Origin of the sequence: Cryobacterium sp. MP_M3, from assembly GCF_015752155.1 — a bacterium.
Lineage (GTDB): Bacteria > Actinomycetota > Actinomycetes > Actinomycetales > Microbacteriaceae > Cryobacterium.
On sequence record NZ_JADOVI010000008.1, the window covers coordinates 113,627 to 170,621 of the forward strand.

53 protein-coding genes and 1 tRNA gene (2 of these 54 cut by a window edge) are annotated in these 56,995 nt (G+C 67.1%); 31 read left to right on the forward strand and 23 right to left on the reverse strand.

Translation table 11 applies throughout. The features are described 5' to 3' along the window. Positions 1-306 carry the 5' portion of a DUF4097 family beta strand repeat-containing protein gene (locus tag IWX89_RS11000; RefSeq protein WP_196903600.1) on the reverse strand. The gene continues 507 nt to the left of window position 1, outside the view, so only the first 306 of its 813 coding nucleotides appear in the window; its start codon is at positions 304-306; the stop codon falls past the left edge of the window. Between the two features lie 153 nt (positions 307-459). Between IWX89_RS11000 and IWX89_RS11005 the strand changes: the two genes are divergently transcribed. Then, entirely contained in the window at positions 460-822 is a 363-nt protein-coding gene (locus tag IWX89_RS11005; RefSeq protein WP_196903601.1) for a hypothetical protein, read from the forward strand. Positions 823-1,086: 264 nt separating this feature from the next. On the opposite strand, the gene IWX89_RS11010 is transcribed toward IWX89_RS11005, so the two are convergent. Beyond that, positions 1,087-3,606 carry an FAD-dependent oxidoreductase gene (locus IWX89_RS11010; RefSeq protein ID WP_196903602.1) on the reverse strand — a complete coding sequence of 840 codons (2,520 nt, stop codon included), beginning with the start codon at positions 3,604-3,606 and terminating at the stop codon, positions 1,087-1,089. Between the two features lie 159 nt (positions 3,607-3,765). Between IWX89_RS11010 and IWX89_RS11015 the strand changes: the two genes are divergently transcribed. The 3 genes from IWX89_RS11015 to IWX89_RS11025 are packed head-to-tail and all read left to right on the forward strand — an operon-like array spanning position 3,766 to position 7,134. Then, the gene (locus IWX89_RS11015; protein WP_196903603.1) at positions 3,766-4,293 is read left to right on the forward strand and encodes a DUF2127 domain-containing protein; all 528 of its coding nucleotides are present in this window, start codon (positions 3,766-3,768) and stop codon (positions 4,291-4,293) included. A gap of 13 nt (positions 4,294-4,306) precedes the next feature. Further along, complete coding sequence (locus IWX89_RS11020) at positions 4,307-4,774, forward strand: hypothetical protein (RefSeq protein ID WP_196903604.1); 468 nt, start codon at positions 4,307-4,309, stop codon at positions 4,772-4,774. Positions 4,775-4,827: 53 nt separating this feature from the next. Then, positions 4,828-7,134: an MMPL family transporter gene (locus IWX89_RS11025; protein ID WP_196903605.1), complete on the forward strand. Its 2,307-nt coding sequence runs from the start codon at positions 4,828-4,830 to the stop codon at positions 7,132-7,134. Here the strand turns inward: IWX89_RS11025 and IWX89_RS11030 are convergent. Next, positions 7,131-8,501: an MFS transporter gene (locus tag IWX89_RS11030; RefSeq protein WP_196903656.1), complete on the reverse strand. Its 1,371-nt coding sequence runs from the start codon at positions 8,499-8,501 to the stop codon at positions 7,131-7,133. The genes IWX89_RS11025 and IWX89_RS11030 overlap by 4 nt on opposite strands. 250 nt (positions 8,502-8,751) lie before the next feature. On the opposite strand from IWX89_RS11030, the gene IWX89_RS11035 reads away from it, so the two are divergent. Then, a complete protein-coding gene (locus IWX89_RS11035; protein ID WP_196903606.1) occupies positions 8,752-9,147 on the forward strand; it encodes a hypothetical protein in 396 nt (131 codons plus the stop codon). Then, complete coding sequence (locus IWX89_RS11040; protein WP_196903607.1) at positions 9,144-9,956, forward strand: family 1 encapsulin nanocompartment shell protein; 813 nt, start codon at positions 9,144-9,146, stop codon at positions 9,954-9,956. The genes IWX89_RS11035 and IWX89_RS11040 overlap by 4 nt, the downstream gene beginning before the upstream one ends. Before the next feature lie 172 nt (positions 9,957-10,128). Here IWX89_RS11040 and IWX89_RS11045 read toward each other — a convergent pair whose 3' ends face one another. From IWX89_RS11045 to IWX89_RS11060, 4 genes are all read right to left on the reverse strand, one after another. Continuing rightward, a complete protein-coding gene (locus tag IWX89_RS11045) occupies positions 10,129-11,469 on the reverse strand; it encodes a ferric reductase-like transmembrane domain-containing protein (RefSeq protein ID WP_196903608.1) in 1,341 nt (446 codons plus the stop codon). Between the two features lie 144 nt (positions 11,470-11,613). Then, positions 11,614-14,085, reverse strand: a complete 2,472-nt coding sequence (locus IWX89_RS11050; RefSeq protein WP_196903609.1) for a GH36-type glycosyl hydrolase domain-containing protein — start codon at positions 14,083-14,085, stop codon at positions 11,614-11,616. A 139-nt stretch (positions 14,086-14,224) separates the two neighbouring features. Beyond that, on the reverse strand, positions 14,225-14,380 hold the full coding sequence (locus tag IWX89_RS11055; protein WP_196903610.1) for a hypothetical protein: 156 nt from the start codon (positions 14,378-14,380) through the stop codon (positions 14,225-14,227). 246 nt (positions 14,381-14,626) lie between these two features. Then, the gene (locus IWX89_RS11060) at positions 14,627-16,243 is read right to left on the reverse strand and encodes an isocitrate lyase (RefSeq protein ID WP_196903611.1); all 1,617 of its coding nucleotides are present in this window, start codon (positions 16,241-16,243) and stop codon (positions 14,627-14,629) included. 231 nt (positions 16,244-16,474) lie between these two features. Between IWX89_RS11060 and IWX89_RS11065 the strand changes: the two genes are divergently transcribed. Both IWX89_RS11065 and IWX89_RS11070 read left to right on the forward strand, forming a co-directional pair. Next, the gene (locus tag IWX89_RS11065) at positions 16,475-17,851 is read left to right on the forward strand and encodes an FAD-binding oxidoreductase (RefSeq protein ID WP_307836516.1); all 1,377 of its coding nucleotides are present in this window, start codon (positions 16,475-16,477) and stop codon (positions 17,849-17,851) included. Next, a complete protein-coding gene (locus tag IWX89_RS11070) occupies positions 17,848-19,185 on the forward strand; it encodes a class I SAM-dependent methyltransferase (protein ID WP_196903612.1) in 1,338 nt (445 codons plus the stop codon). The genes IWX89_RS11065 and IWX89_RS11070 overlap by 4 nt, the downstream gene beginning before the upstream one ends. 24 nt (positions 19,186-19,209) lie before the next feature. Here the strand turns inward: IWX89_RS11070 and IWX89_RS11075 are convergent, their stop codons facing one another. Together IWX89_RS11075 and IWX89_RS11080 are read right to left on the reverse strand one after the other, a co-directional pair. Beyond that, entirely contained in the window at positions 19,210-19,701 is a 492-nt protein-coding gene (locus tag IWX89_RS11075) for an FBP domain-containing protein (protein ID WP_196903613.1), read from the reverse strand. Between the two features lie 156 nt (positions 19,702-19,857). Then, a complete protein-coding gene (locus IWX89_RS11080; protein WP_196903614.1) occupies positions 19,858-20,646 on the reverse strand; it encodes a GNAT family N-acetyltransferase in 789 nt (262 codons plus the stop codon). 216 nt (positions 20,647-20,862) lie between these two features. On the opposite strand from IWX89_RS11080, the gene IWX89_RS11085 reads away from it, so the two are divergent. The 4 genes from IWX89_RS11085 to IWX89_RS11100 all read left to right on the forward strand — a co-directional run bounded on the left by IWX89_RS11085 (position 20,863) and on the right by IWX89_RS11100 (position 24,127). Next, complete coding sequence (locus tag IWX89_RS11085) at positions 20,863-21,738, forward strand: bacteriorhodopsin-like (protein ID WP_196903615.1); 876 nt, start codon at positions 20,863-20,865, stop codon at positions 21,736-21,738. Between the two features lie 111 nt (positions 21,739-21,849). Next, complete coding sequence (locus IWX89_RS11090; protein WP_196903616.1) at positions 21,850-22,500, forward strand: SatD family protein; 651 nt, start codon at positions 21,850-21,852, stop codon at positions 22,498-22,500. Then, a complete protein-coding gene (locus IWX89_RS11095) occupies positions 22,497-23,306 on the forward strand; it encodes a hypothetical protein (protein ID WP_196903617.1) in 810 nt (269 codons plus the stop codon). Before IWX89_RS11090 ends, IWX89_RS11095 begins: the two co-directional genes overlap by 4 nt. Before the next feature lie 113 nt (positions 23,307-23,419). Further along, positions 23,420-24,127 (forward strand): CoA pyrophosphatase, encoded by a 708-nt coding sequence (locus IWX89_RS11100; protein ID WP_196903618.1) that lies wholly within the window; start codon positions 23,420-23,422, stop codon positions 24,125-24,127. A gap of 22 nt (positions 24,128-24,149) precedes the next feature. On the opposite strand, the gene IWX89_RS11105 is transcribed toward IWX89_RS11100, so the two are convergent. The 5 genes from IWX89_RS11105 to IWX89_RS11125 form a co-directional block, all read right to left on the reverse strand. Continuing rightward, entirely contained in the window at positions 24,150-24,581 is a 432-nt protein-coding gene (locus tag IWX89_RS11105) for an arsenate reductase ArsC (protein ID WP_196903619.1), read from the reverse strand. A gap of 60 nt (positions 24,582-24,641) precedes the next feature. After that, positions 24,642-25,649 (reverse strand): NYN domain-containing protein, encoded by a 1,008-nt coding sequence (locus IWX89_RS11110; protein ID WP_196903620.1) that lies wholly within the window; start codon positions 25,647-25,649, stop codon positions 24,642-24,644. A gap of 115 nt (positions 25,650-25,764) precedes the next feature. Then, positions 25,765-26,154, reverse strand: coding sequence for a nitroreductase family deazaflavin-dependent oxidoreductase (locus IWX89_RS11115; RefSeq protein ID WP_196903621.1), 390 nt, complete (start codon positions 26,152-26,154; stop codon positions 25,765-25,767). Positions 26,155-26,782: 628 nt separating this feature from the next. Further along, the gene (locus IWX89_RS11120; protein ID WP_307836517.1) at positions 26,783-27,301 is read right to left on the reverse strand and encodes a DUF488 domain-containing protein; all 519 of its coding nucleotides are present in this window, start codon (positions 27,299-27,301) and stop codon (positions 26,783-26,785) included. A 297-nt stretch (positions 27,302-27,598) separates the two neighbouring features. Further along, positions 27,599-28,267: a TetR/AcrR family transcriptional regulator gene (locus IWX89_RS11125; RefSeq protein WP_196903623.1), complete on the reverse strand. Its 669-nt coding sequence runs from the start codon at positions 28,265-28,267 to the stop codon at positions 27,599-27,601. A gap of 239 nt (positions 28,268-28,506) precedes the next feature. Here IWX89_RS11125 and pdhA point away from each other — a divergent pair, with 239 nt between their 5' ends. Genes pdhA through IWX89_RS11140 form a run of 3 tightly spaced genes read left to right on the forward strand, consistent with a single transcriptional unit; the run spans position 28,507 to position 31,867 of the window. Next, positions 28,507-29,553, forward strand: coding sequence for a pyruvate dehydrogenase (acetyl-transferring) E1 component subunit alpha (gene pdhA / locus IWX89_RS11130; RefSeq protein ID WP_231383165.1), 1,047 nt, complete (start codon positions 28,507-28,509; stop codon positions 29,551-29,553). Next, positions 29,550-30,566, forward strand: a complete 1,017-nt coding sequence (locus IWX89_RS11135) for an alpha-ketoacid dehydrogenase subunit beta (protein WP_196903624.1) — start codon at positions 29,550-29,552, stop codon at positions 30,564-30,566. Before pdhA ends, IWX89_RS11135 begins: the two co-directional genes overlap by 4 nt. Further along, entirely contained in the window at positions 30,563-31,867 is a 1,305-nt protein-coding gene (locus IWX89_RS11140; protein WP_196903625.1) for a dihydrolipoamide acetyltransferase family protein, read from the forward strand. Before IWX89_RS11135 ends, IWX89_RS11140 begins: the two co-directional genes overlap by 4 nt. A 48-nt stretch (positions 31,868-31,915) precedes the next feature. Here the strand turns inward: IWX89_RS11140 and IWX89_RS11145 are convergent, their stop codons facing one another. Genes IWX89_RS11145 through IWX89_RS11155 form a run of 3 tightly spaced genes read right to left on the reverse strand, consistent with a single transcriptional unit; the run spans position 31,916 to position 34,891 of the window. Next, positions 31,916-32,248 carry a cupin domain-containing protein gene (locus IWX89_RS11145; RefSeq protein WP_196903626.1) on the reverse strand — a complete coding sequence of 111 codons (333 nt, stop codon included), beginning with the start codon at positions 32,246-32,248 and terminating at the stop codon, positions 31,916-31,918. 3 nt (positions 32,249-32,251) lie between these two features. Beyond that, complete coding sequence (locus tag IWX89_RS11150) at positions 32,252-33,361, reverse strand: tellurite resistance/C4-dicarboxylate transporter family protein (protein ID WP_196903627.1); 1,110 nt, start codon at positions 33,359-33,361, stop codon at positions 32,252-32,254. Positions 33,362-33,397: 36 nt separating this feature from the next. After that, positions 33,398-34,891: a hypothetical protein gene (locus tag IWX89_RS11155; protein WP_196903628.1), complete on the reverse strand. Its 1,494-nt coding sequence runs from the start codon at positions 34,889-34,891 to the stop codon at positions 33,398-33,400. 94 nt (positions 34,892-34,985) lie between these two features. On the opposite strand from IWX89_RS11155, the gene mvaD reads away from it, so the two are divergent. The 3 genes from mvaD to IWX89_RS11170 are packed head-to-tail and all read left to right on the forward strand — an operon-like array spanning position 34,986 to position 39,336. Further along, a complete protein-coding gene (gene mvaD, locus IWX89_RS11160; protein WP_196903629.1) occupies positions 34,986-36,044 on the forward strand; it encodes a diphosphomevalonate decarboxylase in 1,059 nt (352 codons plus the stop codon). 5 nt (positions 36,045-36,049) lie between these two features. Beyond that, complete coding sequence (locus tag IWX89_RS18520) at positions 36,050-37,066, forward strand: mevalonate kinase (RefSeq protein ID WP_196903630.1); 1,017 nt, start codon at positions 36,050-36,052, stop codon at positions 37,064-37,066. After that, positions 37,063-39,336: a hydroxymethylglutaryl-CoA reductase, degradative gene (locus IWX89_RS11170; RefSeq protein WP_196903631.1), complete on the forward strand. Its 2,274-nt coding sequence runs from the start codon at positions 37,063-37,065 to the stop codon at positions 39,334-39,336. The genes IWX89_RS18520 and IWX89_RS11170 overlap by 4 nt, the downstream gene beginning before the upstream one ends. 30 nt (positions 39,337-39,366) lie before the next feature. Here the strand turns inward: IWX89_RS11170 and idi are convergent, their stop codons facing one another. Beyond that, on the reverse strand, positions 39,367-39,870 hold the full coding sequence (gene idi / locus IWX89_RS11175; protein ID WP_307836518.1) for an isopentenyl-diphosphate Delta-isomerase: 504 nt from the start codon (positions 39,868-39,870) through the stop codon (positions 39,367-39,369). A 268-nt stretch (positions 39,871-40,138) separates the two neighbouring features. Then, a tRNA-Leu gene (locus IWX89_RS11180) sits at positions 40,139-40,221 on the reverse strand. A 116-nt stretch (positions 40,222-40,337) separates the two neighbouring features. Between IWX89_RS11180 and IWX89_RS11185 the strand changes: the two genes are divergently transcribed. From IWX89_RS11185 to mshC, 3 genes are read left to right on the forward strand one after another with little or no spacing between them, the layout of a single operon-like run. Continuing rightward, a complete protein-coding gene (locus IWX89_RS11185) occupies positions 40,338-41,663 on the forward strand; it encodes a M20/M25/M40 family metallo-hydrolase (protein WP_196903633.1) in 1,326 nt (441 codons plus the stop codon). 18 nt (positions 41,664-41,681) lie between these two features. Further along, positions 41,682-42,536, forward strand: a complete 855-nt coding sequence (locus IWX89_RS11190) for an undecaprenyl-diphosphate phosphatase (protein WP_196903634.1) — start codon at positions 41,682-41,684, stop codon at positions 42,534-42,536. A gap of 13 nt (positions 42,537-42,549) precedes the next feature. Continuing rightward, positions 42,550-43,830 carry a cysteine--1-D-myo-inosityl 2-amino-2-deoxy-alpha-D-glucopyranoside ligase gene (gene mshC, locus IWX89_RS11195; protein ID WP_196903635.1) on the forward strand — a complete coding sequence of 427 codons (1,281 nt, stop codon included), beginning with the start codon at positions 42,550-42,552 and terminating at the stop codon, positions 43,828-43,830. 93 nt (positions 43,831-43,923) lie between these two features. Here the strand turns inward: mshC and IWX89_RS11200 are convergent, their stop codons facing one another. Beyond that, positions 43,924-44,877 (reverse strand): PAC2 family protein, encoded by a 954-nt coding sequence (locus IWX89_RS11200; protein ID WP_307836519.1) that lies wholly within the window; start codon positions 44,875-44,877, stop codon positions 43,924-43,926. Between the two features lie 82 nt (positions 44,878-44,959). Between IWX89_RS11200 and IWX89_RS11205 the strand changes: the two genes are divergently transcribed. The 10 genes from IWX89_RS11205 (at position 44,960) to lnt (ending at position 55,246) form a co-directional block, all read left to right on the forward strand. Continuing rightward, positions 44,960-45,709 carry an HAD family phosphatase gene (locus IWX89_RS11205; protein WP_307836520.1) on the forward strand — a complete coding sequence of 250 codons (750 nt, stop codon included), beginning with the start codon at positions 44,960-44,962 and terminating at the stop codon, positions 45,707-45,709. After that, the gene (locus tag IWX89_RS11210; protein ID WP_196903637.1) at positions 45,706-46,737 is read left to right on the forward strand and encodes a tRNA (adenine-N1)-methyltransferase; all 1,032 of its coding nucleotides are present in this window, start codon (positions 45,706-45,708) and stop codon (positions 46,735-46,737) included. Before IWX89_RS11205 ends, IWX89_RS11210 begins: the two co-directional genes overlap by 4 nt. Positions 46,738-46,807: 70 nt before the next feature. After that, entirely contained in the window at positions 46,808-47,773 is a 966-nt protein-coding gene (locus IWX89_RS11215; RefSeq protein WP_196903638.1) for an FKBP-type peptidyl-prolyl cis-trans isomerase, read from the forward strand. Between the two features lie 37 nt (positions 47,774-47,810). Beyond that, on the forward strand, positions 47,811-48,863 hold the full coding sequence (locus IWX89_RS11220; RefSeq protein WP_307836521.1) for a WYL domain-containing protein: 1,053 nt from the start codon (positions 47,811-47,813) through the stop codon (positions 48,861-48,863). Continuing rightward, positions 48,860-49,855: a YafY family protein gene (locus IWX89_RS11225; RefSeq protein WP_196903639.1), complete on the forward strand. Its 996-nt coding sequence runs from the start codon at positions 48,860-48,862 to the stop codon at positions 49,853-49,855. Before IWX89_RS11220 ends, IWX89_RS11225 begins: the two co-directional genes overlap by 4 nt. A gap of 3 nt (positions 49,856-49,858) precedes the next feature. Continuing rightward, positions 49,859-50,203 (forward strand): hypothetical protein, encoded by a 345-nt coding sequence (locus IWX89_RS11230; RefSeq protein ID WP_196903640.1) that lies wholly within the window; start codon positions 49,859-49,861, stop codon positions 50,201-50,203. Continuing rightward, complete coding sequence (gene tatA, locus IWX89_RS11235) at positions 50,196-50,420, forward strand: Sec-independent protein translocase subunit TatA (RefSeq protein ID WP_134506483.1); 225 nt, start codon at positions 50,196-50,198, stop codon at positions 50,418-50,420. The genes IWX89_RS11230 and tatA overlap by 8 nt, the downstream gene beginning before the upstream one ends. A gap of 47 nt (positions 50,421-50,467) precedes the next feature. After that, a complete protein-coding gene (tatC, locus tag IWX89_RS11240; protein WP_196903661.1) occupies positions 50,468-51,220 on the forward strand; it encodes a twin-arginine translocase subunit TatC in 753 nt (250 codons plus the stop codon). 9 nt (positions 51,221-51,229) lie between these two features. Beyond that, a complete protein-coding gene (locus tag IWX89_RS11245) occupies positions 51,230-53,674 on the forward strand; it encodes an RNA helicase (RefSeq protein WP_196903641.1) in 2,445 nt (814 codons plus the stop codon). 9 nt (positions 53,675-53,683) lie between these two features. Beyond that, a complete protein-coding gene (gene lnt / locus IWX89_RS11250) occupies positions 53,684-55,246 on the forward strand; it encodes an apolipoprotein N-acyltransferase (protein ID WP_307836522.1) in 1,563 nt (520 codons plus the stop codon). Here lnt and IWX89_RS11255 read toward each other — a convergent pair. The 3 genes from IWX89_RS11255 to IWX89_RS11265 all read right to left on the reverse strand — a co-directional run. Beyond that, positions 55,243-55,608: an RNA polymerase-binding protein RbpA gene (locus tag IWX89_RS11255; RefSeq protein WP_134524827.1), complete on the reverse strand. Its 366-nt coding sequence runs from the start codon at positions 55,606-55,608 to the stop codon at positions 55,243-55,245. The two genes, lnt and IWX89_RS11255, sit on opposite strands and share 4 nt — an antisense overlap. A 90-nt stretch (positions 55,609-55,698) precedes the next feature. Continuing rightward, positions 55,699-56,463 (reverse strand): glycerophosphodiester phosphodiesterase family protein, encoded by a 765-nt coding sequence (locus IWX89_RS11260; protein WP_196903642.1) that lies wholly within the window; start codon positions 56,461-56,463, stop codon positions 55,699-55,701. A 9-nt stretch (positions 56,464-56,472) separates the two neighbouring features. Further along, on the reverse strand, positions 56,473-56,995 hold the 3' portion of the coding sequence (locus IWX89_RS11265; RefSeq protein WP_196903643.1) for an SPFH domain-containing protein. It continues 443 nt past the right edge of the window; the window shows 523 of its 966 coding nt (coding positions 444-966); its start codon lies off the right edge, out of view — the gene reads right to left on this strand; the stop codon is at positions 56,473-56,475.

Consider the following 56,995-nt stretch of genomic DNA (forward strand, 5'->3'; position numbering starts at 1 on the left):
GGTCGTCGCTGTGATGCGGGGCTGGGCCCCGAGATAGCGGCCGGTGGCTTTGACGTGCACCCGGTCGTCGCCGCCCGGCTGGAAATCCAGGGCGGCATCGGGGATGTCGACGGTGACCCTGCGCCCGGCTGCCGCGTCCGCGGCGAGGTCGACAGCGCCGACACGGATGTTGGTCACGGCCACGATCACACCGCCGAGGACCACGAGCAGCACGAAGACGAGGCCGAGGATGAGCCCCAGCCGGACAGGGGCGGACATCCGCCTGGCCGGTTCGCCTGGCGGGAAGTGCCCCTGCGCCTGAGTCATCTGGCCCTCCCGCACTTTCGCTCGATGGTCCTGTCCGGCTTCTCTGGGCGAGACTACCCTCGTCGGCCCGCCGCGTCGGCCCGTCGTGTCACGGGCGACCGGACAGCACAGCGGGCCACACGCGGGCGCACGCAGCGCCTATCCTTGATCGAGATGATTACGAGACGTATGGCCGCCCTGCGGCTGGATATTCCGCTGGAGATGGCGCAGCGGCACGAGCTCCCGTCGCGGATGACCGAGGCCGAGCTGAGGGAGATCGAGCGCAACCCGCCGGCCTGGCTGGTGCAGTCGCGTGCCAATCGCACCGGCAAGAAGCCGGTCTGGGTGGAACTCACCTGTGCCGTCTGCGGTTTCTCCGAGGCGGCCCGCCCGAAGAAGTGGTGGCCGGCCTTCACCTACCTGACCTGTGACCACCACGGTTCGGACGAGCTGCCCGATCCCGCGGGCGGCATGAGCCGCACCGAAGTCGACGGCATCGGCACCCGGTTCATCGGCATCGTCGACGAGGCCCCCTGACCCGCCCTCCCCGCCCAGCCCGTACCCAGTCCGGTACCCCACCCGAACCCAGCCCGTCACCCCACCCGGCACCCCGGTGACCGCCCACCCCGGTGACCGCCCACCCCGGTGATGGGTGTTCTGAATTCAGGTGTAGAGCCCGGAACAGTGCGACGGACGCCCGCCGGCGCCCTGGTTTCGAGGCGTTCTCCTGAATTCGGAACGCCCCGCGGGCCTCTATGGCGGCGGCCGCGAGCCGCGAGCACCGCCGTAGAGGGAACCGTCCTAGATGAACAGGGTGGTGTTCGATTCTGCCGCCTCGCCGAGGAAGGTGGCGACCCCGCCGAGTTCGACGCCGTCCATCAGGTCCGACGGCGCGATGCCGAGCAGGTCCATGGTCATGGTGCAGCCGATCAGGCGCGCGCCGCCGGCCTGGGCCGACTTGATCAGCTCCGGCAGGGAGGCGACCGCGTTGTCCTTCATGACTTTCTTGATCATGGCTGCGCCGGCGCCCAGCATGTTCATCTGCGACAGCGGCATGCTCCCGGCGCTGGAGGGCATCATGGTCGCGAACATCTTGTCCATCAGCTTGCGTTCGCGCTTGGGCGGATCGATGCGGCGCAGGGCGTTGAGTCCCCAGAAGGTGAAGAACATCGACACCTCCTCGCCCATGGCGATCGCGCCGTTGGCGATGATGAAGGCCGCGATGACCTTGTCGAGATCGCCCGAGAAGACGACGAATGAGGTCTTGCCGGGCCGGGGCTCCGTCGGCGTGTTGGCCGACGTGGTCGCCGCTGTGGCCGCCCCGCCCTTGCGCATGGTCGCGACGTAACCGGATCCCTCCGGCTCGATGGCCAGCAGTTGGTGGCCGTTCCGCCTGGCCCAGACCGGCGCGTCGCTGGCGAAGCCGGGGTCGGAGACGTGCACGACGACCTCGTCGCCCGGGGTGAGCGACTTCATCTTGTCGGAGAGCTTCATGATCGGCCCGGGGCAGGCCAGACCCGAGCAGTCCAGGTCGACCCGGAGTCCCGTGCCCTGGCTGAGCGCGGTCGCCCGGGCCGCCGCCGCACGAATGTCGGCGGACTCCGCGTATGCGGTCATCGGCAGGGGCGGTTCGTCACTGTCCGGCTTGACCTCGTGCCAGGAGCGGAACGTGTCGGACCCGCCGGAAAGGGTGGCGATGTCGGTGAAGCCGCGCTGCACGAGCGCCCGGTAGGCCAGGTAGCTGCGGAAACCGACCGCGCAGTACAGGCGGAACGGAGCCGTGCGGTCCCAGGCCTCGCTGGCCGAACGGATGTCGCCGAGCGGCACGTTCTCGGCTCCCGGCAGGTGCCAGATCGAAAATTCCTCCGGGGTGCGCACGTCGATCAGGCGGGTGCCGCGGGTCGCTTCGGGATAGTCCTGGGCGTACCAGAGGGTGAGGTCGCCACGGAGCACGTTGCTGGCGACGAAGCCGGCCATGTTGACGGGGTCCTTGGCCGAGCCGAATGGCGGGGCGTAGGCCAGCTCGAGTTCTTCGAGGTCATAGACGGTCAGGCCGGCGCGGAGGGCGGTGGCGAGCACGTCGAGGCGCTTGTCCACCCCATCGAAGCCGGCCGCCTGGGCGCCGAGGATCCGGCCGGTGTCGGGGGAGAAGAGCACCTTCAACTGCATCATGGCCGTGCCGGGGTAGTAGCCGGCGTGCCCGGAGGGGTGCACGTGCACCGCCCGGTAGGGAACCTCGGCGGCGAGCAGCTGGCGCTCGGTGGCGCCGGTGCCGCCCGCGACCATGTCGAACACCTTCACGATCGACGTGCCCTGGGTGGACCGGTATTCGGTCGTGCGGCCGCAGATATTCTCGGCGGCCACCCGGGCCTCCCGGTTCGCCGGGCCGGCGAGCGGGGCGAGCCACTGCCCGGGCAGCACGGTGTGGGGGGTCTCGACGGAGTCGCCCGCTGCCCAGATGTGCGGGTCGGAGGTGCGCATGTGCGTGTCGACGGTCACTCCGCCGCGCGGGCCGAGCTCCAGCCCGGCGTCCCTGGCGAGCAGGGTGTTCGGGCGCACGCCGGCGGAGAGGATGACCAGGTCGGCTTCGAGCACGGACAGGTCGGTCAGTTCGACGTTCAGACCGCCGCCCTTCCGTTCGGTGAAGGCGGCGGCCGCCGTGGACAGGTGCAGGGTGATCCCCCTGCTCCGCAGGTGGTGCTCCACCGGCACCGAAAGCTCGTGGTCGAGCGGTGGGAGGATCTGGTCGCTCATCTCGACCACGTCGACGAGTGCGCCGCGGTGCTTGAGGTTCTCGGCCATTTCGAGCCCGATGTAGCCGGCGCCGATCACGACGGCCCTGACCGGTCCGCGTGCGCCGGTGGCGGCCTGCGCGATCGCGGCGTCGAGCTGTGCCTTGATCACGTCCATGTCGCCGATCCGCCGGAGCACGTGCACGCCGGCCAGGTCGATGCCCGGCAGGGGAGGGCGAAGCGGTTCGGCGCCGGTGCAGAGGGCAAGGGCGTCATAATTTTCAACGTATTCGCGTCCGCTGTCGACCTCGCGGATCGTCACCGTCTGCGCCGCCCGGTCGATTGCGGTGACCTCGTTCCCGACCCGCACATCGATGTCGAGGGATTCACGCAGGCTCTCTGGGGTTTGTAAGAGGAGACGGCTGCGATCCGCGATGACTTCGCCGATATGGTAAGGCAGGCCGCAGTTGGCGAAGGAGACGTGATGGCCCCGTTCGAGCACGATAATCTCAGCGAACTCATCCAGACGGCGAGCACGCGCGGCGACTGAGGCGCCAGCGGCGACCCCGCCAACGACGACGATCTTCATGGAAGTGCCTTTCGGTTGGCCGGATCAGCGACAGGGCCATCCCGGCAGATACCCCCAAGGGTATGCTGGGGTCTAGTGCTGAGAGTACACCTCGACCTGCCGGAGGGCCGAATCGACGCTCGGCGGGCGTGCGGCCCGGTTGCGTGCTTTGATGGCTGCATGAGTGCCGCATCCGCCTCCCGAACCCGGCCACCGGGTCGCCGGCTGGAACTCGTCTACCGGGCCGGCATCGTCCTCAAGGGGGTCGACGGCCTGGTGGAACTGGCCGCCGGGCTGGCGCTCTGGCTGGTTCCGACGCTGCCGGCCACCCTCCTCGCCCCGCTCATGCGAACGGATGCCGACGACCGGGCCACCCGCATCCTGATCGCGCAGTGGGCCGGCCGGCTCGACCGCGACCTGGCCGGCGGACCGCACCTGTTCGTCGTGGCCTTCCTGCTCGCGCACGGCCTGGTCAAGATCGTCCTGGTCTTCTGCCTGCTCAGGGAGTACCCGTGGGTGTACCCATATGCACTCGCAGTGCTGGGATTGTTCGCGGCGTATCAGCTCTATGCGTTGATCTTCGCTCCCGGGATCGGCATGTCCGTCCTGATGCTGCTCGACCTGGTCATCATCGGGCTCGTCTGGCGGGAGTGGACCGTCCTCCGCGCCCGCCGGATCGTTGCCTCGCCGCCCGGCCACAACCGCTGAATAGAACGAGCTCATGCTGAACTCGTCAGGACAGGAAACCGGTTATGTCGTGGCCGCTCTGCTCTTCCAGATGCTCCTCGTCGCCCATTTCGCGCTGCGCCGCTGGAGATTCGATGTCGCGGTGCGGTACGGCTGGATCGTCTACGCGTTAGGCATCCCCGCCGCCGCACTGAGCGTGCTGCTCCTGGCGGGCGGAGCCCCCCGGTGGCAATGGACCGGCGGATTCCTGTACCTCGCCTGGGCGGCGTTCGGATTCGTGGTCGAGTACGTGCGGCAGATCGAGTGGCGCAGTCCGGTCCGGTGGCCGGTCTTCGTTCCGTACCTGGCCCTCTACTTGGCAACCTCGATGTTCTATTGGTGGCCGTTGGCCAGGGTCGGCCTGTGGGCGTGGCTGGCCGGCGCCGTCCTGTTCGTCGCGGCCACCGTGCTCAACGTCACCTCGCATCGCGCGCCAGACGGCAGGACGCCACCCACGCCGTGACCCGGGGGGAGTACTTTGGCGATAGCCGCTCACATTCCGAAGGACGACTGACCATGCTGCACACCCTCGGGGTCTTCATCGCCCGCCATCGCTTCATCGTGCTCATCGCCTGGGCGGTCGTCCTCGCCGCGTTCATCGCGACGGCGCTCGGCGGGGTCGCCGGGGAGACCCTGTTCCAGCGGCTCTCCAGCGCCGGCCCCACGGTGAAGGGTGAGGCGAGCGAGGCGGAGCAACTGCTCCAGGGCACCGGCAACAAGGACACCGAGTCGTTGTCGCTGCTGGTCTACGGCGTCGTGCTCTCCGCGGCACAGGCTCGCGAGGCCGGGCCGGCCACGATCCTCGCCGAGGCCGCGGCAGACCTGAGAAGAATCGACGGCGTGACCGAGGTGGTCAACCCCCTGGAGATCCCGCCGCTGCCGAACGACCAACCGAACCCGGCCGCGGCACCGCTGTTCGCGGCGCACGGCCGCGGGCTCCTCCTGAACGTCGCCATGTCCACGAGCGCCGGTCGGCTGAGCGACACCGTTCTCATGCCTGTCCAGGCCCGGCTCGAGGCGGCCGCCGTCGACCTGCGGAAGGCCGCGCCCGATGCGACTGTCGAGGTGGGCGGCACCCCGTTGCTCGTGGACTCACTCGTCGCCGTCGCCGAGGCCGACCTGCAGAAGGGCGAGCTGATCTCCCTTCCCATCGCCCTGCTGGTCATGCTCCTGATCTTCGGCGGGTTCCTGGCGGCCGGCATCCCGTTGATCGGCGCGATCGCGTCCATCGTCGGCGCCCTCGGCACGCTCTACGGCTTCAGTTTCCTGATGGACATCGACACGACGGTGCTGAACGTCATCACGGTGATCGGCCTCGGCCTCTCCATCGACTATGGCCTGCTCATTGTCAGCCGCTTCCGGGAGGAGTTCCGGGCGCTCGTTCTCCGCACGCCCACAACGCCCCGGGCGGACGACGGGGCGCAGGATGCCGCGGCCCATCCGGGCAGGCACGAGCACGACCACCAGAGCCGGCATGACCGCCACGAACTCATGCTCCAGGCGGTGGGGATCACCATCGACACGGCAGGGCGAACGGTGCTTTTCTCCGGGCTGACCTTCGCCATCGCCACCGTGGGCCTGCTCGTCTTCGAGCCAACGATCATCCGTGCCATCGCGGTCGGCGCCGTCTCGGTCGTGCTGATCGCGATCCTGACGGCACTGGTGCTCGTGCCGGCGCTGCTCGGGTACTTCGGCGAACGGTTGCTGCAGCCCGGCCTGCTGACCCGCATCCCCGGCCTGGGCGGTCTCCTCACCCGGTTCGGCGACGTGGCGCCCAAGGAAGGTGTCTTCTCGAAGCTCACCCGCGGTGTGCAGCGGGCCCCGGCCCTGATCGCCCTGGTCGGGATCGCCGCACTGCTCCTGCTCGGCAGCCCCGTGCTCGGCATGAACGTGACGAACAGCGGCTCGGACGCCATCCCGAGGTCGTCCAGCCAGTACGGTTTCGTGACGACCCTGAACGACCACTTTCCGCTGGCCACCGGGGCGAAGGTGCAGCTGGTCTCCGACACCGACGAGACCTCCGCCGCGGCCTGGGCGGACCAGGTCAAGGCGCTGCCGCACGTCACCGATGCCACCCCGCCGGCCGACGTCAACGGCCACTGGGTCTCCCGGGTCAGCGTCGACACCCACGAGGGGCCGGCCGTCGTGCGGGAGATCCGGGCTGATCGTCCCTCGTTCACCAACTGGGTGGGCGGCTCGGATGCTGCGTCGGTGGACTACACCGATTCGCTCCAGCGCGGTGCGCCGTGGGCGGCTCTCATCATCGCCGTCGCCACATTCGTGCTTCTGTTCCTGATGACCGGGTCGGTGGTCATCCCGGTCACGGCCCTGGTGATCAGCACGATCTCGCTCGGCGCCTCGGTGGGAGTGCTGGTCTGGGGCTTCCAGGAGGGCAACCTCTCCGGGGTGCTCAACTTCGACCCGGCCACGATCTCGGGCGTCGACCCCCTCGTGCTGACCCTCGTCCTCACCTTCGGCTTCGGTCTGGCCATGGACTACGAGATGTTCCTGCTGTCGCGGATCAAGGAACACCACGACCAGGGCGAGGGCACGCGGCTGGCGATCGAGACCGGCCTGCAGAGCTCAGGCCGGATCATCACCTCGGCCGGCCTGATCATCGTGCTCGTCTTCGCCGGGTTCGCAACCGGGGACCTGATGCAGATGAAGCAGATCGGGATCGCGCTGGCGGTGGCGGTGCTCCTGGACGCCACTCTCGTTCGCGCCGTCCTGGTGCCCTCGGTGATGACATCGCTGGAGAGGATCCTTTGGTGGGCACCGGGGTGGATGCATCCGTTACACGCCCGGTTCGGACTGCGCGACTAGGCCGGGCGGTTCCGCGCTGGAGTGCGTGGCATCGACACGGCGGCCGCCACCGTGAACACAGCGGTGATCACCACGGCGAGGAAGACGGCTGCGGATGCCGCCTCCACGGTGGCCGGATACCCCGCCGCGGCGCGAGACGCGCTCGGCCCGGCGGCCAGGAAGATGCCGTTGGCGACCGCCCCGAAGATCGCGACCCCGACCGCGCTGCCCACCGACCGGGAGAACAGATTGGCCCCGGTCACCACTCCGCGTTCATCCCACTCCACGCTGGACTGTGCGGCGATCAGTGTCGGCGTCGCCACGAGGCCGAGTCCCAGCCCGACCACGAAACAGGTGGCCGCCACGACGAAGACCGACGGGGAACCCGAGGTGGCGGCCAGCGCCACGACCCCGAGCATGACCAGCACCATTCCGATCAGGGCGGTGTTGCGGAACCCGATCCGCAGATAGAGGCGGCCGGAGAGCGACGCCGAAATCGGCCAGCCGATGGTCAGTGCGGCCAGGGCGAGGCCGGCGATGAGCGGCGCGGTGCCCAGTGCCCCTTCGAGGTAGGTCGGCACGAACGAGGTGAGCCCGATCAGGATGGCGCCGACCCCGACCGAGACGAGAGCGCTGCTGAGCAGGAGGTGCCGCCGGAACACCCAGAGCGGCAGGACCGGCTCGGCTGCCCGGCGCTCGGCGAATCCGAAACCGACGAGCAGGGCGCCGCCCAGGCCGAACGCGCCGATGCTCTCCGGTGAGGACCACGCCCAGGCCTGGCCGCCCTGGAGCACGGCCAGGATCAGGAGGCTGAGCGCCCCGGTGAGCAACCCTGCGCCGAGGTAGTCGATCCGGTGGCGGCGTGGCTCGACGCTCTCGTGGAACGCGCGGAGCAGCATCCCGGCGGCCAGGATGCACAGGGGGATGTTGACGAAGAAGATCCAGCGCCAGGACAGGAACTGGGAGAACAGGCCGCCGAGGGTCGGCCCGACGACGGATGAGATGGCCCACACACTGGCCAGGTAGCCCTGCACCTTGGCGCGCTCGACAACGGTGTAGATGTCGCCCGCGATGGTGACGGCCATCGGCTGCACAGCGCCGGCGCCCAGACCCTGGATCGCGCGGAAGGCGATCAACGCGGGCATGCTCCAGGCCAGCCCGCACAGCACCGAACCGAGCAGGAACAGCCCGATGCCGACGAGCACGATCGGCTTGCGGCCGAGCGTGTCGGCGAGTTTCGCGTAGACCGGGACCGACACGGCCTGGGCGAGCAGATAGATCGAGAACAGCCACGGGAACTGGGCGAATCCGCCGAGGTCCTTGACGATCGTCGGCACCGCCGTGGCGAGGATGGTCGCATCGATCGCGACCAGACCGGTGGTCAGCATCAGTGCGATCAGCACAGGGCCGCGCTCGGAGCGGAAACCCACATCGACGTTACTCACTCGCACCCATCCGTCCGGGGCCGGCGCCCACCCTCACTGCAAGCGCCGGATGCGCCCCCGCATTCCCAGGGGAACCGAAACCCGAACGCAGCGGGTTGCGGGGGGCTGACGTTTTCGGGGCGCTGACAGGAGTGCCGCCCGGGCGTATCCTCGACAGCGGAATCGGCGACCGGCCGCGCAGGGAGGACAGGCAATGGGATTCGACCAGTACCACGAGCCGGCCGGGGAGCTGTCGGCGGAGACCCGCACCTTCGCCCGTATGTGCGCCAACCTGACCGAAGAGGCGGAGGCGATCGGCTGGTACGAGCAGCGGATGTCCCTCGAGCCTGACCCTGTCGCCCGGGCCATCATGGCCGATTCTCTCGGCGAGGAGTTCAAGCATTTCAGCATGGACCTCGAGTTCCTCCTGCGGCGCAAGCCGCTCTGGCGGGAGATCGCCCGCGGGATCCTGTTCCAGACCGGGGACATCGTCGAAATCGGGGAGCGTGCGGAGGCCGCCGCCAGCGCTGGCCACGGTTCGGGCGATGCGCCCGAACGGCCGGACACCGGGTCTCTCGGCATCGGGAGCCTGAAGGGAATGGGCTCATGAATCAGGATCACCTGCTGCGCCACCTCGCCCCGATCTCGGATCGAGGCTGGGCCCTCATCGACGCCGAGGCCGCCGAACGGATCGGCGTCGAACTGGGTGCGCGCCGCCTGGTCGATTTCGCCGGCCCGCACGGCTGGGGGCACTCGGCCACCAGCCTGGGATCGACCGAGCCGGCCGCAGCCGTCCCCGTCGACGGGATCACCGCGTTGCGACGTCGCGTCCTGCCGCTCGTCGAAGTGCGGGCCGACTTCGCACTGTCACGGCAGCAGCTGCAGGACTACGACAGGGGAGCCGTGGCCACCGACCTCGGCGCTCTCGACGACGCCGTCGCAAGCATGGCCCGGATCGAGAACGTGGCGGTCTTCCATGGTTGGGCCGGCGCAGGACTGACCGGCATCGCCGAGGCCACGGTGCATCCCGACGTGCAGCGGGTCGAGGATTTCAACGACTACCCCGCACGCATCGCCGACGCCGTCGACCTGCTCCGGCGGGCCGGAGTCGGCGGCCCGTACGGTCTTGCCGTCGGGCCGGCCGACTACACCGCGATCGTCTCCGCGATCGACCACGGCGGCCTCTCCGTGTTCAGGCACGTCGGGGAGATCCTGGGCGGGCCGATCGTGTGGACGCCCGGAGTGCACGGCGGCGTGGTGCTCAGCCTGCGCGGCGGCGATTTCCTCTTCGAATCCGGGCAGGACGTGTCGGTCGGCTATGACCACCACGACGCCGACCGGGTGCACCTCTACCTGGAGCAGAGCTTCAGTTTCCGGGTGGCCACGCCGGAGGCGGCCGTGGTGCTCGCCCGCAAGTAGGCTGGCACCGCGCCCGGCACGAGAAAGGCCCCGGCGACGAACGCCGGGGCCTCATGCACTGTCTCAACCAGCGCTCGTCCGTTCACAGCAGAGCTGCTCACGGAAGTCTGGAACCAGCATACCGGTGTTGGGCGCGGTGACGGTCGGCGGTCCCCGTCCCCGTCATCGCCGGTCAGAATTCGAAGACTTCCTCGTGCAACCGGGCGACCGGGTGCCCGACCACGATCAGCCCCGTCCGGACCGCGCCGGACAAACCAGGCGACGCGCAGATGTAAACGTCCCTTTGGGCGACGTCGGGAACCATTCGGACCAGATTCGCGCCTGTCATCTGGTTTTCCGGGCGACTCGACCGGCCGATCATCCAGACGATCGTCGCCCCGCGCAGTCGAGCGACCTCCTCGAGCTCGTCGCGGAAGATCACGTCGGCCGGGCTCGACGCACGGTAGAGCAGGGTCAGCGCGCCGTCGCCCACCTCAAGCTCCTCGAACAGGACCCTCATCGGTGTGATCCCGACACCACCCGCGATCAGGAGCACGGATTCCGTCGTCCGCCGGCGGGCGGTCAGCGCGCCGTAGGGTCCCTCGGCGATCACGAACGTGCCGGGGCGCACGGAGTGCAGAAACCGAGTGCCGCTCCCGAGCGCCTTGACGGTGATCCGGAGCAGATCGCCACTCGGCGGCGCAGACAAGGAGAAGGGATGCGCGGAGCGCCAGGCGCCGACCGTGAGAAAGCGCCAGCGGAAGAACTGGCCGGCCTCAACGCTCAGTTCGTCGATGTGCCTGCCGCGGAGCACGATGCTCATCACGCCGTTCGCCTCAGGGACCAGCCGTTCTATCCGCAGGCGATGGCGCCAGGCATGCTCCAGTGGCTTGATCAGCCGATAGCGCAGCGCGAGACCGAGGGAGTAGACGAAGAGCAGGCTCCAGGCGATCTGCAGGGCCGGCTCACCGGCAAGGTTCGGGCCGGCCAATTCGTGCGCGAACGACAATGCCAGGGCGACATAGGTGAGCAGATGGATGCCGTGCCAGGCCTCGTAGGACATCCGGCGGCGGGCTATCCGGACCGACACGATCGCGATCATTCCGAACAGCACCGATCCAGCGGTGGCTGCGGCCAGGCCCGGCAGCTCCAGCAGGGCCGTCGTGGCCGCGATGAGATCCACGTCATGGCCCACGGCCCAGGACTGCACGGCGTCGACCGCGTGGATACTCATCAGAAGGATGAAGACGCGACCGCCCCTGGTATGCCAGCGCGAAAGTCGGTCAGCACCCACCATGCGTTCGAGGAACGGCGCGCGGGACATCAGCACCACCATCACCGCAACGACATATCCGGCCAGGAAGCCGGTGACGTGGGCGAGCAGGGCAAAGTCGGCCGGGGCGGGAACCGGCGCATCGACAAAGGCCAGCGCCGCCGCGAGCCCTCCGCCGACCACGATCAGCGTCTTGACGGAGAGGGCAACGGCGAGGGGGTGCGGCGTTCGCGGCGTCGACGACAGCCCGTGACGGCTCACGGACGCGTTTCACTGGTGAGGACGTCCACGATGCCCCATTTCAGGGTGGGAGGCGGTCCAGTCGCCGGCTGGGCAGCCGGGGCTCTCATTTCTGCCCAGCTTTCCGAGGAAGTCTCACCTTGGGGAATGCAAGGGCTCAGACGCCTACAGTGTCGCCCGCACCTGCACAATCGAGCCGGCCGGAGCATATGGAACGGTGCGGCCGTCGATCGCGACCCCGTCGACGACCAGGCTGGCCCGCGACCCTTCCCGCCCCGAGTTGACCACGGTGACGACATACGTCGCCCCCCGGGCGCGACGGGTCACAGTGAATTCCGGGATGTCCGGACCGATCTGCGGGTCGATGACCAGGCCGTGGTGGTCGGCGCGCACTCCCAGCAGGTACTGGGACACGGCGACGAAGTTCCACGCCGCGGTGCCGGTGAGCCAGGAATTCTTGGCCTCGCCGTGCCTGCTCGCTTCCTTGCCGGCGATCATCTGCGCGTAGACGTACGGTTCGAGGCGGTGCACCTCGGAAATCTCTTCCCGATAGGCGGGCGTGATCTTGCGATAGTCGTCGAAGGCCCTCGCCCCGCGGCCGAGCACGGTCTCGCCGATGATGACCCAGGGGTTGTTGTGGCAGAAGATTCCCCCGTTCTCCTTGTAGCCCGGCGGGTAGGTCGACACCTCGCCGAGTTCGATGCGGTAGCTCTGATACGCCGGGTACTGCAACACAAGGCCGTGGTCGGTGCCGAGCAACCGGTCCACCGAGTCCAGGGCGCGAACCGCCGGACTCGTCGCAGTCGGGGTGCCGTCCGCATTGTGTTCGACGCCCACCCCGGCCAGCACGGCGAAGCCCTGCGGCTCGATCCAGATCTGTCCCTCGGTGTCGTCGTGCGAGCCGACCTTGTTGCCGTAGAAGTCGTAGGCCCGGAGGAACCATTCCCCATCCCAGCCGTGGGTGAGCAGCGCGTCGCCCATCTGGTCGGCGGCGTTTCGCGCACGCCCGGCCTCATCCTCGTCACCGCGGAGTGAGGCGATCCTCGCGTACTGCCGGGCCGCGAGAACGAATTGCGCGGCGATGAAGGTGGATTCCGCGACGCCGCCGGCCTGGTTTTCCGTGGTCTGGAACGACTCACCGGGGGTGGTTGAGAAGCAGTTGAGGTTGAGGCAGTCGTTCCAGTCCGCGCGCCCGATCAGCGGCAGGCCGTGGGGTCCGAGGTTGCCCAGGGTGAAGTCGAACGACCGGGTGAGGTGTGTGTAGAGGGTTTCGGCCAGTTCGTCGTCGTTGTCGAAGGGAACGACCTCCTCGAGGATGCCGAGGTCTCCGGTCTCCTTGAGGTAGCCGTCGACGCCGATGATCAGCCAGGCCGGGTCGTCGTTGAAGCCGCTTCCGAGTTCGTTGTTGCCGCGCTTGGTGAGCGGCTGGTACTGGTGGTACGCCGATCCGTCGGGCAACTGGGTGGCGGCGATGTCGAGGATGCGTTCCCGGGCGCGGTCGGGGATGAGATGCACGAAGCCCAGCAGGTCCTGGGTCGAATCGCGGAATCCCATGCCTCGGCCGATGCCCGTCTCGAAGTAGGAAGCGGACCGGGACATGTTGAAGGTGACCATGCATTGGTACTGATTCCAGATGTTGACCATCCGGTTCAGTTTGTCGTCGGGAGACGTGACCGTGTACGCGGAGAGCAGCTCATGCCAGTACTCGCCGAGGGCGTCGAACGCGGCATCCGCTGCCTCGGTGGTCGCGAGCCGGGCGAGGAGCGCCCGGGCCCGGTTCTTGTTGATAATCTGCCGGGCGTCGTCGGCCCACTTCTCCTCGCCGTTCTCGGCGGTGTTCTCCACGTAGCCGAGAACAAAGACGAGATCGCGGGTCTCGCCCGGCTGCAGGGTGGAGTCGACCTGGTGGGATCCGATCGGATACCACCCGGATGCAATCGAGTTCCGCGCCTTCCCGGCCAGGGGAACCTTGGCCTCGGCGAGCGTCTCGTAGAGGCCGACGAATGTCTCGCGGTCGGTGTCGAACCCGGCGATCTCGGCGTTGACCGCATAGACGGCGTAGTGGTCGCGACGCTCGCGGTACTCCGTCTTGTGGTAGATCGCGCTGCCCTCGACCTCGACCTCGCCGATGGAGAGGTTGCGCTGGTAGTTGGTCTGGTCGTCTTGCGCGTTCCAGAGGCAGAACTCGAGGTAGGAGAAGAGGGAGAACGACTTGACCTGGTCAGAGGTGTTCGTGATCGTGACCTTCTGCACTTCCGCCGTCTCGCCGAGGGGAACGAAGTAGAGCGTGGAGACCCTCAGCCCGCCGCGCTCGCCCGTGATCCGGGTGTATCCCATGCCGTGGCGGGTCTCGAAGAAGTCGAAGTCCTTCTTCAGCGGAAGCCAACTGGGTGTCCAGACGTCGCCGCCGTCGTTGATGAAGAAGTACCGTCCGCCCGAGTCGGTGGGGATGTCGTTGTAGCGGTACCGGGTCAGCCGGCGCATCTTCGCGTCCTTGTAGAAGGTGTATCCGCCCGCCGTGTGCGAGATCAGCGAGAAGAAGTCCTCACTGCCGAGGTAGTTGATCCACGGGTAGGGGGTCACCGGGGTCTCGATGACGTATTCCCTGGCTTCATCGTCGAAGTGGCCGAACTTCATGCGTGCACCTTTTCGCTGTCCTGGCGTGTTTGAGAGCGCTCTCACACTGCGCTCGACTCAACACTAGCAAGAGCCGGAAGATGCCGCCAGATGGTCTCGGCGTGGTGTCGCCCGTGTCGGGCGTTGCCCGGGGCGGAGCCTAGTGGGCCGAGATCGAATCCTCGGAGTCGAGGTCGTTCTGCCGCTCGCGGAACAGGCTGAGCTGCCGGCGTCGGAACTCGTCGGTCAGGTCGCTGGAGTCGTGGTGATCGGCGTGCGCCGAATCACTCGCGAGAGGTGATGATTCTGAATTCATGTTGCCCGATCTCGGCTGGGGGATGGACCAGTCGTGCGATGTCGGTGGCGACTCAACTGGATACAGGGACGCTATGTGGTTAAGTCTGGGAAGTCAACAAATCCGTGATGAATTCCTCGGCCTCGTCTCCTCGGCCTCGTCTCCGACGACTCGGGCGCCAGCCATTCACCTGGCGCCGTCGCACGGAAGAAGCCCCAGTCTTCCGACCGGGGCTTCCTCGGTGTCACCTCAACGTGCAGCGTCGAATCAGCGGCTGCTCAGGACGGGTTCCTCGAACTGGTTCATCGTGTTGTTCTTGCCACCGGCCTTCAGCGCGGCCTCGCCGGCGAAGTATTCCTTGTGGTTGTCGCCGATGTCGGATCCGGACATGTTCTGGTGCTTGACCGTGGCGATTCCCTCGCGGATCTCCCGACGCTGCACGCCCTTGACATAGGCGAGCATTCCCTGGTCGGCGAAGTATCCCTTGGCCAGGTCGTCGGTGGAGAGCGCGGCCGTGTGGTACGTGGGCAGCGTGATGAGGTGGTGGAAGATGCCCGCCTCGGCCGAGCCGTCGCGCTGGAAGGTGCGGATGCTCTCGTCGGCGATCCGGCCGAGCTCCGTGTCGTCGTAGGTGACGCTCATGAGCTTGGCCCGGTCGTACGCCGAGACATCCTTGCCCTCGGCGGCCAGAGCGTCGTAGGCCTGCTGGCGGAAGTTGAGGGTCCAGTTGAACGACGGGCTGTTGTTGTAGACCAGTTTGGCGTTCGGGATCACCTTGCGCACTTCGTTCATCATTCCGGCGATTTGGGCGACGTGCGGCTTCTCCGTCTCGATCCAGAGCAGGTCGGCACCGTTCTGCAGCGAGGTGATGCTGTCAAGCACGCAACGGGCCTCGCCGGTTCCCTGACGGAACTGGAACAGGTTGCTGGCCAGGCGCTTCGGGCGCAGCAGCTTCCCATCGCGCTTGATCACGACATCGCCGTTGCCGAGTTCGGCTTCGGTGATCTCCTCGACGTCGAGGAAGGAGTTGTACTGGTCGCCCAGGTCGCCGGGCTGGTAGGTCACGGCAAGCTTCTGCGTCAGGCCGGCACCGAGCGAGTCGGTGCGGGAGACGATGATGCCGTTGTCGACGCCGAGCTCGAGGAACGCGTAGCGCACGGCGTTGATCTTCGCGATGAAGTCCTCGTGCGGCACGGTGACCTTGCCGTCCTGGTGGCCGCACTGCTTCTCGTCCGAGACCTGGTTCTCGATCTGGATGGCGCAGGCGCCGGCCTCGATCATCTTCTTGGCCAGGAGATACGTCGCCTCGGGGTTGCCGAAGCCGGCGTCGATGTCCGCGATGATCGGCACGACGTGGGTCTCGTAGTTGTCGATCTGCTCCTGGATGGCGGCGGCGGTGGCGTCGTCGCCGGCGGCACGGGCCGCGTCCAGGCCGGTGAACAGGAGATCCAGTTCGCGGGCGTCGGCCTGACGGAGGAAGGTGTAGAGCTCCTCGACCAGCGCCGGCACGGCCGTCTTCTCGTGCATGGACTGGTCGGGCAGCGGGCCGAACTCACTCCGCAGCGCCGCGACCATCCAGCCGGACAGGTACAGGTAGCGCTTGTTGGTGGTCTTCAGGTGCTTCTTGATCGAGATCATCTTCTGCTGGCCGATGAAGCCGTGCCACACGCCGAGGGACTGCGTGTAGACGGAGGAGTCGGCGTCGTACTCCGCCATGTCCTTCCGCATGATGTCGGCGGTGTACTGGGCTATCTCGAGGCCGGTCTTGAATCGGTTCTGTGCGCGCATACGGGCGACCGACTCCGGGTCGATGGCATCCCAGCTGCGACCGACATTGCGCTTCAGCGCTTCGATGGACTCGATGTCGTTCTGGTAGTTGGTCATGTGCATTCCTTCGACGTTGAATTGTGCGGGGCATGGACGGCTGGATCTGCGGGCCGGTTTCGGCTGCTATATGAAGAATGCGGCACGAACAACGGGTCTTCTTCAGAGTTCGGGGCAGAACTTTCGCGTTTCTTCTCCGTACGAGAAGAACCTCCTCGCGCGGATCGGCGAGGGCAGGCAGGGTCGCCGCCGGCCGATGCGGCCGATGCGACCGAGGACTAGCTTGGAGGCGTGTCCACTCCCGCGATCGACGCACGGACCGCTCACGCCGCCGGCGTGGAGCGCCTCCTGACGAGCTATCGGGCGGTGCCGCCGGCGGCATCCGTTCGGCTGGACAAGCCCACCTCGAATCTGTTCCGGTCGCGCGCGAAGCCGACCACCAGGGGTCTCGACACATCGGGATTGACGGGCGTCATCGCGGTCGACCCTGGGGCGCGGACCGCCGACGTGGGCGGCATGTGCACGTACGAGGACCTCGTCGCCGCGACGCTGCCCGTCGGGCTGGCGCCGCTGGTGGTGCCGCAACTGAAGACGATCACCCTGGGCGGCGCGGTCACCGGCCTCGGCATCGAGTCGACGTCCTTCCGCAATGGGCTGCCGCATGAGTCGGTGCTGGAGATGGACATCCTCACCGGCGCGGGGGAGGTGGTCACCGCCTCGCCCGATGATCACGAAGACCTCTACCGGGCCTTCCCCAATTCGTACGGCACGCTCGGCTACGCGGTGCGCCTGCGCATCGCGCTGGAACCGGTCGAACCGTTCGTCGCGCTCCGGCACCTGCGGTTCCACACGCTCACCGACCTGGTCACGGCGATGGACCGCATCATTTCGACCCGGGCGGTGGACGGCGACCGCGTCGACTACCTCGACGGCGTGGTGTTCAGCGCCGACGAGAGCTACCTGTGTCTGGGCACGCAGACGGCGGCAGCCGGGCCGGTGAGCGACTACACCGGCCAGAAGATCTATTACCGCTCCATCCAGCACGATGACGGTATCAAGAAGGACCGGCTCACGATCCACGACTACCTTTGGCGGTGGGACACGGATTGGTTCTGGTGCTCGGAAGCGTTCGGAGTGCAGCGTCCGATGGTCCGCCGGCTCTGGCCTCGGCGCTACCGGCGCAGCAGCTTCTACGGCACGCTGATGCGGTACGAACAGCGATTCCACATCGGCGACCGCATCGAGCGACTGGCCGGCCGGCCGGCACGCGAGCGGGTCGTGCAGGACGTCGAGGTGCCGATCGAGCGGAGTGCGGAGTTTCTCGACTGGTTCCTCACCACCGTGCCGATCACGCCGATCTGGCTGTGCCCGTTGCGGCCGCAGGGCGGCGGCTGGCCGCTCTACCCGATCTCGCCCCGGCAGACCTACGTCAACGTCGGCTTCTGGTCGACCGTGCCCGTGGGGTCGACCGCGGGGGAGACGAACCGCCTGATCGAACGGAAGGTCAGCGAGCTCCATGGGCACAAGTCCCTCTATTCGGACTCGTACTACACTCCGGAGGAATTCGACGAACTCTATGGCGCGGAAACCTATCAAGCCGTGAAGAAACGGTACGACCCCGATTCACGTCTCCTCGACCTCTATGCCAAGGCGGTGCAACGACGATGACCACATTCAAGCAACTCTTGCCGGAGGAGAAAGGTCAGGCAGCGCGGCCGGGCACGCAGGGAAAGCTCACCCTCGCCCAGATTCTGGAGATCCTGGCCGGCGGACGGCTCCCGCTGAGATTCACCGCCTACGACGGGAGCGCGGCCGGACCGCCCGACGCCCCGCTCGGACTGGATCTGAAGACGCCGCGGGGCACAACTTACCTGGCCACCGGCCGCGGCGATCTGGGCCTCGCCCGGGCCTACATCGCCGGAGACCTCGAGGTCCACGGGGTGCATCCCGGCGACCCGTATGAACTCCTCAAGGCGCTCGCCGGCGAACTGGTCTTCAAGCTGCCCCCGCCGCGGGTCGCGGCCAACATCATCCGCTCCATCGGCGCCCTGCACCTGCGCCCGATCGCGCCGCCGCCGGAGGAGGCACCGCCGCGCTGGCGCCGGGTCGCCGGGGGGCTCCGGCACAGCAAGACCCGAGACGCCGAAGCGATCCACCACCACTACGACGTCTCGAACACGTTCTACGAGTGGGTGCTCGGGCCGTCGATGACCTACACCTGCGCGTGCTACCCGCATCCCGACGCCGCTCTGGACGAGGCGCAGGAGAACAAGTACCGGCTGGTGTTCGAGAAGCTGCGGCTGAAGCCTGGCGACCGGTTGCTCGATGTCGGGTGCGGTTGGGGCGGCATGGTGCGCTACGCGGCCCGCCGCGGCGTCATAGCCACTGGCGTGACGCTGTCGGAACAGCAGGCCAAGTGGGCCCAGCGGGCCATCGCGGAGGAAGGCCTGGCCGGGCTGGCCCAGGTCCGATTCGGTGACTACCGCGACATCGCGGAGACCGGCTTCGACGCCGTGTCGTCGATCGGGCTGCTCGAGCACATCGGAGTGCGCAACTACCCGGCGTACTTCGCCTCCCTGCAATCCCGGATGCGCCCCGGCGGGGTGCTGCTGAACCACTGTATCACCCGGCCGGACAATCGGTCCGAGGCGTCCACCCGGGGGTTCATCGACCGCTACGTGTTCCCCGACGGGGAACTCACCGGCTCGGGCCGCATCATCAGCGCAGCCCAGGATGTCGGGCTGGAGGTGCTGCACGAGGAGAACCTGCGCCAGCACTACGCGATGACGCTGCGCGACTGGTGCGCCAACCTCGTCGAGCATTGGGATGAGGCGGTCACCGAGGCGGGACTGCCCACAGCAAAGGTCTGGGGGCTCTACATGGCCGGGTCACGGCTCGCGTTCGAGACCGGCGGGATCCAGTTGCACCAGGTGCTGGCGGTCAAGCCCGGTGACGGTGGCCGGGTCGGTGATCTGCCGCTACGGCCGTGGTGGAATGCCTGAGTCGCGACAGAGCCGACCATCGCACTAGCTTCCGTCGCGGACGTCTCGTACGAAGTTCCGCACGTGGTCCCGCAACGCGTCGATGCGGTGCAGGCGTGCCGCCTCAACGTCGAAACCGATGTAGGCGACGGAGGGGAGCTTGCGGACGTTCGCCGAACATTCGAAGTTGGCACAGGCGAGTGTGGCGATGGTGTTCCCATTCCGTCCCGCCTGTCCGGCGCGTTTGGTGCTGAAGAAGACAACGTCGTTCGGGAGCTGCACGTCTTCGCACCAGGAACATTGCGGTCGCGTTCTGATCGCTCCCTTGGACTGGCGGAGCAGTATTCCGGCCGGCCCCTCGTCGAGCTCGACGATGACGTAACCGATTCCCGGGATCTTGGGGTCCCGCCAGCCGAGGTAGTCGAGGTTGTCCCAGGGGAGGGTGGAGATGTTCGGCGGGAGGGTAAGGGTTTTTCGCTCGCTCAGCGAAGCGTTGATGAGCGATGCCCGGATGTTCTTCTCAGTGAGCGGGAGCATGAGGTCGTGACGCCATTTCTGTCAGTCTTGCGTGAACGTGGGGGGTGAGCGGCGGTCCGGGATGGGGTGCGCCGCCGTCATGCGGGCGGCCAGTTATTCAGAACAACGCCGAGGGCGTGCAGCGCCCTCGACCATGAGGCATCCGCTGCCCGCGGGTCAGCGAATCCAGTTGTAGGGCGTGGTCGTCGACACCTTGATCAGGCCGGAACGTTCGAGGATGGGGCGCGAATCCTCGGTCGAGTCACTGTGCACGAGACTCTTGCCTGAGGCGAGGGCGGACTCGGCCCGAGCTGCCGTCAGCGCACGGTAGATGCCTCGGCCTCGGTAGGCCTTGAGAGTGGCACCACCCCAGATGCCGACGAAGTCGGTGCCGGGCACCGGCTCGAGTCGACCCGCGCAGACCATCCGGCCGTCCGTCTCGGCCACCCAGAGTTCCATGCCGTCGTCGCGGGCGAGGCGCCGGAGCAACGCATCGGCCAGGCGAGTGTCGACACTCTCACCGAACGCCTCGTCTGCCATCGCGCTCATGGCACGCACCTCTGCTTCAGCGCTGACTCGCCGCACGGTGACGCCATGCGGGCTGGGGGCATCCGTGCACAGGCCTTCGAGGGGACCGATCATGATCGATTCAGCCTCCTCCGGCTCGAACCCGTTCTGCAGCAGCATCCCGTGCAATCCGGGCGCGTGGTCGTGGCCCCGGGTCTTCCATTCGACGCGGGTGATCTGTGGGTCCACGCGGAAGTGATCGAGCGCACCCGCGACCAGCTCGGCTAACGAGCCGTCGTCTGCCGGTCCGAGATCCCGGTAGGTGACGAAGCCGCGACCGCCGGCGAACGTGACGAGACGCAACGGACCCAGCCGGGTGACGCCGAGCGCGCTGGGCGTTTCCGCATCGGTTCGAAGCTGGTCGTCGTAGGCCTGGAGGTATTCCGCGGAGTTGATCATCGGGTTCATGCTGGCAGCGCCAGGACCCCGCCGCAACGTGCTCGGACAGGAAACCCTGGCGGGTCTGGAGATCTTGAATGTGTGCCGGGTGCATCCAAGAGAGCAACGGATCGAGAAGTAGTTTTCACAAGCGACATGAATCTCACACAATTCGATTCGCTCAGGACAAGTTCACAAGGCGCCACTCGACGATCGTTTCGCTCCCCGGAGGACACCGTGATACCCGATTCGCTGACCCAGTCCCAATACGACACCGTCTACAACTTCTTCTCCCTCGTGATCGCGGCGCAGCTCTTCGCGTCAATCTTCATGCTGGTCAGTCTCACCCGAGTGCTGCCGAGGTACCGGCAGGCGATGACCGTGGCGGCGGTCGTCTGCGGCATTGCCGCGTACCACTACTTCCGCATCTTCGACTCGTTCAAGGCCGCCTTCGTGACAGACGCCATTGGCGGGCGCGGGGACTACCTGCAGGTCGCCGGCGCCGGCTTCAACGAGGGCTACCGCTACGTCGACTGGCTGCTGACCGTGCCGCTGCTCCTCCTCGAACTGATCGCCGTGCTCGCCCTCGTCCGTCGAGTGCAGACGCGTCTCCTCACGCGACTCATCCCGGCTTCGGCCCTGATGATCGCGCTCGGATACCCCGGTGAGATCAGCGGCGACAACGGTCTTCGTGGCCTGTTCGGCCTGCTCTCCACCATCCCGTTCGCGTACATTCTGTACGTGCTCTTCGTCGAGTTGACCCGCTCGCTCGACCGGCAGCCGGCGAGCGTGCGCCGGACCATCAGCCAGCTCCGCCTGCTTCTCCTCCTGACGTGGGGCGTCTACCCGATCGCCTACCTCTTGCCGTTGCTGGGTCTCGATGGGGCGGATGCCTGGGTTGGGAAACAGCTCGGCTACTCGATCGCCGACATCCTCGCCAAGGCGCTCTACGGCCTGATCATCTACCGGATCGCCCGGATGAAGTCGTTCGCAGACGACGACTCGTTCGCCGTCAGGGAGCTGTCGGTGGACGAGGTGCACGAGGTGAGGGCTGGAACGCCCCGGAGCGGCGTGCCTGCGCCCACGCCGGCCCAGGTCCGCGACACCGACTAGGAGTGTCGGGTCGGCTCTCGTCGGCCGAATCCGCGATGTCGCCGTGCCCGCACTCGATTCTCCATAAGGCCCAGTCTTATAGAGACTGAAAATAAGGCATATACTTATGATATGAACACCGCATCCGATTCATGGGCCGTGATCGTCGACGTCTCGAAGTCTCGTTCGCACGATGACCGGCGTGCTCTGCAACAGGAGATCCAGGATGCCTTCGGCCGGGTCAACGAGATCATCGCGGCACGCCAGCCGCTCGCGGCTACGATCGGCGACGAATTCCAGGCCGTGTACTCCACCCTCGGAGCCGCGACCCGGGCGACACTCATCGCTCGGCTCTGCCTGCCCGAAGGCGTGGACTGCCGCTTCGGCATCGGCAGAGGCGAGGTCGCCACGATCGGCACCGGTGTCGCTGGCCTGGTGCAGGATGGTTCGGCATGGTGGTCTGCGAGGGAGGCAATCGATGAGGCGCGACGACATGAGTACTCGAAGCTCGGTTTTGTGCGCACATGGTTTCGTGCGGCCTCAGAGGCTGCCACTCCAGACGAGGCTCTCGTGAATGCGTACCTTCTTGCACGCGACCACATCGTCGGGTCCATGAACCCGCGCGCCCGCCGGCTCCTGCTGGGTCATCTGCTCGGCGCGACGCAGGGCGAGCTCGCTGAGCAGGAAGGGATCACTCAGTCGGCGGTGTCTCAAAACCTGAACCGCAATGGTGCGAACGCACTCCTGGCGAGTGAAGCTCTGATGCTGGAGGTCGAAGGGTGATCCTGCTCGCCGTCTTCCTCGGTTCCCTTGGTCTGGCTGACCTGGCGCGAGCTCGTTCGGGAAGCAGGCGACGCCTATGGCTCGCGGCCTCAGTCGGCATCGCCTCATTCGTGCTCGCATCGACCGGCTGCGGCCAGGACTGGTGGTGGTCACTCATCGCAGCGGTCGCGGTCATCGGCTGGCTGCTCTCCACGGGCGAGTCGGACGGAAGTCACCGTGCCGGGTTCTGGGCAGTGGGGGTGATGGCGGCGGCGACGGTCGTCGCGTTCGCCTGGGGTCCGTGGCTCTCCCCACCCCGCGGCTTGCTCCTCGACTGGTATGCAGCACTGCCCTATGCGTCACTCCACGCGGTGTCGTTCACCTCGTTCGCCCTCTTCGTGGGCGGAGCGCTCTTCCTGATCGAGACGTCAAACGTCATCGTGCGACTCGCGCTGCACGGCGAGAGGGCGGCGAGCGTCACACCCGCCCCGCCCACGACCACTCGCACGGGCACCCGAGGCCGGTCCTGGCGCAGGCCTCCATCGCCCTCGTCCCCTGCCGACCCGCAGACAGCGGTCGGCATCGAGCTCAAGGGAGGCCGCTTCATCGGCCCGCTCGAACGCATCTTCCTGCTCGCCCTCGTGCTCGCGGGAGCATTCACGGCGGTAGCGGCGATCGTCGCAGCGAAAGGCATCATCCGCTTTCCCGAGATATCGAGAGACACGGGCGGCTCGAAGGCCGAGTATTTCCTCGTGGGCAGCTTCGCCAGCTGGGCACTCGTGGCTTTTGCGGTGATGCTGATCGTGCTGGGCCCGGCGACGACATAAGAGTCTGACTCATATTCCGTCAATATCAGTTATGCACTAATGCGGAGTATGAGAGCCGTTATCGTTCCGGGCAGGACACCCACCGGGCGGCGGGGGATACGTAGGCTTGGGCCATGCCGAATGTGCATTCCGACCCTCGTGCCGATCTCGCGGCGTTGTGCGAGCGCGGTCTCGACTGGCAGGTCGACCGTGCTCGAGTGTTGTCGGAATCCTCCCGGGCACGCCCTGCCGCCGTGCTCGTCCTCTTCGGCGTGCTCGACTCCGTGCCCGCGTCCGGCCGGAGCCTCCTGGCGCCGGACCTCGACGTTCTGCTATTACGGCGTGCCGCGACCCTGACGAGTCATCCCGGACAGATCGCCTTCCCTGGTGGGAGGCTCGAGGCGTCCGACGACGGCCCCATCGCCGCGGCTCTCCGGGAGGCAGCCGAGGAGACGGGCCTGGATCCGGCCGGGCTCGAGCCGCTCGGGACATTGCCCGAGTTGCCGGTGCCGGTGAGCAATCACCTGGTCACCCCCGTGCCGGCGTGGTGGACGCGTCCCTCGGCCCTCGCGGCCGTCGACCACGAGGAAACGGTCGAGGTGTTCAGGATGCCGGTAGCGGACCTGCTCGATCCGGCCAACCGGTCGAGCACCGAGCATTCGGTCGGAACTCGCATCTACCGCTCACCGGCATTCACCGTCGACGGCCGCCTGGTCTGGGGTTTCACCGCCATTGTCCTGTCGCGCATGTTCGACGAGCTGGGCTGGGCCGTGCCGTGGGACACCGGCAGAGTGGTCCAACCGGATCGCGGACGCGCCCCTGAAGACCCCGGCGAACGCTGATGACGCTCGTGAACGGCGGGACCTAGACCGTCTCGGGGAGGATCTCGGCGAGCAGGGCCTGGATGCGGGCCTTGATCTCGTCGCGGATCGGGCGCACGGACTCGATGCCCTGGCCGGCCGGGTCGGCGAGTTCCCAATCCTCGTAGCGCTTGCACGGGAAGACCGGGCAGGAATCGCCGCAGCCCATGGTGATCATGACATCCGATTCCTTGACGGCCTCGGTGGTGAGGATCATCGGCACGTTGTGGCCGATGTCGATGCCTTCCTCGGCCATGGCCTCGATCGCGACGGGGTTGATCTGGTCCTTCGGGGCGGAACCCGCGGAGAGCACCTCGACGCGACCCTGGGAGAGGGCGGTCATGTAGCCGGCGGCCATCTGCGAGCGGCCCGCGTTGTGCACGCAGACGAAGAGCACGGCTTCGAAATCAGCCCGCACGCTGACTTCGCCATCCATGACGCGATCGTACGCCCGCCATCCCGCAACGAACTCAGCGGCGGACCGGCCGGCCGAGCCCTAACGGCGGCTTTCTGCCTCAGGACGCAGCCGGATGAGCCGCTGAGGGCCGTCCTCCTGCAGCTCGGCCAGATCGCCGCGCGATGCGAGAAAGTCGGTGAAGGAACGGAAGCCGAGCGGCTTCTCGTTGAAAGCGGGGTCCATCCGGCGCATCTGGTTCTTGATCGTGCCCGTGTTGAGCCACTCGTCCGCGTCGGCCTTGGCGTGACCGATCTTCAGCGCGCGCACGAGGAGCTCCGTTGCCTGTGTCTGCGGGTCGATGTCGTCGCCGGTCTCCGGCTCGTCGAACTGCGCATCCTCGGTGTGCGAGAACATGGGAATCGTGGTGAGCTTGCGGGCCTTGCTGGGAGCCGGTTCGGGTGCCGTTTCGGCGGGTTCCGCGGCCTTCCGGGTGACCTTGGGCCTCTCCGCTGCCTCGGCGGTGGCGGACTTGTCGACTCCGGGCAGCGAGGAGTAGTCCTCGAACTCGTCGCACGCGGCCGCAAGCGAGGTGCTCGTCGAACCCGCGACACCGATGCCGACGACGAAACGACCGAGCCGCTTCGACTTCTGCGCGAGGGCGATGTAGTCGGAGTCGCCGGCGATGATGATCACGTGGGTGAGGTCGGGCAGTCGGAAGAGGTCTTCGACCACGTCGACGGCGAGACGGATGTCGGCCCCGTTCTTGGTTCCCCGGGTGGTCGTGGTGAACAACTGGGTCAGGTCCACTGCCCGGGACATGAGCTGGCGCTGGTAGCTCGCATTGACGGGAACCGACCAGTCGGCGTATGCGCGGTTGACGACCAGGGTGCCGAATGACGCGGCAAAGTCGATGATGGCGTTGAAATCGACCGTCGCGGCGGCGAGCTTCGCGGCGATCTCAGGGTCGGCATCCCGGCTCGACTTGTCGAAATCGCGGATGCCGTCGCGCTGGAAGGCATTGCGCCCGTGCAACTGCTGATAGCGAGAGATGACGATGTTGTCGAAGTCGATGTAGAGGCCGACGCGTGCGTCGTTGGGTTCAGTCATGGGGAGCTCCTCAGCCGCGGGCGGAAGACTCAGTAGCGATCCGGTACCTCTAGTCTGCTGCGAGCGACGTCGCGAGGGCAACTCGGTGCGCCCAGACCGATGGTTCCGCGCCCCCTCAGCGACCGGCCACATCCCGGATCTTGAACACCGGGAAGTCGGCTGCAATCGCCTCGAACGCCGCGACCGGCTCCGACTGATCGACCGGAATGTGCGGCCGGGCGCCGGGCGCTTGCGCCAGGTAGGCCTTGAGAATCGGCGCTCGAGCATCCGCTCGCACCTCTTCGAGCTGCACCGGTCGCCTGCGTCCCGCGTGGATGACAGCGTGTCCGTTCGCGGCGCGCACATTGCGCACCCACCGCGATCCCTGTCCCAGCATCGAGACCGCGTATTCATTACCTTCGAATCTCGCGATCACGAGCGGCAGGGTGAGCAGGGTGCGCGACTTCGGATTGACGGTCTCGATGCTTACTGCGCCGTGGCCAACGATGCCGAGCGAGAACACCATCGAGCTGATCCGGTTCAGGAAACGGGCCCACCGGTTCGGGCGTCCGCCGGCGTACATTCGCCGGAGGGAGTCATCACGAATCATGACCGGTCGAAGCGGAGTCGAGGGCGGGTGATGCGGTTGAGTCCAGGCATGAGCAGTATTCGTCTCCAACGGTCAATTGCTGAGGAGAGTCCCCAGGGATACCTATCGCTTTTCACTGGGCGTCCTGGTCTGGCGAGGGTGCGTGCCGAACCCGACGAAGACACCCGCGATTTCGGCGAAGTGCACGAACAGATCGGTCTCCATAGTGCTCCCCGTCCCGGCGGTGCCCATGCCAGCCTCGCAACTGTTGGTGCGGGCTCTCTCAGGGTACTCCGAGCCGACCTACGTGCGTCCGGGTTTGTAGGTCGAGACGGATAGCGCCTCCGTGAGCCAATATCGCCAGGGGAAGCTGGCCGCGTCGCCACCGGGCCCGCGCGAGTTCGGTGCCAGTGATGATGTCGCCTGCCATCAGGCAGCCATATGGCTGTCCGGGCGCTCGGCTACCTTGAGGACGTCACGGGCGAATAAGCCGTGACCCACGGGACTCAGCCTGTTGAAGTCGCTCGTAGGGCGATCGTATCGGCGCGCTGACACGGCTCGCCGGTCACGCCTCGGGCGGGTACCAGACCTTCTGGCCGTCGGTCTTCGCGAAACTGGTCATGGCGTGCGGCTTCGTTGAGGTCCGACTCATGATGTCGGCAACCTGCAGACCTTGAACCATCAGTGCATCGCCTATCAGCGACCGATGACATCGCCAGGGCACCGCTTCGGCGCACATGATCACTACTCTCTGCGTGGCCACCAGGGCGATCAACTCGTGGAGAGCGGCCGCGAACTCGGGCGTCTGCATGTAGTCGGCATAGTTGCGGAAGCTCCTGATGCGCCACGCCCCGTTGATGGTTGCTTCCGCTTGCGGGGTGTGGCGTAGACCGCCGAGCCCTTTCAACCGCTGATACTCGATGCCTGCCCCTGCCAGGCTTGTGGCGAGCTGGTGTTCCCCGAACTGTGGGTTGTGCCGCGAGCCTGGAACCGTGCGCACGTCGATGAGTCGTTCGATTCCGTTTGCTTCCAACATCCGGATGAATTCGTCGATTGGATGTGTTGAATGGCCGACTGTATACACGCACGTTGGATTCATGTTCCTCTTCAACTGTCGTCGAGCGCCATTTCCGTCCCAGTGCGGGCCTTAGAAGAATTCCCAACCTGCTTCCGTCCCGGGAAACAAGGGGATAGACATCCGCCTGCGGGATGCCCGCACGGGCAGGTCGAGCTCGGACTCAGGAGGGCTGGACCTCAACACCGCAGCGCCAGCACATTGCCGGCAGGTCAGCCTCGACCAGCGCGCCACATTCCGGACACACTCGCTCGAGCCAGCAGGCGGGGTCACCACTGGCAGGGACGTCACGCGGGTTGTCGTCCATCACGATCCTCCCGGGAGCCGAAGGCGCGGGTCACCCTCCGTGATGGCGGGGTCCTCGACTTCCACACTCTTCGTCAGGCAGACGAGCGCCAGTGCTGACTGGGCGTGGTTCGTGGCCTCGGCAGCCGTCACCGGACCCAGCAGCCCGAGCAGCCGTCGCCGGTAGTCCTCACCCAGCAGGAGTGCATAGAGCGATTCCGCACGGGTTGCAACAGCCGGGCCGTGCTCGGCTCGAAGTCGGTCCGCGAGTCGCCTGATGTGCTGCATGTCGCCGTTGTCGTGGAGCTTTCGGGCGAGTTCCGGAAACCGCAGCGATTCGGCGATCACGAGCCGGTGCAGCCCGATCATCTGGGCGGAGTGCAATCCGTACACGATGCGCGTGGCCAGTGATTCCAGGGTTTCCGGCTCCAGGGGCTCGCCGCTGACGTTTGCGGCGAGGCGTCGTTGCATCTCGGTGAAGAGACCGTCCTTGTTGCCGAAGTAACTGTAGATGGTGCGTTTGGTGACCCGGGCCGCGGCCGCAATCCGGTCGACCGTCGCATTGCCGAAGCCGTAGTCAAGGAAGACCGGCAGGGCGGCATCCAGGATCTGCGCACGACGTTCGATGCGCCCCGCCTCTGTGGGCCGGCCGCGTTTGCGAACGGTGTGCGCTGTGGTCGCTGGGTCCACGGTGAGCCCTTCGGATTCGGGAAGAATTCTTACCTCAAAGGTACCCTTTGATGTAGAATGAAACTAATTCGTATCATTAAAGTTTGCTACGACTCGTCGATCCCCGACCTGACAAAGGCCGAGCAGGGAGTGCTTTCATGTCCACGCGTCCGCGAACAACAGCGGCCCCCAAGACCCGGGGGGTGCCGCAGGTTCCCATGCCGCCCACGAGGCCTGTGGAACGGGCCCCAGCCTCGCCATTGGCCGAAGATGCGACCGGCGAACGCTCGGTCGGTTTCTACCGTCAGATGATGCTCATTCGCCGGTTCGAGGAGCGAGCGGCACGGGCCTACACTCAAGCGATGATCGGCGGATACTGCCACCTGAACCTTGGCGAGGAAGCCGCAGTCGTCGGACTCATGGCGGCGCTTCGCCCGAGCGACTACCTCTTCACCAACTACCGCGAGCATGGCTACGCGATAACTCGCGGCATCCATCCCAATCGGGTGATGGCGGAGCTGTACGGCCGGGCCGACGGCGTGTCCAAAGGGTGGGGCGGGTCCATGCATATGTTCGATTTTGAGAAGCGGATGCTGGGCGGTTATGGCATCGTCGGCGGCCAGATCCCCCTCGCCACGGGAGCCGCCCTGGCCATCGACTATCGCAGTGGGGACGAGATCGTCCTGTGCACGATGGGCGACGGGACGACGAACATCGGGGCCTTCCACGAATCCCTGAACATAGCGTCACTCTGGAATCTGCCGATCGTGTACGTCGTCATCAACAACGCGCTCGGGATGGCCACGACGGTCGAGAAGTCTTCCGCGGAGCCTGATCTCTACAAGAGGGCATCCGCCTACCGGATGGCGTCCGAACGCGTCGATGGGCTCGATCCCATCGCCGTGTTCGAAGCGGCCGAACGAGCTGTCGCGATGGCTCGTGGCGGCAGGCCGTTCCTGCTCGAAGTCGTGACCGAGCGTCTCCGAGGGCACTCCGTCGTTGACCCCGCAAAGTACCGTTCAGCCGAAGAGATGGTCCAGGTGAAAGAGCGCGACCCGGTTCCGGCCTTTGCGGCGAAGCTCGTCGCGGACGGCCTGCTCGACGAGCAGGAATTGGCGTCCATCGACCAGGACGCAACCGCACAGGCGGCCGCGGCCGCGGCCTTTGCCGAAAACAGCGCATTCCCTGACGTGTCGACCCTCTTCGACTACACCTACGCCACACCCGTCGCAAACGACTCCCACCGGTTGCCGGGGCAACCTCTGTTCGAACCTGCACCAATCCCGGAGTACGGAGTCAGCCAATGAGCATCATGACCTACCGACAGGCACTGCACGACACTCTGCGCTCCGAAATGCACCGGGACGCGGACGTGTTCCTGATGGGCGAGGAAATCGGCCTCTTCGAAGGCGCCTACAAGATCACCGCCGGACTGCTCGACGAATTCGGTGAGAAGCGTGTGAGGGACACCTCGATCGCCGAAGAGGGCTTCACCGGCGCCGCCATCGGTGCCGCCATGCTCGGTCTCCGCCCCGTCGTCGAGATCATGACCATCAACTTCTCCCTGCTGGCGCTCGACCAGATCGTGAACCACGCTGCCAAGATCTACGGCATGTTCGGCGGGCAGGCCAGGGTTCCCCTGGTCATCCGCACGCCGGGCGGCGGTGGCCAGCAGCTGGGGGCGACCCACTCGCAGAACATTGAGCTCTTCTATGCTTTCGTGCCCGGGATGAAGGTCGTGGCGCCAAGCACACCCGCCGACGCCAAGGCGCTTCTGATCGCGGCGATTCGGGACGATGACCCGGTTCTCTTCCTGGAGAATCTGTCCTTGTACAACAACAAGGGGGAGGTGCCCGACGGTGACGTGCCGGCTGAGATCGGCAAAGCAGCCGTCACTCGTCAGGGGAGCGACATCACCCTGATCGGCTACTCGCGGATGGCCTATGTTGCGTCTCAGGTTGCGGAACAGCTCGCGGAGTCGGACGGCCTGGACATCGAGGTCATCGACCTGCGCAGCCTGCGCCCGCTCGACCGTGAAACCGTCGTGGAGTCTGTCAAGAAAACGCACGCCGCCGTCATCCTCGAGGATGATTGGCTGACCTACGGAATCGGCGCTGAGATCGCGGCGACAATCTCCGACGGCGCCTTCGACTATCTGGACGCGCCTGTTCGACGCGTCGCGATGGCCGAAGTGCCGCTGCCCTACTCAAGACCACTGGAGACAGCCGCGTTGCCGTCGGCCGATGACGTCATCGGCGCCATTCGCCAGACCCTCGACGCCGTCGGTCGCCGCCGCTACCCGATGGGTGCACAATCATGATCGAAATCACCATGCCCCGCCTTTCCGACACGATGGAGGAAGGCGCCATCGCCATCTGGCACAAGCAGCCCGGTGATCGAGTCGAGGTCGGCGACCTGCTCGTCGAGATCGAGACTGACAAAGCCACGATGGAATATGAAGCCTACGAAGCCGGCATGCTGTCCGAGCATCTTGTGCCGGAGGGCAAACTGGTCTCCATCGGCGTGCCCATCGCCCTGCTCGACGATGGCAGGCCGAGCACCGATCCCGCGCCAGGGGCGGCGCCCGCCGCCGCTGCCGGTTCTGCCGCGTCGGCCCCTGTCTTGGTGACCGAGGATGCCCCCGCGAGCCCTGTCTCGGCACTTGCTTCGGCCACCGGCAAAGCCTCCATGGAAAGTGATCGCCTCTTTGCGTCGCCCCTGGTGCGCAAGCTCGCACGGGAGCACCATCTCGACCTGAGTCAGGTGCGCGGCACGGGGCCCGGCGGTCGAATCATCCGGTCGGATACCGACGAACTGCTCGCGCAGGCGACGGGTTCCGGTCGTGGCGCGCTCAGCACATCGGTGACCGCTGCGCTCGCTCCGGAAACGTCCGCAGTCTCGCATGAGGTCGACGACAAGCGTTCATCCGAGGCCGTCCCGCTGAGCAATATGCGCCGCATCATCGCGCGACGGCTGGGCGAGAGCGCCCGCAGCATCCCGCACTTCTTCGTCACCGCCGCAGCGGACGCAGAGAATCTGGTGCAGCTGCGCACTGACCTGAACGCGCAGCTTGTTCTGGCCGGTCGACCGAAGGTGAGCATCAACGACCTGCTCATTCGGGCGAGCGCGCTCGCTTTGCGCGAGCAGCCTGAGGTGAACGCGTCCTATATCGATGACGCGAGCGGCGAGATGCTGGTGCATCACCGGGTCAACATCGGTGTGGCAGTCGCCTCCGCCAACGGCCTTGTTGTTCCCGTCATCGAGGACGCGGACCAGAAGACGGTCAGCCGGCTCGGCACGGAGGCCAGGGCCCTGGTCGTCCTGGCCAACGCCAAGAAGCTCACGCCGGCCCAGATGTCGGGCGGAACCTTCACGATCAGCAACCTCGGCATGTTCGGGGTGGAGCAATTCACCGCGATCATCAACCCTCCCGAAGGGGCGATCCTGGCTGTCGGCGGCACCGCTCCCGAAGCGGTCGTGGTGGGCGGTGAAATCGTCATCCGGCACAGGATGCGCTATACCCTGTCGGCGGACCATCGGATCATCGACGGCGCCGTGGCCGCGCAGTTCCTGCAGACCCTGTCCCGCCTGATCGAGAATCCGTGGACGATCATCGCCTGAGGCAGTCCGTCACTCCGGCACCGGCCGGGTTCAGCGAGTCGCCATGGTCTAGCCCTTTTTGGCGACGGTCATCAGGACCGTGGAATCTTCAATCGCGGCGAGGCTGTGGCGTGCATCAGGAACGATCAGGAGGTCCCCGGTGCGGCCTTCCCAGACGACGTCGCCCATTCTCAGCTGGACCCGCCCGCTGAGGACGTAAATTGTTGCCTCGCCCGGATTCTCATGCTCGCTCAGGGACCTCCCGTCGAGCAGGGCGATGACGGTTTGACGCAGGATCTTCTCGTGTCCCCCGAAGACCGTGTCGGCTGCGCGACCACTCGTGCTGTCGGTGGCGGCCTTGAGCTGTTGGCGAGCGAGCGCCTCGATCGAGATTTTCTGCACTGTTCAGTTCTCACTCTCTCGATCCGCCGGCGAAAGCCGGCGAATCGGGGTAATCGGCTTCCCACGGGCTCCACGAAGGTATCCGCCATCCCTCAGCGGCTGACGGACCATTGCGGTGAACACAGTCACCCACACGGCCAGGGCCACCCAGAGTGAGGCGGTCCCGATCTGTCCAACCAGTGGAAGCCTGTCGGCCTGGCCGAGATAGATGCCGGCGACGGCGTACATTCCGACCGGGAATGCGATGCTCCAGAGCGTCGCACCATAACTGAGGGGTAGGCGGCGTTTGACATGACGCCAGAACCCGACCGCGATGAGCACGGGGATGAGCCAGGTGGCGAACGCCCAAAACATGACGGAGATACCGCCGACAAGGCCTCTTGTCGCGCTCACCATCGGGGCGTCTGCCATCTCGACGATTCGTGCGCCCGCCAACACCGTGATCGCACAGGCGCCCATGGCTACCCAGTACGGAGCGTCTATGTCCTCCGGGCGTATTTCGTACAGCACCAGTCTCAAGGCGACGAAGACACCCACGGCTCCATAGAGGAAGATGCCCACAGACCAGGACAGGATGGCAAGGACCGCGAGCAATGCCCTGGCGTCCCCAGAGGCCGGCTCCAACGCGGCTGCCACGACGGCGACCGATTGGCTGGCGACGACCCAGATGAAACAGGTCCCGTTCGCGGCGCCGAGTACGGGCCGCGCCGTACGGCCCAGGACAGCGAGCCAGGGGACTGCATAGCCGAGCAGCAGCCAGGTGAGGCCGGAAACCCCCAGAAGGGTCGCGGCCGCCGTGAACCAGCCCTCGATGGCCAGGCGCGCGGCCAGGACATTCGTGCCGGCCACGAAAGTGAAGAATTGAAGGCCCCGGTGTGGATCGTGCAAGTCCTCGACGAAGGCCACACGATAGGCGACGAACCGCCATCCGGTCAGCAGGATCAGTACGAGGTAGGCCGTGGCACACACACCCATGAGGACGGCACTGAGCGTTCGGACGCCGATCAGGTGCATCCCGACCGAAATGATCCCGGTGGCCATGACCAGCGCGAAGTAGCCCGGAGGCATCCCGCGGATAGCGGAACCCACGCGCGTGCCATCCTCAGACGCCATCTTCACAGACTAGTGCTCTGCCTCGCCAGGCCTGGCTCAGCGGGAAGTCGAGGGTGGTGCGTAGCGGTAATACTCGATGCCCTCATCGTGGAAATCGGGCCCCCTCGACGTGCCGATGTGGTCGACCACAAATTCGTCGTCGGCGGGCGCCGCCGGGATCTCGCCGAAATGCCCGGTATGCAGAGCGAGATACTGCACCTCGGTGAGGTCGACCGGGTCGGCAAGCGCGCTGTCGAAGTTGATCAGGGCTGCGGCCTCCTGCCAGCCCGTGACAACGCGCATTGGCAGAGCCTCTGCGGCGTCCCCGCTTCCGTAGCCCAGGGCCAGCCAGGTTTGATCGGAGAGTTCTCGGCCCTCGGCTCTTGCCTGCTGCAGCCCGGAGGCGAGCCATGCCGGAAGAGCCGCCGTGTACAGGTTGCCCAGGTCACGCATGGCCTCGGAGCCGAGACCGAGCTTGTCCTCCACAAGTGTCGCCCAGAGCGCGGTGCCGCGCAGGTGCTGACGCAGCTGCCGGCTCAGGGGGAAGGCCTCGCCGGTGAAGCCGCCGAGGTCTGCTGTGTCAGCGGGGAAGGGAGAGGGATTCCGGAGCTCGGCAAGGAGGGTCTCCGCGTCGATGCCGGCGTCGGCACAATAGCCTCGCAACTGATCCTGGCCCGAATCCTCGTCGTCGGCGAGCGCGAACAGATAGGCCATCACCCAGCCGGTCGTCGGCATCTGGTGATACGGGCGGTGCATGAAGACGGCGTCGACCTTCTCGAAGAAGTCGACGCTGGGACCGCCGGCGCGTTTGCTGAGCATGTCGGACATCGCGTGATGGGTCGCGTCGATGTAACAGCTGGTCGAATACCGCCCGTTGAACACCGGCAGGTCCTGTACCTGTCCGTCTTCGCGTTCAGGCTGATTGCGAAAGCGGGCGAAGGGTTTGCGGAAGTCGGCCACGCGGTAATCGGAATCGCTGCCGGAGCCGGCCAGGTCCACTTCGAGCAGGCGCGCATCACTCTCCAGGAGCAGCGCGACGGCGCCAGCGCCCTGAGTCGGCTCACCGCTGCCCTCGAGCTCGTATTCGGCGATATCGGCGCAGACCACGATCGCCTGGCGTCCGGCGCCATCGGTCGCCAGGTAGCGCAGCGCCGCCTTCATCCCGTACACACCGCCGAGGCAGGCATGTTTGAATTCCGGCACCTCGCAGTTGCGCGCGAGTGCCGGCATGCCGTGGGCGAGGAGGGCCTCGTCGATCATGCCCTTGACGATGACGGCGCCCGCGGAGTTGTCGGTGCTGGATTCGGTACCGAGCGCCAGGAAGCCGACCTGGGTCGGGTCGATATCGTAGTCTCGGATAAGTCGCCAGACCGCGTTGGCGGCGAGCGTGTACATGCTCTGCCCTGGCCCGCGCATCCGGAAGCTGCGACCGACCACCTTCTGGATCTTCCTCCAGGGCTGGTCGTTCCACTCACACCAGGCGTGCAGCTGTACGCGGTACGGCGGGACGTACAGGGAGATACCGCTGATTCCAGGCGTCAAAAGTTCCACTTCACATTTCCTGTGCTCGGCTCGCCCAGATCGGGTCTCGAACGCACCTACCCATTATTCAGCGTTCGATCTGAGAAGCCAGCGGGGGAGGGGCGTGCGGCGCGAGAAGTGGGCGGCAAGCCACCCGCTAAAATTGAGAGAATTCGATCGGAGCTCCACTGTGGATGAAACTCTTGGCGGTGGCGCTACCGCTGTGGCGCGCGCACACAGCAATATCGCCCTGGTGAAGTACTGGGGCAAACGCGACGCCGCCCTGAACATCCCGGCGGTCGGCTCTATCTCGGTCACCCTGGAAGCGCTCTACACCGACACGCGGGTGACGTTTCGGCCCGATCTCGCGCACGACGAATTCTGGATCGACGGGTCCCGCAGCGACGCCACCCGGGTCAGTCGGGTGCTCGACCTGGTGCGCGCACGGGTGGGACACGAGCAGCGCGTCGTCGTCTCGTCGACGAATAACTTTCCGACCGGGGCGGGACTGGCTTCGTCGGCATCCGGGTTCGCGGCCCTGGCGGTGGCCGCGACCGGCGCGGCCGGTCTCGAACTGACCGACCGGGAATTGTCGATTTTGGCGCGCCGCGGCTCCGGCTCGGCGGCGCGGTCAATTCTCGGCGGATTTGCCGAGATGCACACCGGCGTCGCCGCGGATGGTTCGGACGCGTATGCCGAGCAGTTGCTCGGTGCGGCCGACTGGCCTGTGTCGGTCACCGTGGCCATCACCGAGCGCGGTGAGAAGTCGATCAACTCCACCGTCGGCATGGTCGAAAGCGCTGCCACCTCGCCGTTCTACCCGACCTGGCTCGACTCCGCCGCCGAGGACCTCTCCGAGATGCGTGCCGCCATCGCCGCCCGCGACTTTGCCCGGCTCGGGCAGCTCTCCGAATACAACTGCCTGAAGATGCACGCGCTGATGCTGACCACCCGACCTGCGCTCCTCTATTGGAACGCTGCGACCGTTGCCGCCTTGCATGCGGTGCGGGGCCTGCGCGCCGACGGCGTGCCGGCCTACTTCACCATCGACGCCGGCCCGCAGGTCAAGGTCCTCTCTCTGCCGGCCGACAGCGCGGTCGTTCAGGCAACCCTCGCGCTCGTCCCCGGGGTGCTCGAGGTGCGGGGGAGCACCCTCGGCCCCGGCGCTCACAGGTTGGCGTGACGGCGGTGCGAATCAGAACGTCCGCGCCCGGCAAACTATTCCTGCTCGGCGAGTATGCCGTGCTTGGAGGCGCGCCCGCGCTGCTCACGGCAGTCGACCGCCGTGTCGACGTGACTGTCGACGACTCGACCTCCGGCTCCTGGCACGTGAGTGCGCCCAACCTGGGGATCGAGAACCTGCCGCTCGGCACGGACGGAGAGCTGCCGAGCACGCTCGATTCCCGGGTGCGTTCGAGCCTTCGCGTCTTCGACGCGGTGAGGGAGGCCGTTCTGGCCCGAGCCCCGCGGCCGCCCCAGCGACTCGCGATCTCGATCGACAGCAGCGCTCTCTCCCGCGACGGCCACAAACTCGGGCTGGGGTCGAGCGCCGCCGTTGCCACGGCGCTGACCGCCGCGCTGTGCACCGCAGTGGGGCTGAACCAGGGACGGGCGTCGCTGTTCAGCCTCGCCGACGCGGCTCATCGGAGTGCGCAAGGTGGTGTCGGCAGTGGCGGCGACGTGGCCGCGAGCGTGTACGGAGGGCTGATCGGGTACAACCAGGGTGCCACCCCGCTGCCGCTCCACTGGCCGGGGGAATTACAGATGATGGCCGTGGTCACCGGTGAAGGCTCCCTGACGACCCGGCTGGTGGCCCGTGTGGCCGACTACGCGGCCGAAGATCCGGCCAGGCACCGCGCGGACATCGCCCGGCTGTCGGCCCTTTCCGAACGCGCTGAAGCTGCCTTGGCTGATCCCGACGGTTTCCTGAGGCTGGCCAACGAGTACTTCATAGCTCTCTCCCGGCTCGACGCGCATGCACTGGCCGGAATCGTGACCGAGCGCCACCGCGAATTGCACGAATTGGTGCGACGAGAGGGCGGCGCTTTCAAAACCAGCGGAGCGGGTGGCGGAGACATCGGCCTGGCGTTCAGCCACAGCGGGGAGCCCGCCGAACGACTCGCCGCGGCCCTCGCCCGGGCCGGGGCCTTGGTCGTCCCACTGGGTTTCCTCGCGGCCGGGCTGCAGGGAGATTGCACATCATGAGCCGGTCGCGCATCCCCGGGTTCTATCAGTTGTCGGTCGACAAGCGGCTGGAGCTCCTGCACGCACGCGGGGTGCTGGATGAGGCGGACTATGCCGCACTGCGCGAGGGAACGTACTCCCTCGATGTGGATACCGCCGACCGGCTGATCGAGAACGTGATCGGCGTGTTTTCGATGCCGATGGGGCTCGGCTTGAATTTTCGGATCAACGACCTCGACTACCTCGTACCGATGGTCGTCGAAGAACCGTCCATCATTGCCGCGGTGAGCTCCACCGCGAGACTCGTGCGGCAGGCCGGCGGTTTCACCAGCGTCGCGGATGAACCGATGCTCATCGGCCAGGTCCAGGTTGTGGACGTACCCGAACCCGAACGGGCGCGGTCAGCCGTGCTCAATCGCACGGCTGAGATCCTGCGGCTGGCCAATAGCGGACATCCGAACATGGTGGCGCGAGGCGGAGGCGCCCGAGGCGTCGAGGTGTTCTTCCGCGGGACGACAGCGCACAACGGCGAGCTGCTTGTCGTGCACCTGACCGTGGACACCCGGGATGCGATGGGCGCCAACCTCGTCAATTCGATGTGCGAACGAATCGCACCGCTGATCGAGGAGATCACCGAGGGGAGGGTGTTTCTACGCATTCTCTCGAATCTCACCGACCGGGCCCTGGTGCGTGCCCGCGCCGTCATTCCCCACGAACTGTTGGCGACCGGCGACTTTTCCGGTGAACGGGTTCGCGATGGGATCATCCTCGCCAACGAATTCGCCGCGATGGATGTCTACCGGGCGACCACGCACAACAAGGGCATCATGAACGGCATCGACGCCGTCTCGATCGCGACGGGCAACGACTGGCGGGCGATTGAAGCTGCCGCGCATGCCTACGCGGCCCGCGGGGAGGCTTACGCCCCCCTCTCCGGCTGGAGCGCCGGCGACAACGGCGACCTCGTCGGCGAGCTGACCATCCCGCTCAAGGTGGGTACGGTGGGCGGCCAGGTGGAGTCGAATCCGGCCGTGCGCCTGGCCCACACCATTCTCGGCGTCTCTTCTGCCCGCGAATTGGCCGAGGTGATGGGGGCGGTCGGCCTCGCCCAGAACCTGGCCGCACTCAAGGCCCTGTCCACCAACGGCATCCAGCACGGCCACATGCGGTTGCACGCGCGGGCGGTCGCGGTTGCCGCCGGGGCACGCGGCATCCGGTTCGATGAGGTCGTCGAACGGCTCCTCGCCGACGGGGAGATCAAGGTCTGGAAGGCACGTCAGATCATGGCTTCAGTCGACGAACGGGTCGAGCTCGCAGCGCCACAGACCCCGAATGCCCCCGGCACCAGTGCCGTGGCAGCATTGCCGGGAGCCCACGTCGGATACGGCAAGATCATCCTCCTGGGCGAGCATTCCGTCGTGTACGGCCGCCACGCGATTGCGGCGCCGATCGGTTTGTCCGTGCGGGCGGATGTCACCAGGGGATGGCCGACGAGCGAGCCCGTTATCGCTGACCGGGACGTCGATGGGACCGTTCGCGAACCCCTCCGGGAGGACCTCTCTCATCGAGTTGCGGGCCTGATCCTGGAGCGCCTCGGCGTGCCGGCTGCTGGATTGCGCGTTGACGTATTCTCCGACCTGCCCCGAGCAAGCGGCCTGGGCGCCTCCGCCGCATTCGCGGTGGCCGTGATCCGCGCGGTGGCGGCCTCCTTCGAGGTTCGGGTCAGCGACGCCGCCGTGTCGGAGCTCGCCTTTGAATGCGAGCAAATCGTGCATGGTACGCCGTCGGGTATCGACAACACCGTCGCAACCTTCGGGCGACCGATCCTGTTTCGAAAGACGGACGCCGGCGGGCCCGAAGTTGATGAAATCGTCACGCCCAACCCGATTCCGATCATCATCGGCCTCTCCGGAGTGAATTCGCTCACCTCGCACACTGTGGGGCTGGTGCGTTCGGCGTGGCAACGGAATCCGAGGCTCTACGATCCAATCTTCACCCAGATCGACGGGCTGGTATTGGCTGGCGTCGACGCTCTCCGACGCGGTGACATTGTGCAGCTGGGTGAGCTCATGAACATCAACCAGGGGTTACTCAACGCACTGCAGGTCTCGAGCCCGGAGATCGAGGAGCTCGTCGCGATCGCTCGGCGGTCCGGCGCGCTCGGGGCGAAGCTGACCGGGGGCGGAGGCGGCGGTGCCATGATCGCCGTCGCCGAACCCGGTGGCACCGAACCGATCATCGCGGCCATGCGCAGCGCCGGCTACATCACCTACCTGACCGAGATTCGCTAGCGTTTCGGGGTCCGGCCGGGCTCGGCTCGGTCAGCCCTCCGGGTAGAGCAGCGGGAGCTGCAGTGTCAGCCACGGACTGAACGCCCACGGCGTGGCGGCCACGGCGGCGACGAGCCGGGCTCGCTCCGCCCAACGCCACTCCATGACCTCGTCGGCGCGGGGAGCTATCTCCGACGCGGTGGTCGCGGTGAAGACCGGGCAGATCTCATTCTCCACAATTCCGGATGCGTCGACCGCGCGGTAGCGAAAATCGGGGAGCGCCGGGGTGAGAGTCTCGATCTCGATTCCCAGCTCATGCTCCGCCCGGCGCACAACGGCGTCCATCATCCCCTCGCCCGGCCCAGGGTGACCGCAGAACGAGTTCGTCCACACGCCAGGCCACGCCTTCTTGCTCAATGCCCGCCGGGTCACGAGGATGCGCCCGTCCTGGTCGAAGACATGACAAGAAAAAGCCAGGTGAAGCGGGGTATCGAGGTCGTGCACGAGAGCTTTGTCTGCCCTGCCGACGGGGGTGCCGTCTTCTGCGACCAGCACCACTGATTCCTTCACCACGTGTGTCCGTCCTCTGAAAAGTCCTTCACCAAATCTACGCCCGAGCCCGCGTGCCGAGCGCCGCGGCGAGGGGAACGATCGTGACGCAGCGGGACCACCCGCTCCTCTCGGGTAGATGCGAGCAGGCCTGACGCCTGTCGAAACGAGCAGTCGCTTCATTCCGGGCAAAAAAAATAGGCCGGACAACCGATATCGGTTGTCTCGACCTATTTCCCAAACGGAAGTTCGGAATACTCCGAACCTCTCTCTGTGCCCGAGGGGGGACTTGAACCCCCACGCCCATAAGGGCACTAGCACCTCAAGCTAGCGCGTCTGCCATTCCGCCACCCGGGCTGGTGCTTCGGCTGCCGTTGTCCGGCCGCCGAATAGATAATCTAGCACGGATTTCAGCACCCTCAGGCCGCGCCCGCCGTCCCCGGTATCCGGCACGGCCCGGTAGCGTGAAGGCCATGCTTTCCTCCGCTGAGAACACCCCGGCCACCCCCCGCCTGGACCTGACTGCCGAGATCGCCCGCGACCTCATCCGATTCGACACGACCAACTACGGGGAGGGCAACTCCAAAGGCGAGACGGATGCCGCGGAGTACGTCGCCGCCAACCTCCGCGCCCTCGGCCTCGCCCCGCAGCTGTTCGAGTCCGAACCAGGCCGCACGAGTGTCGTCGCTCGCGTTCCCGGTCGCGATTCGAGCCGGGGGGCCCTCGTGGTGCACGGTCATCTCGACGTCGTCCCGGCGGACCCCGAGGCCTGGTCGGTCGACCCGTTCGAGGGCGTGATCAAGGACGGCCTGCTCTGGGGCCGCGGAGCCGTGGACATGAAGAACATGGACGCGATGATCCTCGCCGCCCTGCAGGACATCCTCGGTGCGGGACAGCAGCCGGCCCGGGACCTGGTGGTGGCCTTCTTCGCCGACGAGGAAGCCGGGGGAGTGCTCGGGTCGCACTTCCTGGTCGACACGCATCCCGAACTCTTCACGGGGGCGACCGAGGCGATCAGCGAAGTCGGCGGGTACTCGATCACCCTCGGCGGCCAACGCGCCTATCTGCTGCAAACGGGTGAGAAAGCTCTCATCTGGGTCAAGCTCATCGCCCGCGGTGAGGCGGCCCACGGCTCCCGCCTGATCCACGCCAACGCGGTCACGCGCCTGGCCGAGGCGGTGGCCAGGGTGGGCAGGCGCGAGTGGCCGATCCGGCTCACCGACACCACGAGCGCGCTCCTGGCCGAACTGGCCAGGGTGCTCGGCGTCGACCCGCAGCGCGTCGGCCCCGACGAACTGGCACTGGCCACCGGCACGGCCTCCGGCTTCATCCAGGCGAGCCTGCGCACCACGACGAACCCCACGGTTCTGCACGCCGGCTACAAGCACAACGTCATCCCCGACCGCGCAGAGGCGCTGATCGACATCCGCACCCTGCCCGGCGACGAGGACAAGGTGCTGGCCGAGGTGGCCGAACTCGTGGGGCCCGACATCGAAATCGTCATCATGCACCGCGACATCGGCCTGGAAACCGAGTTCGGCGGACCGCTCGTCGACGCCGTCGTCGACACGCTCGGCCGGCACGACCCGGGCGCACCGGTGCTGCCGTACCTGCTCTCCGCCGGAACCGACAACAAGGCGCTCAGCACGCTGGGCATCAAGGGCTACGGGTTCGCCCCGCTGAAACTCCCAGCAGATCTTGATTTTCCGGCCATGTTCCACGGTGTCGACGAGCGGGTCCCACTCGACGCGTTAGTGTTTGGCAGGCAGGTCCTGACCGACCTGCTCTCTAACTACTGACAGCAAAGCGGGCGGCAAGTGAATCTCATCAACGCGATCATCCTCGGACTCGTCCAGGGGCTGACCGAGTTCCTACCGGTGTCCTCGAGCGCCCACATCCGCATCGTGGGCGAGTTCCTCGGCACCGGGGCCGACCCGGGGTCACGGTTCACCGCGATCATCCAGATCGGCACCGAAGCCGCCGTCGTGCTCTTCTTCTGGCGTGACATCGTGCGCATCATCGGCCAGTGGTTCCGCTCCCTCGTCGGCAAGGTGCCGCGCACCGACCCGGACGCCCGGATGGGCTGGCTGATCATCTTCGGCTCCCTGCCGATCATCGTTCTCGGACTGCTCTTCCAGGACCAGATCGAGTCCTCGCTCCGCAACCTGTGGATCACCGCGACCGTGCTGATCGTCTTCGGCGTCCTGCTCGGCATCGCCGACTACGTCGGCGCCAAGAAGCGCCGGCTCAAGGACATCACCGTCCGCCACGGCGTCGTCTACGGTTTCGCCCAGGCCCTCGCACTCATCCCCGGTGTGTCCCGCTCCGGCGGCACGATCACCGCCGGGCTGTTCATGGGTTACGAGCGGCGCGCCGCCGCCCGGTACGCCTTCCTGCTCGCCATCCCCGCGGTGCTCGGCAGCGGTTTCTACCAGATGTACAAGTCGATCGCACACCCGTGCCTCGCCGCCGCGACCAATTGCACCCCCGAGATCTTCGGCCCGTTCGAAACCCTTGTCGCCACGGTCATCGCCTTCGTCGTCGCCCTGTTCGTGATCGGGTTCTTCATGAACTACATCTCCAAGCGCAGCTTCCTCCCGTTCGTGATCTACCGGATCGCGCTCGGCCTGGCCCTGTTCGGCCTGCTGGCCACCAACACCATCGCCGCCTAGTTAGGCTGGTTCAATGCGCGCCTGGCAACGACCCGAGATCCCGCAACTCCCCGGCCAGTCCGGCGCACCGTGGCTGTACGACACGGCCACGGAGACCCTCGTGGAAGCGAAGCCGTCCGCTGCCGCCCGGCTCTACGTGTGCGGCATCACCCCGTACGACGCGACCCACCTCGGCCATGCGGCGACCTACCTGGCCTTCGACACGCTTCAGCGGGTCTGGCTCGACGCCGGCTACCGGGTCCATTACGCCCAGAACGTCACCGATGTCGACGACCCGCTTCTCGAACGCGCGACCGCGACCGGCGTCGACTGGCGCGAACTCGCCGCGTCGCAGGTCGAACTCTTCCGCGCCGACATGGAGGCGCTGGGAATCATCCCCCCGAACGACTACGTCGCCGTCACCGAAGTGATCGACGAGATCGCGGCGGCCGTGGCGCAGCTGTGGGATGCCGGGATCGCCTACGCGGTACCCACCGGCGATTCCATCGTCGACACCACGAAATTCGGCACGATCGGGTCCGCCGGTTCGGACATCTACTTCGACATCGCGGCGGCGGAGCGCCTGGTGCCGTGGACCCTGGGCGAGGAGAGCAACCTGGCCCGGCCCGAGATGCTCGCCCTGTCGGCGGAGCGTGGGGGAGACCCCGAGCGCCCGGGCAAACGAGACCCGCTCGACCCGCTGCTCTGGCGCGCCGCGCGGGCCGGCGAACCGTCCTGGCCCTCGTCGGTCGGCGCGGGGCGGCCCGGCTGGCACATCGAATGCTCCGTGATCGCGCTCAAGGAGCTCGGCACCGACTTCACGGTGCAGGGCGGCGGCAGCGACCTGGTCTTCCCGCACCATGACATGAGCGCCGGGCACGCCGCGGCGCTCTCCGGGCATCCGCTCGCCGGGGTGTACAGCCACACGGGAATGGTCGCCTACCAGGGCGAGAAGATGAGCAAGTCCCTCGGCAACCTGGTGCTCGTCTCCCGGCTCCGAGCAGCCGGAGTCGACCCGCGGGCCATCCGCCTCGCCCTGCTCGCCCAGCACTACCGCACCGACTGGGAATGGACCGACGCGCACCTGGACGCCGCAGCCGCCCGCCTGACGGAGTGGACCGCCGCGTTCGGCAGCGGGGCCCGTCCCGGCCCCATGGATGCCCGCGCGGTCATCGACGCGCTCCGTGCCGCGCTGGTCGCCGACCTCGACACCCCGGGTGCCCTGGCTGTGCTCGACGTCGCGGCCGCCGAGGCCGTCGACAATCCGGCGTCGGTGGCCCTGGCCGTGGCCGCGCTGCTCGGCGTGGCGCTCTAGCCTGACGGTTCCGGCCTGGCCCGTGAGGCTCGCCGGCTCCCCCCGGCCGCCGTCGGCTCAGGGCTCGGCTCAGGGCTCGGCTCAGGGCTCGGCTCAGGGCTGGCGGGGTCCCTCGGGGCCCGGCCGTCCGTCGGCTCGACCGTCCGCGCGGCCGTCCCGTCCGTCGCCGCGTTTGCGAAGGTACTTCTCGAACTCCTGGGCGATCGCCTCGCCGCTGGCCTCCGGGGAATCGACGGTGTCCCTGGCCTGCTCCAGCTGGGCGATGTACGCCGCCATCTCCTCATCTTCCCCGGCGAGCACATCGATCCCGCTCTGCCATTCCGCGGCCTCGTTGACGAGGTCACCCCGGGGGATGACCACGTCGATGATCTCCTCGAGCTTGTCGATCAGGGCCAGCATCGCCTTGGGCGACGGCGCGTTGTGCACGTAGTGAGGCACGGATGCCCAGATCGAGAGGGTGGGGATGCCCACCGCCTCGGCGGCGATCGCGAGCACACTGAGGATGCCGACCGGGCCCTCATAGGAGCTGCGTTCGATCTGCAGCTCGGCCCGTACCTGCGGGTTGTCACTGGACACGAAGATCGAGATCGGCCGGGTGTGCGGCACATCCGCGAGCATCGCACCGAGGAACACGATCCCGCCCACGTCCGCGGCCAGCGCCGCGTCGAGGATCTCCGACGCGAAGCTCTTCCAGCTGCGCGAGGGCTCCGTGCCGAGGAGCAGGTAGATGTTCCCGGCGTTCGTGCCGCTCACCCGCAACTGGGCGTCGTCGGCCAGCGGGACAGCCGACTCGCCGGGGGTGGTCGGCCCGTACATGATCGCGCTCGGCCACTCGAGCACCCGGATGCCGTCCTCCCCGGTGGAGATGGTCGGACGGTTGAACTGGTAGTCGAAGTAGGTCTCGGGGTCGATTTCCGCGATGGGGGACACGTCGAGCAGTTCCTTCAAGGTGCCCACCGCACCGGTGGCGGCCTCGCCCGCGTCGTTCCAGCCCTCGAACGCGACCACAAGGAGTCGTTCGCTGAGGAATCCGTTGGAGTCTGTCACTGCCTGAAACCTCGATCCCGGGGGCGCGCCACCCGGCGCACCATCAGTTAAGGATAGGCCGTGCCCTCTACACTTGGACTCCGTGCACCCGATCCGACCCGAATCCCTCCTGCCTGCGGCCGTGCTCTGGGACATGGACGGGACGATCGTCGACTCAGAGCCGTACTGGATGCGCGCCGAGACCGAACTCGTCGAATCCTTCGGTGGCGTCTGGACGCACAGCGACGGCATGCTGCTCGTGGGCTCCGGCCTGTGGGGGTCCGCTTCGATCCTGCAGGGCCGTGGGGTCGACCTGGACGCCGACGCGATCGTCAACTGGCTCACCGACCGGGTCCAGGAACTCCTGCGCGACTTCGGCCCGCCGTGGCGCCCGGGAGCCCTGCCCCTGCTCACCGAACTCAAGAGCGCCGGCGTGCCGATGGCGCTCGTCACCATGTCCACCGAACGGATGGCCCGACAGGTCGCCGACCTGGTCGGGTTCAGGGCCTTCGACACGATCGTCGCGGGCGACATGGTCACCAAAAGCAAACCGCACCCTGAGGCCTATCTCTCCGCGGCCGGGCACCTGGGCGTCGACCCGGTCCGGTGCATCGCCGTCGAGGACTCCCTGCCGGGGATAGCCGCGGCCGTCGCCTCCGGCGCGGTCGTCATCGGCGTGCCCCACATGATCCCCCTCCCTGAGAGCGCCCACTACGATCTGTGGCCGTCCCTTTCCGGGCGGTCCCTGGCGGGCTTCACCGCCGTGTTCGGCGAGCGGCGCGGCCGCCCCGGACGCACACCGATTCAGCCCGATCCCGAATCGGCCGACAACGAGGACGTAAGCAACGCATGAGCGACAACCAGGTCATCCAGAACAGCGGGCCGTTCAGGATCGGCGACCGCGTGCAGCTGACCGGCCCCAAGAACAAGCTGAACACGATCACGCTCGAACCGGGCAAGGTCTTCCACACCCACCGGGGCATCCTCGCCCACGATGACATCATCGGGCTTCCGGACGGGTCAGTCGTCACCAACAACGTCGGTGTCGAACATCTCGCCCTGCGCCCGCTCCTGATCGATTTCGTCATGTCGATGCCCCGCGGTGCCGCCATCATCTACCCGAAGGACGCGGCACAGATCCTCGCGCAGGCCGACATCTTCCCGGGCGCCACCGTCGTCGAAGCCGGCGTGGGTTCCGGCGCGCTGTCCATCTGGCTGCTCCGGGCAATCGGCCCCGCAGGCCGGCTCGCCTCCTTCGAACGCCGCGCGGAGTTCGCCGATGTGGCCAGGGACAACGTGGCCACATTCCTCGGCGCCGACCCGGAGAACTGGTCGATCACGCTCGGCGACCTGGCCGATACCCTGCCGGAGACGATGCCTGACCAGAGCGTCGACCGGGTGGTGCTCGACATGCTCGCCCCGTGGGAGTGCCTCGAGGTCGTGTCCGCCGCCCTCAAGCCCGGCGGAGTGCTGCTCTGCTACGTGGCCACGGTGACCCAGCTCTCGCGGGTGGCGGAAGCCATCCGTGCGACCGGCCAGTACACGAACCCCGACTCGCACGAGACCATGGTGCGCGGCTGGCACGTCGAGGGACTCGCCGTGCGTCCCGACCACCGGATGATCGGCCACACCGGATTCCTGATCACCGCCAGGCGGCTCGCGCCCGACACCATCCTTCCCGAGCTCAAACGCCGCCCGTCGAAGACGGACTTCTCCGACGCCGACGTGGAAGCCTGGACACCCGGCGCTCTCGGCGAACGCAGCGTCAGCCCCAAGGTGATGCGCAAGCGGGTGCGGATCGCCGAGACCGGGGCGGCCCTCTCCAAGGCGCGCAACCTGGCCGGCGAGCAACCGGAGTCCGGCCGGCCCGACGCCGGTTAGGATTGGCTCCGGCCACGATTCGCCACCCGATTCCCCGCACCACCCGGACTTCCCCGAGAAATGAGAACCCGTGCGTAGAGCTCCTGCACTCGTCGCAACCGCAGCGCTGTTGATGACCGTCCTCAGCGGTTGCAGCGCCGGAGACTCCGCCGGGTCGTGCCAGTCTCCGGTCACGGACGGCGCGGCGGCCAGGCTGGTCACGGTCACCGGCAAGGCCGGCAGCGCGCCGACGGTCGACTTCCCGACACCGCTGAAGGCCAAGACGACCCAGCGCAGCGAGATCCTCCCCGGCACCGGTGCCGGCCTGGTCCCCGGACAGCAGGTCAAGATCGAACTGTCCGTCTACAACGGCACCTCGGGCAAGGTCATCAACGAGAGCAAGTACGACGCCTCCAGCGCCACCACCTTCGTGCTCAACGACAAGACGATCAAGGGCCTCGCCGAGGGCCTCCAGTGCGCGCAGGTCGGGTCCCGCGTCGCCGTGGTCGTCTCGCCCGACGACGCGTTCGGACCCCAGGGCGGCAACGCTCAGATCGGCGTCGGCAAGGACGACAGCCTGGTCTTCGTCCTCGACGTGGTCAAGTCCTACCTGCCGCGGGCGAACGGAACGGACCAGCCCGTCGCGAACGGTCTGCCCGGGGTCGTGCTCGCCGCGGACGGCACGCCCGGCATCACCATCCCGTCCGGCGCCGCCCCGAAGAAACAGCAGATCGGCGTGCTGAAGAAGGGCACCGGCCCGAAGGTGGCCGAGGGCGACACGGTGACCGTGCACTACACCGGTGTGCTCTGGTCCGAGAAGACCGTGTTCGACTCCAGCTGGGCCAAGGGCGGCCCGGTGCAGTTCCTCGCCGCGGACGGGTCCAAGACCCAGGGCGGCATCATCCCCGGGTTCGCGAAGGCCCTCATCGGCCAGACCGTCGGTTCGCAGGTCGTCACGGTGATCCCTCCGGACCAGGGCTACGGCGACACCGCCCAGGCCTCGATCCCGGCCGGGTCGACGCTCGTCTTCGTCGCCGACATCCTCGGGATCGGCTGAGCGGGAGGCGCAGGCGGCGGTTCGCTAGACTCGCACCGTGTCCACCATCCCCGACAAGCCCAGCCGCGTTTCGGTCGAAGAACGCCTGTTCAGCCTCGTTCTGGCGCTCATCGCCACCGAGATCGGGCTGACCAAGGCGGAGATTCTCTCCACCGTTCAGGGCTATCGGCAGCGCTACGCCGTCGGCGGTGACAACGCCAGCCTGGAACGGCAGTTCGAGCGTGACAAGGACGACATCCGGGAACTGGGAATCCCGCTGGAGACGGTGGAGCCGCCCGACGACCCGGGCAGCAACCACCACCTGCGCTACCGGATTCCCAAGGGGCTGTACGAGCTGCCCGCCGACGTGAGCTTTTCCGCTGACGAACTCATGCTGCTGAAGCTGGCCGCCACGGTCTGGCGCGAGGGTTCGCTCTCCGGGGAATCACGCCGGGCACTGACCAAACTCAACTCGCTCGGCATCGACTCGACCGACCCGGTGCTCGGCTACTCGCCGACGCTGCGCGTGCGGGACGCGTCCTTCGAACCGTTGAGCAAGGCTATGGACCGTGGGCAGATCGTCGCGTTCCAGTACCTGAAGCCGGGGGAGGGCATGCCACGCCGCCGCCGGGTCGCCCCGCAGGCTGTCGTGCTCCACGAGGGACGCTGGCATTTGTTCGGCACGGACGAGGATGCCCAGGCCACCCGCACGTTCCTCCTCTCCCGAATCGTCGGCCCGGTGGTGACCGTGCCGGGGGCGACGTTCGTGCCCGGCGGCGCAGGCAAAGGCCAGGAGGCCCTGGCCGAACTCGACGCCCTCTGGCGAACGAACCTGGCCGAGATCACGGTCGAACCGGGCAGCGACGCGGCGGTGCGGCTGTCCAAACGGCAGGCCGTCGAACCGGGCCGAGACCCGGGCGAATCGACCGTGGCCCTCCACTACACCGACCTCGACATCCTGGCCGACGAACTCGCCGGCTACGGCCCGGAGGTGCTTGTTCGGTCCCCTGACGCGCTCCGGACCGCAGTCCTCGCCCGGCTGGTCAGGGTGAGGGACGCGCATGCCGATGCGTTCCTGGAACCCGCTGCTGCCAAGGAAGGCACCGAATGAGCACCGGACCTGCCCTCGGGGCCTCAGACAAGCTGACCTTCCTCCTGTCGCTCGTGCCGTACCTGATGGACCACGAGAGCGTCAGTGTGAGCTCGGTCGCCGCGCACTTCGGGGTGCCCCCGGAGCGCGTGCGCGACGCGGTGAACCTGATCGCGATGTCGGGGATCCCCGGCGAGACGCGCCAGTACCTGCACGGCGACCTGTTCGACATCCACTGGGAGGAATTCGAGACCAACGACAACATCGTGCTCACTCACCTGGTGGCGATCGACGACTCGCCCCGCTTCTCCGCTCGGGAGGCCGCAGCGCTGATCGCCGGCCTGCAGTACCTGTCGTCACTGCCGGAGAACGCGGACGTCGAGGCCATCTCCTCGCTGATGGCCAAGCTCACCCGCAGCGCATCGGCGACTCCCAGCCAGGTGGTGGTGTCCAGCACCGAACCCGGAGAGGCGATCGCACTGATCAAGGCGGCCGTGGCGCGCGGGGTGCAGATCGAATTCGACTACCTGAGTTCCCGGGGCGGTCACGAGGCGCGGCACGTCGACCCGATGCGGATCGAGTCCGTCGACCGGGACTGGTACCTGCGCGGCTGGTGTCATCTGCGCGGCGCCATGCGCACCTTCCGGCTCGACCGGATGAGCGGCCTCCGGGTCACGGATGTCCCCACCGTCTCCGGGTCCGCCGGGTCCCTTCCCGACACGCTGTTCCAGGGTTCGGACACCGACCTCGAGATCGTCGTTGAGCTGCCATCCGCCGCGGTGCCGCTGCTCGCCGACTACGCACCATACAGCGCCGGCCCCGGCGCGGCGGACGGACTCGTGCGGCAGAGCATCCGGGTGGCCCATTTCCACGGGCTGAAGAGAATCGTCGCCGGGCTGTCCGGCCTGGTCACCGTCATCGGACCACCCGAAGCGCGGGCACTCACCAGGGACTGGGCCGCTGCGGGCGCGGCGCGCTACGACGAGACCGTCCCCGGCGACAGGGAGGCGTAGCCGATGGCCTGGTGGAGTTGGGTCCTGCTCTGGACAGGCCTGGTCCTGCTGCTGATCGGGATGCTGGCCTGGTTCGGGTACGCGCTCTTCCGAAAGGCCATGCGCACGATGGAGGCGCTCGAAGCCCTCGCCGACCAGGTCGCGGGACTCGAACTCGCCCCGGAGGCCCCGCCGCGGCCGCGGTTCCGGCCCGCAGTGTTCGAGGAGACGGCCGACGTCCTCCTCCTCGTCGAACAGGGACGAGCCGAGCGCCGGCACCGCCGTCAGCTACGTCGGGATCGCTTGGTTGCCCGAGGTAAACTGTTGCAGCACGCCCCTTCCACCCAGAGGACGGACTCCCATGCTTAACAACCTGACCGGATGGCATTTCCTGATCATCCTCGTCATTGTTCTCCTGCTCTTCGGCGCGCCCAAACTCCCTGCTCTCGCACGCAGCCTCGGCCAGTCGATGAAAATCTTCAAGAGCGAGATCAAGAGCGACAAGCCGGACGATGAGACCACCGGCACGACGGGCACCGACTCCTCGAAGGCCGCCGGCCCCGCCGACCCCAGCTCGAAGTCCTAACCCACGTGCCAGGGCGCACTCCTCGGCGCGAGGCCGCCGACGGGAAGATGTCGCTCGGGCAGCACCTGCTCGAGCTGCGGAAGCGTCTCTTTCTCGCGGCCGCCGGCATCCTGGTCGGCGCCATCGTCGGGTGGTTCCTGTCCGACTTCGTCTGGGACGCCCTGCGTGAACCGATCTACACGATCGCCACCGCCCAGAGGCGCAGCGCCCAGCTCAACTATCCCGACATCACCTCAGCCTTCGACCTCAAGCTGAAGATCTCCTTCTACGTCGGCCTGGTCGTGTCGAGCCCGATGTGGCTGTATCAGGTCTTCGCTTTCCTGATGCCCGGGCTCACCCGCACCGAGAAACGATACACATTCGGGTTCTTCTTCACCGCCGTCCCCCTCTTCCTCGCCGGCTGTGCCGCCGGTTTCTACGTGCTGCCGCACGTGGTCGAGCTGATGACGAGCTTCGCGCCGGCCCAGGACGCCGCCCTGGTCACCGCGCAGAGCTACTTCGATTTCGTGTTGAAACTCGTCGTCGCGATCGGGGTGGCGTTCGTGCTGCCCGTGTTCATCGTGCTGCTCAACTTCGCCGGCGTCATCAGCGCCCAGTCGATCATCAAGTCCTGGCGGGTGGCCATCCTCGTGATCATCCTGTTCACCGCCATCGCCACCCCGGCCGCGGACGTGGTGTCGATGTTCCTCCTGGCCATCCCGATGGTGGTGCTCTACTTCGCCGCGTACGGTGTCGCCTCCCTACACGACCGGCGCGCCGCCCGGCGCAACCGTGCCTTCGAACAGGAGCTGGCGCTTTAGGCGCATCCGATGACCTCACTGCAGTCGCCGGCCGAACGTTACTCGGCCTCCAGAACCCGCGCCAAGGCCCCGAAACTCGAATCGTTCCGGGCGGGTCTCCGCTTCGAACTGGATGCGTTCCAGCTCGCCGCCTGCGCCTCGCTCGAGGCCGGGAACAGCGTGCTCGTCGCGGCGCCGACCGGTGCCGGCAAGACCCTGATCGCGGAGTTCGCGATCTACCTGGCCATGCAGGGTACCTCCCAGAAGGTTTTCTACACGGCTCCGATGAAGGCGCTGAGCAACCAGAAATTCCAGGAGCTGGTCGCCGAATACGGCGCTGACCAGGTTGGGCTGCTGACCGGGGACACGAACGTGAACCCCCAGGCCCGCGTCGTGGTGATGACCACCGAAGTGCTTCGCAACATGCTCTACGCCGACTCCGACCTGCTCACGAACCTGGCCTTCGTCGTGATGGACGAGGTTCACTACCTCGCCGACCGGTTCCGCGGGGCGGTCTGGGAGGAAGTCATCATCCACCTCCCTCAGAACGTGCGGATGGTCTCCCTCAGTGCAACCGTCTCCAACGCCGAGGAATTCGGCGACTGGCTACAGGCCGTGCGCGGTGAGACCGACGTGATCGTCTCCGAGGAGCGGCCGGTGCCCCTCGAGCAGCACGTTCTCGTCAAGAGCAAGATGCTCGACCTGTTCGACTCCACCGGCCTGGCCGGAACCCATCAGGTGAACCCCGAGCTGGTGCGGCTCGCACAGGCCGGTGGGCGCGGTGTGGCCGTCCGGTCCGGCGGCGGCCGGCGGGGGAACGACCGCGACCGGAATCCCCGTCAGTCCTCTTTCGACGCCGGACGCATGGATCGCTCCGAGATCGTGCGGCTGCTCGAGGGCAAGCACCTGCTGCCGGCGATCTTCTTCATCTTCAGCCGGGTGGGGTGCGACCAGGCCGTTCGCCAGGTGCTGCGGGCCGGGGTGAGGCTCACGGATGCCCGGGAGCGCGAGGAGATCCGTCAGATCGTCGACGAGCGCTGCCGCACCCTGCTCGACGAGGACCTCGGCGTGCTCGGCTACTTCGAGTGGCTCGACGGCCTCGAACGCGGCGTCGCCGCCCACCACGCGGGGATGCTGCCGGCCTTCAAGGAGGTCGTCGAGGAGCTCTTCCAGAAGAAGCTCGTCAAGGCCGTCTTCGCCACCGAGACCCTGGCCCTCGGCATCAACATGCCCGCCCGCACCGTGGTCCTCGACAAGCTCGAGAAGTTCAACGGCGAGGCCCGGGTGCCGATCACGCCGGGGGAGTACACCCAGCTGACCGGCCGCGCCGGCCGGCGCGGCATCGATGTGGAGGGCCACTCGGTGATCCAGTGGGCGCCTGGCCTGGATCCGCAGGCGGTCGCCTCCCTGGCCTCGCGGCGCACCTACCCGCTCAACTCCAGCTTCAAGCCCACCTACAACATGGCCGTCAACCTGATCGACCAGTTCGGGCGGGAGCGCACCCGGGACGTGCTCGAGTCATCCTTCGCCCAATTCCAGGCCGACCGGGCCGTCGTCGACATGGCCCGCAAGGTTCGCCAGCAGGAGGAATCCCTGGCAGGGTTCGCCGGGTCGATGGTATGCCACTTGGGCGACTTCACCGAGTACTCCGCCATCCGCCGCAAACTCACCGATGTCGAGCGGGAGACCGTGACCGGCGAAACCGGTGCCCGGGCGGCCAGGGAGCGGCGCCAGCGCGAACTCACCAGCCTGCGCAAGCGCATGCGCGCGCACCCCTGCCACAGCTGCCCCGACCGCGAGCAGCACGCCAGGTGGGCGCAGCGCTGGTGGAAGCTCAAGCGGGAGACGGATGCGCTCACCCAGCAGATCACGACCCGCACCGGCGCGGTCGCGCGGGTGTTCGACCGCGTCACCGACGTTCTCCTCGGCTACGGCTACCTGCTGGAGGACGCGGACGGTTCCGTCACGCTCAGCGAAAGCGGACTGATCCTCCGGCGCATCTACGCGGACCGGGACCTGCTCGTCGCTGAATCGCTGCGCCGCGGCCTGTGGAACGACCTGGACCCGGCCGGCCTGGCCGCCATGGCGTGCGCGCTGGTCTTCGAGCCGCGCCGGGACGAGGGGATGATCGACGAACGCTACCTGCCGAAGGGAGCGTTCCGGCCGGCCCTCGACCAGACCGAGGAGCTGTGGAGCCGTCTCGACGACCTCGAGCGGAACAACAAGCTTCCCGGCAGCAACCCGCTGGCGGTCGGCCTCAGCCTGGCCATGTGGAAGTGGGCACGTGCCGGTTCCCTCGTCGACGTCCTGGACGAAGCGGAGATGGCCGCGGGGGACTTCGTGCGCTGGACCAAGCAGACCATCGACCTGCTCGACCAGCTGTCCGTGGTGGCCGACGGGCCGGTCGGGCGCACCGCCCGGCAGGCCATGGACGCGATCCGCCGCGGCATCGTCGCCTATTCGTCCGTCGCTTAGGCTGTTGGGGTGAATCAGGGGACCGCGCGGCGGCAACTGCCGCTGCAGGCGGCCATCATGCTCGCCGCCGCGACCGGGGGCATCCTCGACGCGGGCTTCCCCGACCGGTCCTGGTGGGTCCTCGCGCCGCTCGGGGTGGCCCTGATGATGGTGGCCCTGCTCGGGCGCGGGCCGTGGGCCGGCCTGCTGATCGGCATGGTCGCGGGGTTGTCCTTCTGGCTGATCCACATCAGCTGGCTGACCCTGTACCTGGGGCCGGTGCCCTGGCTGGCCCTCGCCGGCCTCGAATCCATCTTCTTCGGCATCGGCCTCGCCCTGATCGGCGTCGTCCTCAACGTGGGCCCCCGGGTATGGCCGACAGTGGCCGGACGCCTCGGAGTCGTCCCGGTCGTCGTCGCCGGCCTGTGGACCGCTCGCGAAGCGATCTCGGCCGTCTGGCCGTACGGCGGCTTCGCCTGGGGGCGGGTGGCCATCTCCCAGTCGGAGAGCCCGTTCAACGGCCTGGTGGCCTGGGTCGGCATGTCGGGGCTGACCTTCCTCATCGTGTGGCTGAGCACCCTGGCCGTTCAACTGGTGCGGGAGGTGCAGATCGGTGCGCTCGCACGGTGGAGCATCGCCGTGGCATCCGTCGCCCTGTTGCTCGTGGTGCCGGCCTGGCCGGCCGTCCCGTCGGGAACCGCCCGGATCGCCGCGGTCCAGGGAGCGTCGGATGCAGGTCTGTTCGCCCAGTACTCGCCCGGCCAGATCCTCGCCGACCACACCTCGGCGACACTTCCCCTGATCGGGCAGAAGGTCGACTTCGTCGTCTGGCCGGAGAACGCCAGCGACATCGATCCGACCCGTTCCGCCGACGCGGCGAAGGTGCTGGACTACCTGGGCACTGCCATGAGCGCACCCATCGTCGCGGGCACTATCACCCAGCGTGACGGGAAGTTCTACAACAGCTCCCTGCTCTGGAAGGCGGGAGAAGGAGCCGTCGACATCTACGACAAGGTGCACCCGGTGCCGTTCGCCGAGTACATGCCCGATCGCGCGTTCTGGCGTCCGTTCGCGCCCGAACTGATCGACCTCATCTCCCGGGACTATGCGATCGGGACGCAGGGGAACGTCTTCGACATCGACGGCATCAGGGCGGGAATCGCCATCTGCTTCGACATCGCCGACGACCAGCTGGTCCAGGAGATGATCTCGGGGAAGGCGCAGGTCATCCTCGCCCAGACGAACAACGCCGACTTCGGGCACACCGATGAGAGCGTGCAGCAACTCGCGATCGCCCGGCTCCGGGCGATCGAGGCGGGCCGCACCGTGGTGAACATCTCCACCGTCGGAACCAGCGCGATCATCACGCCCGATGGCGCGACCCTGGACCGACTGCCGACCTGGGAGCCGGGTGCCATGGTCGAGACCGTGCCGCTCAGCGACACCGTCACACCGGCGATGTCCGGAGGACGGGAACTCGAGTGGTTCGTGTCCGGGCTCGGACTGGCCGGCTTCGCGCTCTGCCTGATTAACGCACTGCGCACCCGGCGACGAAGCCGGGTGCGAAGTGATGGAAAGGCTGGAAGGGCTTAAGCGCCGATCTTCTGCTGGCCCCTCCGGGCACGCAGGAAGGTCAGTCGTTCTTCCAGAAGTTCTTCGAGTTCGGCGCGGGTGCGCCGTTCGAGGAGCATGTCCCAGTGCGTGCGCGGAACCTTCTCGTCGGAGTGATCCACGATCACCGGCTTGGAGTCAACCAGCCGGGTGGCGGTCTGTGAGCAGAAGCGGCACTCCCACTCGTCGGGGGCCTCAGCCTCCGCCGAGAAAATCATCACCGTCTCCCGCGCGCACGTCGCACACAGGTACGTGTGACTGACTCGTGGTGAAAAGGTTACGCCCTCTTCGCTTTGAAGGCTTTGTGCGCCCAACCTCATGCCACGCAAACTGCGATCCGCCATTGTGTGGTCTCCTCTCGCGATGCAACTCTTAGTTCTAAACCATCAAGCTGGACGTTATCTTTCCGTTACGTCGATTCTCGGTGGTAACTCTCAGCTTCGGTCGGCGATCACGCCCACCGCGAGGTCGCTCCGGTCGGTGATCAGACCGTCGACACCCGCATCGAGGAGCCGGCGCATCGTCGCCGGATCATTCACCGTCCACACGTGCACCTCGACGCCGAGGGCGTGCATCGCCCGGAGGAAACGCGGGGTGAGGATCCGCAGGGACCTGACCGTCTCCGGGACCTGCATGGCGGAGAGACCATGCACCGCACGCCGCACCTGGCCGCCCAGACCGAGCTCGGCGGCGATGAACGCCCGGCCGACGAGAGAGGAGGACGCGGAGGTGGCGACCCCGGGCAGGGAACGGACCGTGCGCGCACGGCGGTCCTCGGAGAAGGAGGTGATCAGCACCCGGTCGGTGGCGTTCGCCGCCAGCACAGCGGTCACCGTCGCCTCGACCGCGGCATCCGATTTCACATCGAGGTTGAAGCGGGCGTCCGGAAACGCGTCCAGGGCCTCGCTGAGAGATGCGAATGGCTGACCCAGTCCCAGGTTGATCCGTCGGAGTTCGGCCATCCTGAGCCTGCTCACCCGAATCCGCGCTCCCGGCACGGCGAAATCCGCATCGTGGCTGAGCACCGCGACGCCGTCGTCGCTGGCGCGGACATCCGTTTCAAGATGGGTGGCGCCGGCGAGGAGGGCATGGCGGAAGGCCAGGAGGGTGTTCTCGGGGGCGTTCCGGGACAGGCCCCGATGGGCGAACACGCGGGGCGCGGCGCCGTCCAGGAACCAGGACGCCCTACCCCCAGGCATGGTCCCTGCCTAAGCGAGCGGTGCGGCGTGGGACGCCGGACCCTGCGCCTCGGCCGCACCGGCGTGAGAGCCGGGAACGGGGGACTGCCCGAACGCGCGACCGACGCCCTTCATCGCCTCGGTGAGTTCGCTCGGCACGATCCAGAGCTTGTTCGCGCTTCCCTCGGCCAGTTTGGGCAGGGTCAGCAGGTACTGGTAGGCCAGCAGCTTCGGATCGGGGTCGCCGTCGTGGATCGCCTTGAACACGGTCGTGATGGCTTCGGCTTCACCCTGTGCACGCAGGACGGCCGCCTTCGCGTCACCTTCCGCGGAGAGGATGGCGGCCTGGCGCGCGCCTTCCGCGGTCAGGATCGCGGACTGCTTCGTTCCCTCGGCGGTCAGGATGAGAGCTCGACGGTCACGCTCGGCGCGCATCTGCTTCTCCATCGAGTCCTGGATGGAGTGGGGCGGATCGATCGCCTTCAATTCCACCCGCCCGACCCGGATGCCCCACTTGCCGGTGGCCTCGTCGAGCACGATGCGCAGTTGCCCA

What these genes read in the sequence shown, in the direction of transcription:
- IWX89_RS11005 (WP_196903601.1), top strand. Translation starts at nt 460, where the DNA reads ATGATTACGAGACGTATGGCCGCCCTGCGGCTGGATATTCCGCTGGAG.
- IWX89_RS11010 (WP_196903602.1), bottom strand. Translation starts at nt 3,606, where the DNA reads ATGAAGATCGTCGTCGTTGGCGGGGTCGCCGCTGGCGCCTCAGTCGCC.
- IWX89_RS11015 (WP_196903603.1), top strand. Translation starts at nt 3,766, where the DNA reads ATGAGTGCCGCATCCGCCTCCCGAACCCGGCCACCGGGTCGCCGGCTG.
- IWX89_RS11020 (WP_196903604.1), top strand. Translation starts at nt 4,307, where the DNA reads ATGCTGAACTCGTCAGGACAGGAAACCGGTTATGTCGTGGCCGCTCTG.
- IWX89_RS11025 (WP_196903605.1), top strand. Translation starts at nt 4,828, where the DNA reads ATGCTGCACACCCTCGGGGTCTTCATCGCCCGCCATCGCTTCATCGTG.
- IWX89_RS11030 (WP_196903656.1), bottom strand. Translation starts at nt 8,501, where the DNA reads ATGCTGACCACCGGTCTGGTCGCGATCGATGCGACCATCCTCGCCACG.
- IWX89_RS11035 (WP_196903606.1), top strand. Translation starts at nt 8,752, where the DNA reads ATGGGATTCGACCAGTACCACGAGCCGGCCGGGGAGCTGTCGGCGGAG.
- IWX89_RS11040 (WP_196903607.1), top strand. Translation starts at nt 9,144, where the DNA reads ATGAATCAGGATCACCTGCTGCGCCACCTCGCCCCGATCTCGGATCGA.
- IWX89_RS11050 (WP_196903609.1), bottom strand. Translation starts at nt 14,085, where the DNA reads ATGAAGTTCGGCCACTTCGACGATGAAGCCAGGGAATACGTCATCGAG.
- IWX89_RS11055 (WP_196903610.1), bottom strand. Translation starts at nt 14,380, where the DNA reads ATGAATTCAGAATCATCACCTCTCGCGAGTGATTCGGCGCACGCCGAT.
- IWX89_RS11060 (WP_196903611.1), bottom strand. Translation starts at nt 16,243, where the DNA reads ATGACCAACTACCAGAACGACATCGAGTCCATCGAAGCGCTGAAGCGC.
- IWX89_RS11070 (WP_196903612.1), top strand. Translation starts at nt 17,848, where the DNA reads ATGACCACATTCAAGCAACTCTTGCCGGAGGAGAAAGGTCAGGCAGCG.
- IWX89_RS11075 (WP_196903613.1), bottom strand. Translation starts at nt 19,701, where the DNA reads ATGCTCCCGCTCACTGAGAAGAACATCCGGGCATCGCTCATCAACGCT.
- IWX89_RS11080 (WP_196903614.1), bottom strand. Translation starts at nt 20,646, where the DNA reads ATGATCAACTCCGCGGAATACCTCCAGGCCTACGACGACCAGCTTCGA.
- IWX89_RS11090 (WP_196903616.1), top strand. Translation starts at nt 21,850, where the DNA reads ATGAACACCGCATCCGATTCATGGGCCGTGATCGTCGACGTCTCGAAG.
- IWX89_RS11100 (WP_196903618.1), top strand. Translation starts at nt 23,420, where the DNA reads ATGCCGAATGTGCATTCCGACCCTCGTGCCGATCTCGCGGCGTTGTGC.
- IWX89_RS11105 (WP_196903619.1), bottom strand. Translation starts at nt 24,581, where the DNA reads ATGGATGGCGAAGTCAGCGTGCGGGCTGATTTCGAAGCCGTGCTCTTC.
- IWX89_RS11110 (WP_196903620.1), bottom strand. Translation starts at nt 25,649, where the DNA reads ATGACTGAACCCAACGACGCACGCGTCGGCCTCTACATCGACTTCGAC.
- IWX89_RS11115 (WP_196903621.1), bottom strand. Translation starts at nt 26,154, where the DNA reads ATGGTGTTCTCGCTCGGCATCGTTGGCCACGGCGCAGTAAGCATCGAG.
- IWX89_RS11135 (WP_196903624.1), top strand. Translation starts at nt 29,550, where the DNA reads ATGAGCATCATGACCTACCGACAGGCACTGCACGACACTCTGCGCTCC.
- IWX89_RS11140 (WP_196903625.1), top strand. Translation starts at nt 30,563, where the DNA reads ATGATCGAAATCACCATGCCCCGCCTTTCCGACACGATGGAGGAAGGC.
- IWX89_RS11150 (WP_196903627.1), bottom strand. Translation starts at nt 33,361, where the DNA reads ATGGCGTCTGAGGATGGCACGCGCGTGGGTTCCGCTATCCGCGGGATG.
- IWX89_RS11170 (WP_196903631.1), top strand. Translation starts at nt 37,063, where the DNA reads ATGAGCCGGTCGCGCATCCCCGGGTTCTATCAGTTGTCGGTCGACAAG.
- IWX89_RS11185 (WP_196903633.1), top strand. Translation starts at nt 40,338, where the DNA reads ATGCTTTCCTCCGCTGAGAACACCCCGGCCACCCCCCGCCTGGACCTG.
- mshC (WP_196903635.1), top strand. Translation starts at nt 42,550, where the DNA reads ATGCGCGCCTGGCAACGACCCGAGATCCCGCAACTCCCCGGCCAGTCC.
- IWX89_RS11210 (WP_196903637.1), top strand. Translation starts at nt 45,706, where the DNA reads ATGAGCGACAACCAGGTCATCCAGAACAGCGGGCCGTTCAGGATCGGC.
- IWX89_RS11225 (WP_196903639.1), top strand. Translation starts at nt 48,860, where the DNA reads ATGAGCACCGGACCTGCCCTCGGGGCCTCAGACAAGCTGACCTTCCTC.
- IWX89_RS11230 (WP_196903640.1), top strand. Translation starts at nt 49,859, where the DNA reads ATGGCCTGGTGGAGTTGGGTCCTGCTCTGGACAGGCCTGGTCCTGCTG.
- tatA (WP_134506483.1), top strand. Translation starts at nt 50,196, where the DNA reads ATGCTTAACAACCTGACCGGATGGCATTTCCTGATCATCCTCGTCATT.
- tatC (WP_196903661.1), top strand. Translation starts at nt 50,468, where the DNA reads ATGTCGCTCGGGCAGCACCTGCTCGAGCTGCGGAAGCGTCTCTTTCTC.
- IWX89_RS11245 (WP_196903641.1), top strand. Translation starts at nt 51,230, where the DNA reads ATGACCTCACTGCAGTCGCCGGCCGAACGTTACTCGGCCTCCAGAACC.
- IWX89_RS11255 (WP_134524827.1), bottom strand. Translation starts at nt 55,608, where the DNA reads ATGGCGGATCGCAGTTTGCGTGGCATGAGGTTGGGCGCACAAAGCCTT.
- IWX89_RS11260 (WP_196903642.1), bottom strand. Translation starts at nt 56,463, where the DNA reads ATGCCTGGGGGTAGGGCGTCCTGGTTCCTGGACGGCGCCGCGCCCCGC.